This window comes from Streptomyces sp. NPDC056061 (genome assembly GCF_042266885.1).
GTDB lineage: Bacteria > Actinomycetota > Actinomycetes > Streptomycetales > Streptomycetaceae > Streptomyces.
The window spans coordinates 171135-227501 of record NZ_JBHJWQ010000001.1 but is presented as its reverse complement, the minus strand read 5'-3'; the positions used below and the strand labels follow the sequence as shown (position 1 = coordinate 227501).

Sequence of the window (56367 nt, the reverse complement as noted above, 5' to 3'; positions counted from 1 at the left end):
CGGGCTGACCTCGTGGGCCCGGGACACCCTCGCGTTCCAACTGCGCCACCCCTGGGTGCTCCAGGTCTCGCAGGCCCGCCCGGTCCTCGGTCCGCACGAGTACGCCGCGCTGGACACCCTCGTGCACCTGCTGAACGGCACCGGCCTCGGCGCCCCGCTCGTGCGGCGGCTGGTCGGCGCGCTGACCCATCTGGTGCGCGGCTGCGCCGGAACGGTCGCCGAGGCACGGCAGGCTGCGGCGGTGACGGGCGAGCCGGACGAGGGGTGGTGGTTCGCGCGCTCGGCACTGCTGGGCGAGGTGGCGCCCGACTTCGCGGACCGCTATCCGGCCCTGGTCGCGATGGAGCACGGCAGTGCCCCGCAGCCCCCCTCGGCCGCGGACACGGGGAGCGGTGAAGGAGGCGCGGGAAGCGGTGAGGGGCACGCGGGTGACGGCGGAGGGGACGCGGGGGCGATGCCGTACCTGGAACGCGAGGCGCGGGAGACGTTCGCCGTCGGCCTGGACGTGCTGCTCGACGGTATCGAGGCGGCGATCCGGCGCACGGAGGCGCCCTGAGCACGCGGCGCACAGCGGCACGTCGGTGCGCGGCACACAGCGGCACGTCGGTGCGCGGCGGCACGCGTCGGGGTGCGGCGGAACTCGACGGCACCGCACACGACGTCGCCGTGACCTCCCGTCCGACGGGCGGTCACGGCGACGTGTCGTTCACCGATGTCACGGCGACGGGCGGTTCACCCGTTCACGGTGTCGGGGGTTTTCCCGTTCACGGCTTGGGCAGCTCGCATCCCGCACGGTTCAGGTCGAACTTGTTGCCGGCGCCGATGCACGGCACGACGCCGTAGGTCTGCTGGGCGTAGTTGATACCCTGACGCACCGTCACATTGCCGCTCTCGTCCACCTCGCACGGGTTGTTGTCCGTGCACTGCTGACCGTCCTCGTTGCCGGTGTTGTTGACGGCGACGACCTTGCCGGTCGCATTGTCGATCACCGGGGAACCGGAGGTGCCGCCGATGGTCTGGCAGGCGGAGGTGTAGCGGACCGAGTCCTTCCAGGTCCACTCACCCTCCTTCAGGCGGTAGACGAACCCGTCCACGTTGCAGGAGTAGGTGCGCTTCCAGTATCCGGAGACGACCGTGATCGCAGTGCCCTCGACGGGGTGCGCGGTGTCGAGCTCCAGCGCCTTGATGCCGTAGCTGCTCTCGATCTGGGCGTAGGTGCTGGTGAGTTGGTACACCGCCATGTCGGTGTCGGTCATCGTCCCGTACGCGATCTTGCTCGCCCGCAGGGTGCCGACGCCGCTGCCGGAGGCGTTCAGCAGGGTGAAGCTGCGGCTGGACGGCTGATCGATCACGACCTTGCCCGGCCCCGGGAAGCCGGTCTCCATGCAGTGCCCGTTGGAGAGCACGAGCGCGGGGTCGGAGGGCTGGGAGTCGGGGGTGCGGACGACGGAGCCGGAACAGTTGCTGAGCGCCACCGTCCCGGCGAAATTGACCGCCTTGGGCTTGGCCTTGGCGTCGGCCCGGACCTTCGCCCCGGCCGCGCCGGTCGTCGCCGCGTCGTGGCCGGTGGCCGCGGCGGCGGGTGCGATGCCCGCCCCGAGGAGCAGTACGGCGAAGAGCGCACCGATGAGAGGCTTCTTCATGTGGGGGGTCCCCTCCAGTGACATGTACGGGGCCGCAGTGACCCCGGCAACCGAAGTTCCTTCGGTTTGACATGCGCATGTTTGCGTACGGGGATGACCTCCACAAGGGGCGGTTTTCAGCCATCCGGTCCGGACAGCCGTTCGCCGGAGCGCGAACCGCCCGCGACCGTCCTCCGCCCCGGGCGCCGTACGGTCGACGCATGGCATCCGACCGCGCAGCCGCCCCCGCCGGACCCACCGCGCCCGGCCCCGACCTCGATCTCGGCCCTGGTCCCGACCTCGATCCCGGCCCTGGTCCCGGCCTCGATCCCGGTCTCAGCGCACCACCCCGGACGCCCACCTGTCGCTGACCGGCCGCACGCTGACGACCACGGCCGACGACGGCACCCGCACGGAACGGGAACTGGCGGACGGCGACGAGGTGCTCCGGGTGCTGGCGCGGGACTTCGGCATCCGCCTCCCGGAGGGCACCCGGCTGCCGGAGTGAGCCGGGCCACCGGAGCGGGCCGGGGCGCCGGACGGCGGGTCGGGGCGCCGGACCCCCTTCACCTGGCGGACACCGGGCGGCCGCGTGGCGGATCTCACCCGCCCGTGTGGGTCACCTCCCCGTTCCGGCCCTTTCCAAGCCCCGCGCCCGGCTGCGACCGGGAATCCCACGGCCCGGGGGCGGGGCCGCATGGCTATGGAAGACGGGGCGGTGACCCCGGACCACCCGGGCGGGGCAGCCCGGGGCGGAAGCCCGGGCGGTCGGGGAGAGGCGGTCGTAAGCTCCGGGACATGCAGGTCATCCAGTCCACGAAGCTCGCCAACGTCTGCTACGAGATCCGCGGCCCGGTGCTGGAGGAGGCGATGCGGCTGGAAGCGGCCGGCCACCGCATCCTCAAGCTGAACACCGGCAACCCCGCCGCGTTCGGGTTCGAATGCCCGCCCGAGATCCTTGAGGACATACTGCGCAACCTCGCCGGGGCGCACGGCTACGGCGACGCGAAGGGACTGCTGTCCGCGCGACGGGCGGTGACGCAGCACTACGAGACCAAGGGCATCGACCTCGATGTGGAGGACGTCTACCTGGGCAACGGCGTCTCCGAACTGATCCAGATGTCGATGCAGGCCCTGCTCGACGACGGCGACGAGGTCCTCGTACCCGCCCCGGACTACCCGCTGTGGACGGCGTCGGTGTCGCTGGCCGGCGGCACGGCGGTGCACTACCGGTGCGACGAGCAGGCCGACTGGATGCCGGACCTCGCCGACATCGAGCGGAAGATCACCGACCGCACCAAGGCGATCGTGATCATCAACCCGAACAATCCGACGGGCGCGGTCTACGACGACGAGATGCTGCGCGGGCTGACCGAGATCGCCCGGCGTCACCAACTGGTCGTCTGCTCCGACGAGATCTACGACCGGATCCTGTACGACGGCGCGACCCACACGCCCACCGCGACGATCGCCCCCGACCTGATGGTGCTCACCTTCAACGGGCTCTCCAAGAACTACCGGGTGGCCGGATACCGGTCGGGGTGGCTGGCGGTCTGCGGCCCGAAGGCTCACGCCGCCTCGTACATCGAGGGACTGACGATCCTCGCCAACATGCGGCTGTGCGCCAACATGCCGTCGCAGTACGCGGTGGCCACCGCCCTCGGCGGGCGGCAGTCGATCGACGACCTGGTGCTGCCGGGCGGGCGCATCCTGGAACAGCGCGACACCGCGTACGAACTGCTGACCCGGATCCCGGGCGTGACGTGCGTGAAGCCGAAGGGGGCGCTGTACCTCTTCCCGCGTCTCGACCCCAAGGTCTACAAGATCAAGGACGACCGGCAGATGGTGCTGGACCTGCTGCGGGCCGAGAAGATCATGGTCGTGCACGGCACCGGGTTCAACTGGCCGGAGCCGGATCACTTCCGCGTCGTGACGCTGCCCTCGGTCGAGGACCTGACGGACGCGGTGAACCGGATCGCGCACTTCCTGGACGGGTACGGCCAGCCCTGAGCCCCACCGGCCCGGCCCCGGACGGCCTCCGCGCCGGTTCCGGACGGCCTCCGCGCCGACCCAGTACGGGGCCCCCGCCCGACCCGGTGCGACCGGGCCCGACCCGGTGCGATCCCGCCCCGAACCCACATCGACCACAGACAACTTTAGACTGAATCCAATGTAGGATGGTTCCACGGCAACACCAGGAGGCCATCCATGTACGAACCGATCCGCACCAAATCGGTCCACACACCGGCCGACCACGCCGGCGACTTCCCGCACCGTTCCCGCGAGGAGGAGCTGGACATCCAGCTCGCCGGGCACCTGGCCGCGCTGCTCGCGGTCACCGACTCGCTGGGGCTCGACGCGGCGGGCGAGCGTATCGCCGAGCAGGTCGCCAGGCTGCGCGGTGCGCCGCCGGCCCGGCACGCCGGGGGCCGGACCGACGCATCCGCGCAGGCACTGCACCGCCGCGCGCACGCCCTCGCGGGCCGCGCCCTGGTGGTGGCGGCATCCCGTGCCGACACGGTCGTCGCGATCCTCGCGGCCGAGCGCATGGACGCGCACACGGTGGCGTTGGCCGCCGCGACCGCCCGCGCCACACCGCCGCGGCTGGTCGGCGCCCACTGACGGCCCCGGTCCGCGACCGCGACACCCGGCCGCGGACCGGGCGCCACCCACCCGGGTCCCGGTGGTACCCGGACCGGCTCCACCCGAGGAGGCCGGACACGGCGGCACGGAAACGCGGCACGACGGCAAGCCCGGAGAAGCGGTGCCGCGCGGCGGCGGACCGGACGGCCGCAGCACGGGGACGCGGCACGGACACGCGGGACGAGCGGCCACGGCACTGACGCGGAAGGGGGCCGGCTCCCGGAACCGTGAGGGGGTTCCGGGAGCCGTTCCGCGGCGGGCCGTCGGCCCCACAGGTCAGGGCGGATGTCCGAGGGCCCGGCCGCGGCGCCTGCGGGGGCGCACCCGCACGGGGTGCGCCCGGCGGCGTCAGCCCAGGCGCTGGACCAGCGCCCGGTACTCGTCCCACAGCTCCTTGGGCGTGTGGTCGCCGAAGGTGTTGAGGTGCTCGGGGACCAGACCGGCCTCCTCGCGCCAGACCTCCTTGTCGACCGTGAGCAGGTAGTCCAGGTCGGAGTCGGAGAGGTCCAGGCCGTCGGTGTCCAGGGCGTCCTTGGTGGGCAGGATGCCGATCGGTGTCTCGACGCCCTCGGCCCGGCCTTCGAGGCGTTCGACGATCCACTTCAGCACACGGCTGTTCTCGCCGAAGCCGGGCCACACGAACGCGCCCTCGTCGTTCTTGCGGAACCAGTTCACGTAGTAGATCTTCGGGAGCTTGGACTGGTCCGGCCTGTCCGCGCCGACCTTGATCCAGTGGGCCATGTAGTCGCCCATGTTGTAGCCGCAGAACGGGAGCATGGCGAACGGGTCGCGGCGCAGCTCACCGACCTTGCCCTCGGCGGCGGCGGTCTTCTCGGAGGCGACGTTGGCGCCGAGGAAGACGCCGTGCTGCCAGTCGAAGGACTCGGTGACCAGCGGCACGGCGGAGGCGCGGCGTCCGCCGAAGAGGATGGCGGAGATCGGCACGCCCTTCGGGTCCTCCCACTCGGGCGCGATGATCGGGCACTGGCCGGCCGGGACGGTGAAGCGGGCGTTGGGGTGGGCGGCGGGGGTGTCGGACGCGGGCGTCCAGTCGTTGCCCTTCCAGTCGGTGAGGTGGGCCGGAGCGGTCTCGGTCATGCCCTCCCACCAGACGTCGCCGTCGTCGGTGAGCGCGACGTTGGTGAAGACCGAGTTGCCCCACATGGTCTTCATGGCGTTGGCATTGGTGTGCTCGCCGGTGCCGGGCGCGACGCCGAAGAAACCGGCCTCGGGGTTGATCGCGTAGAGGCGGCCGTCCTCGCCGAACCGCATCCAGGCGATGTCGTCGCCGATGGTCTCGACGGTCCAGCCGGGGATCGTGGGCTCCAGCATGGCGAGGTTGGTCTTGCCGCAGGCGCTCGGGAACGCGGCGGCGATGTACTTGGGCTCCTCGGACTCGCCCTGCGGCGGGGTGAGCTTGAGGATCAGCATGTGTTCGGCGAGCCAGCCCTCGTCGCGCGCCATGACGGAGGCGATGCGCAGCGCGTAGCACTTCTTGCCGAGCAGGGCGTTGCCGCCGTAGCCGGAGCCGTAGGACCAGATCTCGCGGTCCTCGGGGAAGTGCGAGATGTACTTGGTGGTGTTGCACGGCCAGGGGACGTCCTCCTGTCCCTCCGCCAGGGGGGCGCCGAGGGTGTGGACGGCCTTGACGAAGAAGCCGTCGGTGCCGAGCTCGTCCAGGACGGCCTGCCCCATGCGCGTCATGGTGCGCATCGAGACGGCGACGTACGCGGAGTCGGTGATCTCGACGCCGATCGCGGAGAGCGGGGAGCCGACGGGGCCCATGCAGAACGGGACGACGTACATGGTGCGGCCGCGCATGGCACCGCGGAAGATGCCCTGCTCCCCGGAGAAGATCTCGCGCATCTCGGCGGGAGCCTTCCAGTGGTTCGTCGGACCGGCGTCCTCCTCCTTCTCGGAGCAGATGAACGTACGGTCCTCGACGCGCGCCACGTCGCTCGGGTCGGAGGCCGCGTAGTAGGAGTTCGGGCGTTTGGCCTCGTCCAGCTTCGTGAACGTGCCCTTGGCCACGAGCTCCCCGCACAGGAGCTCGTACTCGGCCTCGGAGCCGTCGCACCAGACCACCCGGTCCGGCTGGGTGAGGGCAGCGATCTCGTTCACCCAGGAGACGAGTTCCTGGTGGTTGGTGGGGGCAGTGGGGGGAGCCGCGATGTCGCGCGCCACGATCGCTCCTTGCTGAGGGTGTGTATTGACTGGCCCCGTGGGGGCTGCGGCCCGGACGCTTCCACCCCTCGAATCCCGCTGGCGCTCATCCGGTGCCGACCGCACTCATTTGATCATCCGACCCTTGCGCCCATATGTCCAGAGGGCCGCACACGTGAGCATCGCCACTCCTCACCGTTACCTACGGTTGCGTAGGTACGATGCGGGAATGACTGCCGCCACCGCCGCACCCGAGCAGGCCGGACCGGAAACGGCCGCGCCCGAGACCGCCCCTGTGAAGCCACGGATGCGTGGCTGGCTGCATGCCGGAATGTTCCCCGCCGTGATCGTCGCCGGGGTCGCGCTGATCGCCCTGACGGACAGCGCCCGCGGCAGGATCGCCTGCGGTGTGTACACGCTGACCGCATGCCTGCTGTTCGGCGTGAGCGCGCTCTACCACCGCGGCTCCTGGGGCCCGCGCGGCGAGGCCGTGCTGCGCCGGCTCGACCACGCCAACATCTTCCTGATCATCGCGGGCACCTACACCCCGCTGACCCTGCTCCTGCTGCCCGAGGCGAAGGGGACGCCGCTGCTGTGGGCGGTCTGGGCGGCGGCCGTGGCGGGCATCGCCTTCCGGGTGTTCTGGGTCGGCGCCCCGCGCTGGCTCTACACCCCCTGCTACATAGCCATGGGATGGGCCGCGGTCTTCTTCCTGCCGGACTTCCTGCGCACGGGCGGGATCGCGGTGCTGGTTCTGGTCGTCGTCGGCGGGCTGCTCTACAGCGCGGGCGGGATCATCTACGGCATCAAGCGCCCCAACCCCTCGCCGCGGTGGTTCGGCTTCCACGAGGTGTTCCACTCGCTGACCCTGGCGGCCTTCGTCGTGCACTACGTCGGCATCTCCCTGGTGGCCTACAACCACAAGTGACGCGCGGAGCGCTTCCGCCGCGATGCCCACGCCGTCCTCCGCCGTCCCCCGTCGTCCCCCGCCGTCCCCGGGGCGAGCTCCCGCACCCCTCCCCCGTGTTCCCGCCTCCTTCCCGTGGCCGTGGCTCCCGCAGCCGCGGCCACGGCCCGTCCATGGCCCCGGCACCGGTCGGTGCCCGACAATGACGACCATGGCCGCCACCTCCCGTACCCCGTCCGTTTCCGCTCCCGTCCTGCCCTCGCAGCTGGGGCTGCGCGAGCGGAAGAAGCTCAGGACCCGTGTCGGGATCCGCCGGGCGACCTACCGGCTGATCGCCGAGCAGGGGTACGACGCGACGACGATCGAGCAGATCGCGGAGCGGGCCGAGGTGTCGCCGAGCACTGTCTTCCGGTACTTCGCGACGAAGGAGGACATCGTCCTCTCCGACGGGTACGACCGGTTCCTGGAGGCCGAACTGCGCAGGCGGCCGGTCGACGAACCGCCGCTGACGTCCCTGCGGTTCGTGATGACCGGGGCACTGTCGGCGTTCCTCGCGGCCGAGGAGGAGCTGCGCGATCGCACCCGGCTGATGGTGGAGGTCCCGGCCGTCCGGGCGCGCATGACGCAGTCCATGTGCGACACGGCGAAGCTGCTGGCCGACGTGCTGGCCGAGCGCAGCGGCCGCGACCCCGACGACCTGGAGGTGCGGGTGTTCGTCGCCGCGGTGCTGGGCGCCCTGCGCGAGGTGGCGCTGCACTGGGGCGAGCACGGCGGTCGGGGCGACCTCGTCGCGATGTTCGACCAGGCGCTGGACACCCTGGAGGGCGGCCTGACGCTCCGGGCTTCCGTGCCGTGATCCCCCGGGGCCTCCCGGCCGGGGACCACGGCACGGGCCCCGGTCTCACCGCGCCCCGAGCCTCCGGGCCAGCTCCTGCGCGTCCGTCGTCGGCGCGTCGCACACGAAGCGACGGCACACGTACGCGGTCGGCGTGCCGTCCGCCATCGGACGGTCCGCCAGCAGCGGGAACTCCGCCCCGCCCGTCTCCCCGGCCGCCACCACCGCGCCCGGCGCCGTACCCAGCAGCGCCGTGCGGTGCAGTGCGCCGCCGACCGGTCCGGCCACCGCGACCTCGCGCGGTCCGTCGAGCAGTGCCTCGGCGACGGCGAGCCCCCAGCCGATGAACCGGGGCACCCGCGGCCCGAGCGCCTTCACCACGCCCAACGCCTCTTCGGCGGCGGCGCGATGGGCCTCGGAGCCGGTGTGCGCCGCGTACGAGAGCAGCGCCCCGGCGGCGGCCGTCCAGCCCGCCGGGGCGGCATTGTCGGTGGGGTCCTGCGGGCGGCGGATGAGCTGCTCGGCGTCGTCCGCCGTGTCGTACAGCTGCCCGCCCTCACCGGTGAAGTGCTGGAGCACGATGTCGAGCAGGAAACCGGCAAACTCCAGCCAGACGCCCTCCCCGGTGACCGCGGCCAGGGCGAGGAAGCCCTCAGCGACGTCGCCGTAGTCCTCCAGGACCCCGGCGTGCCCGCCGGACCGCCCGTCCTTCGAGGTGCGGGCCAGCCGGGCGGAGTCCCCCATGTGGACGCGGACCAGCAGATCGGCCGCCTCGGTGGCGCGTTCGACCAGGTCGGGGCGGTCGAAGCAGGCCCCCGTCTCGGCGAGCGCGGCGATCGCCAGGCCGTTCCAGGCGGCGACCGCCTTGTCGTCCCGCGCGGGGTGCGGGCGCGTTTCACGGGCGGCGAGCAGCCTGGCCCGCACATCGGCGATCCGGTCCGCGTCCGCGACGCCGGTGCGCGGCAGCCGCAGCACCGAGGCGCCCGCCTCGAACGTGCCCTCCTCGGTCACCCCGAAGTACTCGGCGGCGAAGGCCGCGTCCCGCTCGCCCAGGACCTCCCGCAGTTGCTCCGGCGTCCACACGTAGTACGCGCCCTCGACGTGTTGCCCGGTCCCGTCGTCGCTGTCGGCGTCCAGGGCGGAGGCGAAACCTCCCTCGGCGGTGCGCAGTTCGCGCACCATGAAGTCGGCGGTCTCCAGCGCGACCCGACGGGCGAAGTCCGCTCCGGTGGCCCGCCACAGGTGCGTGTACACCCGGCAGAGCAGCGCATTGTCGTAGAGCATCTTCTCGAAGTGCGGTACCAAAGGTCCACCAGCGCTCGGCGTGAGCACGTACCGGTGGAACCCGCCTCCCACCTGGTCGTACAGGCTCGAACGCGCCATCGCGCCGCACAGCCCTTCTGCCATCTCCAGCGCGGCCACGGAGCCGGCCCGCGCGTGGTGGCGCAACAGGAACTCGATCACCATCGACGGCGGGAACTTGGTGTCTCCCTTGAACCAGCCGCTCGCGGAGTCGATGTCCCGGGTCAACTGTAGGAGTGCAAGGGTTTGGGTCTCCTCGGTGGGCGTCCCAGTATCCCCGGTGCTCAGCTCCCGCTGGGCAAGGTCCCGAGTGATCTTCCCCGCGACTTCTCCCACCTCGTCCCGTCGGCTCGTCCAGGCGTTGCGCACGCCTTCGAGCACCTGACGGAAGGACGGCATGCCATGCCGGGACTCGGGCGGGAAGTAGGTGCCGAAGTAGAACGGCTCCCCGTCGGGGGTCATGAACACGGACATCGGCCAGCCGCCCTGCCCGGTGGCCGCCTGCACCGCCTCCATGTAGACGGCGTCGACGTCGGGCCGCTCCTCACGGTCGACCTTGACGGACACGAAGTGCTCGTTCATGTACTCAGCGGTGTCGTCGTCCTCGAAGGACTCGTGCGCCATGACGTGACACCAGTGGCAGGCGCTGTAGCCGACGCTCAAGAACACGGGGACATCGCGCCGCCGGGCTTCTTCGAACGCGTCGGTCTCCCAGGGCCACCAGTCAACGGGGTTGTCCGCGTGCTGGAGGAGGTATGGGGATGTGGCCTGCGCGAGTCGGTTGGGCATACCCCCATCCTTGCGCACCCGCCTCCGCCCCGCCCATGCGCCACGGGGGCAGCGTACGAACGGGACGGAGGGGTGCCGGCTCAGTGCTCTCGCGGCCGGACCGGCTGACGAGTGGCGGCACTGCGCCACCACCACAGACCCCGGCAGGCGGGCAGGGAGAGCCCGAAGAACGCCCCGCACCGCGCGCACCACGGCAACCCGTTCTCCGGATCCGTGGGGCACTCGGCATCACACCGGGGGCACTTCGGCACGGGACCTACTCTCAGGCGATCACGTCGTACTCTCCGGCCTTCACAGCGGCCGTCAGGTCCGCCCACTGTGCCGCCGTCATCGTGACGATGGTGTCCGGCCGGTCACTGTCACGCAAGGCGACGATGCCGGGAACGTTGATCGCGACCTCAGGGCAGTTGTTCACGCGGGCGTCACGGCACGCGGCCGTCTTGGCGAATTCGAACTCGGGCAGTGGAGCGGGCACGGGACCATTCCTCTCGCAGTACGCAGCGGGGAATCGGTCCCCGCGCCGCCTTGCTGACCGTCCCGACCGCCTGCCCTTCCGTAGCTCAGCGACCGGGACGGGGCCTGTCCTCCCAGCCCTGCCGCCCCGCGCCGCCGCGATCACGGAAGGGATGGGAAACCTAGATGGGCAGCGTGAGCACCAGGCCCACGAGGACCCACGCCAGGAACTCGGCGAGGGCCGGCAACAGGGCGCGCGTCCGCCTCACGTGTGCTCGCTGCGGAACGGGGACGGGTTGCTGCCGGGCGGGAAGTAGACCGCCCCGGAGACCGGATCTTGAGCCCCGCCCCGCTCCGTCCACCAACCCTCGGGAGAGTCCCTGTACGGGCCGTCAGGGTCCTGCGTGAGATCAATGAGAGTGACCAGTTCCGGGGCCGGTAACGGGCGCGCAGGACGTCTCTGGAGGCTCGCGGGCGTCACTGCCTGGCCGTCCGCCGGTACCGCTTGGCGCACTCGCTGTGCCGGTAGACCACAGCGGGCGGGCCGGACTGTCGTTCCACGGTGCCACGGCGGCAGGGGTCAAGGGCCCCGATCGGCTGGGAGCACTCCGGGCACGTCTCCCCCTGCGGGGCGAACGTCGCGTACTCGTCCCTGCGTGCGTCGGTGTCGCCGGTCGTTCTCGCCATCGTCGCTGTCCCCTCACGTGGTCCGATGCCGACCACGCCAGGGAGAGCGGAACCCCAACTCCCAGGCGATTGAACGAGGTTGCACGCGAGTTACCCGAGGGCATCCATGGCCGATGTGATCAGCACGCGAGCGGGGGCCCCGTAAACCGCCAGCGCTGCCAGCTCCGCGAACGTATCGGCGTACATGACCACCTCGCTCGGCTGCGTGATCGTGAGGTAGCCGGAGATCAACTCGACGTTGACCTGTGCCGAGTCATAGATCCAGAACCCCTCAGCCGGCCAGCGCTCCCGATGCGGCGTCATAGGCACAACTCCCAGGCTGACATTGGGAAGTGAGGCAATCGAGATCAGGTGGCCAAGCTGCCCGGACATGACCTCAGCACCGCCGATCCCTGCACGCAACACCGACTCCTCGACGAGGAACGCGAACCGCCGGTCACCCTCGTACAACACCCGCTGACGCTCCATGCGGGCGGCCACCGCTTCGGCCACGTCGTCCACCAGGCCGCGTCGTCGCTGGATCGCTTGCAACGCTGCCGTGGTGTACGGCTGCGTCTGGATCATGCCGGGCACGAGCCACGACGAGTAGGACCGGAAACGGCGGGTCCGCTGGTACAGCGGTAGGCGGGCCTCCTGAGCCTGCTTGAGCCCGGCCCGCTCCATGCGCCGCCAGCCAACCCACATACCCTCGGCCGTCCGCAGCGAGGCAATCAGGTCCTCGGTCTGGTCCTCGGCCCCGCACGCCTCGCACCATGCTCGGATGTCGTCAGCGGACGGGGGCGTACGGGCGTTCATGATCCGGGACGACTTGGACCGGCTCCACCCGCAGCGCTCGGCGAGATCGGCCCCGGTCAGGCCAGCATCCCGGCAGATGTCCTCAAGACGTTTCGCGAGGACCTGCCGGGCCTGCTGGGCGCTGGAAGATGCAGAGACAGCCACGGTGCGTGATCAGCTCGGCCGGTACTCCGCGTGAGGAATCGCGCGCTCCCACGCTGCCTCGTACGCCCTGACGTACTGCGAGGCCAACGCCGGGTCGTGGTGGACTTCCATGCGCGGGCCGGTCCACTGACCCTCGCCGCTGAAGTGGTGGAGGATCACTGTTTCCTCATCCATGACCCACCCGTCCAGCGCGGGGAGGAGGAGATCGCGGGCGCGCGAGCGGGGCAGCCAACGCACGTCCTCTCCTGCTGCGACGTTCGTAAAGGTGCCGTCGTACTCGTACCGCACGTAGTCGCTCAGCGGCTCGGAGACGACGCGCAACCGCCGCATGACCACACCCCGGCCCGTCGTTTCGGCCACCACGTCCAGCCACGAGCGCCACCACGACTCGCGGTCGGCCGGGGCGTACCGTTGCCCTTCCTGCCAGCGGATGAACTCCGGGTCATCCCGCATGTAGCTGTCTCGCATTTCCAGGTGCATCGCTGAGCGCTGCGCCTTTGCGAGGCATTCACGTACCGCTGTTGCCACCGTTGACCTCACTGTCCGGGCGGGGGATGAACTGAAGCATGTTGACGGGCAGCCGGATCACGGTCTCGTGCTCCGGAACGTCCGTGGAGTGACCCGGCACCGAGCCGACCTCCTGAGCCTGCCGGAGCGTCTCCTCATCCGCCTTCCATGACTGGATGATCAGGTCTCCCGTCTCCTCCTCCAGCCAGATCGTGGGCGAGCCGTCGTCCGGCGTGTTGGGCCAAATCCCCAGGAACTTTAGGGCCATTGGGCACTCCTCTACCGAGTCGGTTGCACGGACGTGCACGAGCTTCACGCCCAAGCGTGATCAGCGCAAGAGGGCAGGCAGAGACACCGGAAGCCCCCCGACAGCCAACCCCGGCCACGGGTGGCCATCGGGGGCTTCGTGGGGCGTTCGCATGGCTCATCGACCCGTTAGAGGGTGCCTTTCTCGGCTGCCCAAACACGGCCTTGCCCAGTAGCCGCAAAGGTCGAGCGTCCAAAAAGGGAGCCGCACCCAGGGCGCGTTTCCCGAGCTGGGGCCGGGATCGTCGGCGGGCACGCGCGGGAACTTCCGGGCCGCTCCCCCCTACCCGGGCGGGTTCGCCGGGAACTGCGGGCAGTCAATGACCCATGCGTCCGAGCGTGCTTCGCCGCGGACATCGGCCGGTAGGCGGCCCTTGGGGGCGTAGCCGAACCGGGGGCAGGCGCGGCAACGGGCTGACGTCCACAGGCGGTCATCTCCACTGAATGAGACACGGCCATCGGGCCTGATCCTCGTCACGGCCGGCCTCCCAGTGGGGGCGCAGGGAAGCCCCGGACAGACAGTCGGGGGCAGCGCGTGAGCGGCTGAATCTCGGGCGGTGACGAAGTGACGAAGTCACCCTGAATCCGGGTTACCTCTTATAGACGGTGTTTTCGGTTCTATGTATGGAACAGAACTAAACGTCATTCCGTCACTTCGTCACCACGTAGGGGCCAGCGGGCGCGTCCGCGCTGTCCCGACGCACTCAGGCTGGGCGCGACACATGCGCAAGGCCGTGTCCGATGCCCGGCCTTGCGCTTCGAACTCACTTCTTGGTGGTTGTGTCTTTCTTCAACAGCCAGTCGAACTCAAGCCGTTCCAAGATCGGGGTGTGATCCCCCTGCCGTGCCGCGGGCTTGACCGTGATGCCCTTCTTTCCAAGGGCGCACTTCAGGAGCATCCGTTTGTCCGCCATGTCCGCCGCCTCCCATGCCTCACGCAGGGTGGCAACCTGGGTTAGCGGCGATAGGTCTGCCTCCGCGTCCAACGCCTCAAGGGTCGCGGTGGTGCTCTCGATGACGGTGCGCTGCCCCTCGCTCAGCTCCTCGAAGCGCTCTTCGTCCATCTTCCCGTACACGTAGAAGTCGTCTTCGAGCTTCTTCACACGACGCAGGGCCGCCTCAAGGGCCTTCTGGGCCTCGTCCTTCTTCGCCTGCGTTTCGGGGTCCGCGAAGGCGAGCCACCGGCGGGCTATCTCGATGACCACCGAGTCACCGGGCTCAAGGGCTGTGATGTGGTGGATCCAAGCCTGTCCGACCGCGTGGTCGATGCGGTCGGCGAGTGTCACCACTCCCTCGCAGATCGACTTGCCCCGCGTCTGCCGGACCTCGCACCGGTAGCGTCCGCCACGGTGGCTCATCGAGCCGCCACACGGTTCAAGCTCGCCCGTGCCCTTCTTGTCCCGCATCCGCCCGCATCGGTAGCTCCCCGTCCCCAGGTACCTCGCTTCCGGCTTCCCCTTCGCCCACCGTTCATCGGTCCGTTCGGCGATGAGGGCCTTGATCTTGAACCACTCGCCCGGCGTCACGACCCCCTTGCCGCACATGATGACTTCACCCATCTCATTGCGCAGAGGCTCGCCGTACCCCTCCCAACTGTCCAAGGGGTTGCCATGCTCGTCCGTCTTGCGCCGCCGGACTGGGACCATGCCCGCGAAGAGCGGGGACTGAGCCAGCTTGCTCACCGCCGTAGGCGACCAGGTGGCACCGCTCCGGGTCCGGTACCCCTCCTCATTGAGTTGGTGGGCCGTGTCCTTAGTCGTCTTCTTGTCGAGCAAGAGATCCGCCAGCCTGCGAGCTGTGCCGTACTCGTCGGGATGGGGTTCGACCTTGCCGCTTCCGGGGGCACTGTAGAGACCGAACGGGGGCCTGCCCGTTCCCCTTCGGCCTTCCGCCTTGTGCGAGTCATGGCCGATCTTCACACGCTTCGCTATGTCCTTCGCTTCCTCCCTGGCGCGCTCGCTCAGGATGGCGAAGACCATGCGGCCACCCTGCGATGAGTCCAGCCCTTCGGACACGGAGACGAGCCGCGATTGCCGACGGTCGAACTCGTCGAGCATCCGGCCCACCGCCCCCATGCCGCGCCGGTCGAAGCGGTCCGTCTTCCACACACCGAGCGTCTTGGACTTGCCGTCCATGATCGCTTGTGTGGCCTTCTCGAACTCCCTGCGCCGCACGTAGGTCTTGGAGGCCGAGAGTTGTTCAAACCAGACGTGCCGGATCTCAAGCCCGTTCGCCTGCGCCCAGCGCACGACATCCCGCAAGTGTCCCCGCAGCGTGGCCAGGTCTTCCTTCTTGTTGCTGCGTCGCAGATAGGCGTCCATGAGTCCGGACGGCTCGGCCGTCGCGGGCTTGTCCAGTCCCAGGCCTTCCAGTTCCTCCGGACTGAGCCCCAACCCGACCAACGTCGCGTGATCCTCGCGCACCACAACCCCCTCTGCTCTCGGGGTAAATGGTACGGAAGTGATGGACCCTAGACAGCTGCTTTCTCGAAGTGGGGGACGATCCACTCCCGGTCCACCGAGTAGCGGGCGAACCCGCCGCCGAGCTGGTCGTACATCCCGCCCCGGGCCATCTCCTCACAAGTGTCGACGGCCATCTGGAGGGCGCCTTCCGCGCCGGTGCGGGCGTGGTGGCGCAGCAGGAACTCGATGATCATGGACGGCGGGAACTTGGGCGCCCTGCCGAATCCGCCGTGCCTGTCGTCGTACTCGCGGGTGAGGCCGAGCAGCGCCCGGGCCAGGTCCTCCTCGCCCGGCAGTCCTTCGGCGCCGCTGGCGAGGGACCGCTGGGGCAGATCGCGGACGATGTGTCCGGCAACCTCGGCGACCTCGGCGCGGCGGTCCGCCCAGGCCGTCGCCACCCCTTCGAGGACCTGCCCGAAGGACGGCATCCCGTGCCGCGGCTCGGGCGGGAAGTACGTGCCGAAGTAGAAGGGTTCGGCATCGGCGGTCAGGAAGACGGACATCGGCCAGCCGCCCTGACCGGTCGCCGCCTGCAACGCCTCCATGTACACGGCGTCGACGTCCGGCCGCTCCTCCCGGTCCACCTTCACGCAGACGAAGTTCGCGTTCATGAAGGCCGCCGTCGCCTCGTCCTCGAAGCTCTCGTGGGCGAGCACGTGGCACCAGTGGCACGAGCTGTACCCGACGCTCAGGAACACGGGTACGTCCCGGCGGCGGGCCTCCTCGAAGGCGGCGGGCTCCCACGGCCACCAGTCGACGGGGTTGTCCGCGTGCTGGAGGAGGTACGGGGACTGGGAATCGGCCAGTCGGTTCATGGGGGCAACTGTAGACACAGGGAAGGGGCGGCCGGGAACGACGGCGCCGGCTACCGATGGCCGTCGGATCGGGCGGCCGGGAACAGTGGACGCCGACGGCCCACGCCCACCGGATCGGGCAGTCGGGAACGGCAGGCGCCGACCTCCGCGCCCGTCCCGCCGCACGTCCGCGCACCCGGGCGCCTCCGCCCCACGCCCCGGTACCGGGCCCGCTCTCTCCGTCGCGCCCTCTCCCGTCCGGTGGTCTCCCTCATCCGGCCCGCTCCCGTCCGGCCCGCTCCCATCCGTCACCGCGCCCGTCTGTCACCGCGCCCACCCGTCACCGGGCACGTCTCACCCGGCCCAGCGCCCGGAGAGGAAGGTGACGGCGACGACGGTCATCAGGGGCGCGGCGACGGTGAGGTAGGCGGTCTTGACGCGGGGGCTCCGCAGGCTCCACGCGGCGAGGCCGACCCACAGGGGCCACCACAGGAGGCTCGCCCGGGGGATGGACGTGTACCAGTAGGAGGTTCCCAGGGCCCACAGGCTCAGGCCGATGTACGCGGCCTCCGGCCAGCGCCGGTGCCACAGCAGCAGGCCGCACAGGGCGACGCCGACCAGCATGGCGAGCAGTTCGGCCTGGCTCATCACGGCGTACCCGGTGGCCTGGGAGTGGCCGAAGGCGGCGTGCCAGGTGTTCTGCCATGCCTCCCAGGGGGTGTGGAAGTCGCGGTACCAGCCGCGTTCCTCGGCGTGTTTCCAGGCCATCCAGTCGCCGGTGTGCGCGTGCAGGTACCAGCTGTACAGGAGCGGCGGCAGGGCGGGCAGGGTCAGCCAGGGCAGGCGGCGCCATTCGGCGGCGGTGCGGGCGGTGACCAGGAAGTGGACCGCGAGGGCCGCGGCGAGGAAGAGGCCGCTGACCCGGACGGTGGTGGCCAGGGCCGTCAGCAGGGCCGCGAGCGGCCAGTTGAGGCGCTGGGCGGCCAGCCAGGCGGGCAGGGCCAGGGCGAGGAAGAGGGCCTCGGTGTATCCGGCGGCCAGGAAGACCGCGCACGGGGAGAGCAGGAAGAACAGGGCCGCACGCGGTCCGGCCCCGTCCTGCGGCAGGTGCAGCCGGGCGATCCTGGCGAGGGCCAGTACGGCGACGCCCCCGGCGACGAACGAGATCAGCGCACCGGCGGCGGGCCAGCTCGGGACGACGGTGTGGACGGCCCGCAGCAGGAAGGGGAAACCGGGGAAGAACGCCTCCCGGTTGTCCCATTCGGAGATCCAGGGCCCGTTCCCGTCCGGGAAGTAGCCCTGCTGGGCTATGTGCAGGTAGTGCCACCAGTCCCACCGCTGCCACGACGAGAAGAACGAGGGGGCGTGGTGGCTCCGGCCGTCGTCGGCGAACAGCCAGCGGGTGCAGTAGGCGACGGTCCAGATGCCCACCCGGGTCAGCAGGTACAGCCACAGCACCTCGCGGTCGGCGGGGGTGAGCCGCCGGAGCAGCCGGCCGAGGGGGTTCGGTTCCGGTGCCGGGGCGTCGCCGGACGGTCCGGGGACGGTCTCGGTCGCGGTCGTGTTCCGGCTCGGGGGCCGTTCGCGCTGCCGGGAAGGGGTGGGAAGGGTCACTGCGGTGTCTCCGGTGTCGGGGCGGGTGGCGGGAGGCCGGGGGAACGTTCGGCGGGGATCAGCGGCCGGGGTGCGACGGGGGCGGGCTGGTGCTCCGGTCCGGGGTGTTCGGCACCCGTGAGCGGTCCGGGTCGCCGAGCGGGGGTCCGGGCGGCGGACTGGTCCGCGTCGGACCGGGCAGGGGCGGGAGTGACGCGGACGACGAGGACGACGAGGAACGACCGGGCGAGGGGGGTGTGGTGGCGGGGACGGTGGCGCCGGTACCGGTGGGCAGGAGCGCGGCCGCGGCCGCGCCGGCGCCCGAGACGGCCAGGCAGGCACCGACGGCCAGCGTCAGGACCCGGCGGCGGCGTGCCCGCCTGCCGCGCTCGGTGATGAGCGACGGCGGGGCGGAACGGGCCCGGGACCGGCCGGTGTCGGCGGCCTCCCGGAACAGCGACCGCAGCGGGTCGTCGGGTTCAGGCACGGGGCCCCTCCTCGGTGCGCGGGTCCTGCAGACGGTGCGAGAGCGTGGCCCGGCCCCGGGCCAGGTGCGTCTTGACGGTGCCGGGGGCCAGCCCGGTCTCCGCGGTGATCTGCGCGACGGTCAGGTCGCACACGTAGTGCAGGGCCAGGACGCGGCGCTGCTTGAGCGGCAGGTCCCGCAACATCTCCACGAGGGCCACCGACTCCGGGCCGGGCGGCTCGGCGTGGGGCGGTGCGCCGCTGCGCTGCCAGGCATCCGTCGTACGGCGCCGGCCGCGCCACCGGCTCACCGCCAGACGCCAGGCGACCGTACGGATCCATGCCTCGGGCTGCCCTTCGCGGTCGAGCCGGCGCCTCCGGCTCCACCCCCTGACGAAAGCTTCCTGCACCACGTCCTGCGCCTCGTGCAGGTCGCCGAGCATCACGAACAACTGCCCCGTCAGCCGGGCGACCGTCTGCGCGTAGAACTCTTCGAACTCCTCGACGGTCAACAAACAGCTCCTGGATCTCCTCGGCCTCACCGGGCATACGCCCCGCACCCCGCGTCCGGACGACATCGGCCCGGAAAAGCGCACGTGACGATCGTCACACGGCCATCACGCGGCCGTCCGGGGCCGGTTTCCGCCCCCCGTCGCCGCCGCGCACCCGGCCCCGATCGACCGCCGCGCTCCCTCGCGCCGGAAGGTCGCAGGCAGGAGACTGGGCGCCGGTGCCGGCCGGGGCAGTCGCAATCCTCGCATCCGGCCGCATCCGGTCCGTATCCCTTCACACTCCGCCGCATCCCGTCACAACCCGTCACACCGGGCCACGGCCGGCCGCCCGTTGTCGCACACCATCACGCCGGGCCGCATCCGGCCGCTCCAGGTCGCACACAGCAGGCCCCGACAGGACCCAGCAGGACCGACCCAGCAGCACTCAACACGATTCATCCGATTCACACATGCTCGGCCGCATTCGGCCGCATGCATTCGTATCCGTCATACGACGGGACGAACACCTGAATTCGGCCACGACCAGAGGGGGAACACATGCGGGACAGCCATCGGGCGGAGGCCGAACGGCTGTTGGCCAGGGCCGTCGAGGAGGAGGTGCGGCGCTCGGGCGGCCGGGCGGATACCGGGACGCTGATGTCGCGCGGACGGGCCGCGCTCGACTCGCTGGCGGACGCCGCGGCCGACGAGTACGCGGCGTATCTCCGGGCGCTGGACGCGGCGGATGCCGGGCGGCAGCCGCTGTCGCAGCGATTCAGCCGGGCGGCCCTGGGGACTCCCCTGCTGGTCACCGGAGTCGCGGCACTCGCCGCGGTCGGCGCGGACGTCGCCCTCGGCGCGGCGACGGGGCCGGCCCTCGGTGCGGGCGCCGTCGTGGCGGTCGCGGGGGCCACGACGACCGTCGCCCGGGTGGCCGGCGCGCACTGGCCCGCCGCCCACCGCCGGGCCGGCGCGCTGGGGCAGCCCGGCGGCCCCGAGCAGCTGCGGTTGCAGTGGCTGGCGGCGCTGGAGGTACGGGGCATCCGCCCGTTCCTCGACCAGCAGCGGATGCTCGCCGCCTCCTCGCGCACACCGGCCCGGAAGCTCCCCGCGCAGTCCAGGGCCGCCGCGTCGCCGCGGAGCCGGGACCGCAGCGCGGCGGCCCGCACCCGCGCCCTTCTCGAACAGTCCTTCGGCCAGCTGCCGGCCGCGGAGGGACCGTTCGCCGGGCGGCGGGCCGAGCTGGCCCGGATCGCGCAGTGGGTGCGCGAGGGCCGCGCCTCGACCGAGACCCTGCCGACCGTCGTCGTCCTGCACGGCACGCCGGGTGCCGGGCGCACCACGCTCGCGGTCCGGGCCGCGCACGACCTGAAGGACCAGTTCCGGGGCGCCTGCGTGGTGGACCTGCGCGGCGAGACGGCCGGACAGCCGCCGCTGCCGACGCGGGACGCACTGCTGCACCTGCTGAACCGCCTGGGCGCGCCCCGCGAGCAGCTGCTGTTCCGGGACGGCTCCCCCGCGGGCCGGGCGGAACCGGAGGCGCGGGCGAGGGCGTCGGCCGAGCAGCAGGTGCGGCGGCTGAGCGAGCTGTACCACCAGCATCTGACCGGCACCCCGGTGGCGATCGTCCTCGACGACGCGAGCGACGCGGACCAGGTCCGCACGCTGCTCCCGGAGCGTTCCGACAGCCTCGTCCTGGTCACCGCCCGTGAGCCCCTGGAGCTTGCCGCCGACGTCCCGGCCCGGGTGCACCACCTGTCCGTCGGCGCGTTGGACGCCGCGGGGGCGGAGGAGCTGCTGCGCGGGTCCGCCGCGGCGGCACAGGACGGCCCGTACGACGGCCGGTCGACGGATGCCGTGGCCGAGCTGTGCGGCGGGCTGCCGCTGGCGCTGCGGGTCGCGGGCTCCTCGCTCGGCCGACGCACCCCGAGCGCCCTCGCCGCGGATCTTGCCGCCCAGGAGGCGGCGACACCGGTCGAGCGGGCGCTGTGGCTGCGCTACACCGACCAGTCCGAACAGGCCCGGCGGCTGCTGCGGCGGCTCGCGCTGGCCGGGCGGGCCAGCCTGGGCGCCGCGGCGGCCGCCGCGCTGCTCGCGGCCGAGGAGCAGGAGGCCGAGCGACTGCTCGGGGAGCTCGCCGGGGCCGGGCTGCTGGACCATGTGCGGGGCTCCCGCTACCGGCTGCACGACCTGGTGCGGGGCTTCGCGCTGGCCCGGCTGCGGGACGAGGAGGACCCGGCCGACCGCACCGCCGCCCAGGAGCGGCTGATCAGGAACTACGCGGAGTTGGCGGGTGCGGTGATCCGCATGGTGGACGGCAAGATGTCCACCCGGGCGGGGCAGTTCGGTCCGCACGGTTTCGGTTCGCTGGACTCGGCGCTGCGCTGGCTGGACGAGGAGTCGAGCTTCATCACGTCGGCGCTGCGGCACGCGGAGGGCGTCGACCAGCGGGCCGTGCTGGATCTGCTGGGCTCGCTGTGCGACTACTGCCTGCTGCGCGGCGACCTGTACCGGCTGGGCGAGATCGGCGAGTTGACGCAGGCCGTGGACAAGGGCCTGCTGGAACGGTCGGTGCAGTGGCGCACCGGCATCGCGGCACGCCAGCTCGGTGAGCTGGACAAGGCCCGCTCCACACTGTCGTCGGTGGTCGGGCTCTACCGCGAGGCGGAGAACGAGGCGGGCACGGCGCTGGCGCTCTGCTCGCTCGGCATCACCCTGCACCACCAGGGCAATCTGCCCGAGGCGGCGGAGCGGCTGCGCGAGGCGATCGCGTTGCAGTCCTCCGACGAGCAGGCCGAGGACCGTGCCTGGTCGATGCACGCGCTGGCCGCCGTGGAACGCGACAGGGCCCGGCTCGCCGAGGCGATGACGCTCCTGGACACCGCGCTGGCCCTGCACCGGGAGGGGGAGTCGCTGCACGGCGAGGCGTGGACGCGGTTCCAGCTCGGCCAGACCCTGCTGTGGCGGGACGAGGTGGGGCGGGCCGAGGAGGAGCTGCGCACGGCCCTGGACCTGTACGGCAGCACCCGGGACGAGCGCGGCGAGGCGTGGGCGCTGACCCAGCTGGCCCGCGCCCGGCTGCTGGACGGCGAGACGGCCCCGGCCGTCGAACAGCTGGAGCGGGCCCTGGCCCGGCACCGGGACAACGAGGACGCGCGCGGCGAGGCGTGGACGCTGTACTACCTGGGCCAGGCGCTGGAGGAGGGCGGCGACCCGGACGGGGCGGTGCGGCAGCTGGAGCGGGCCCGCACGATGTTCTCCCGGATGCGGGACGTGTACGGCCTGGCGTGCGCCCGGCACCATTCGGGGCGGGTCACCCGCGACCAGCGGGCCGCCCGGACCGGGAACCTGCGCAACTCCGGCTTCGCCCGCCAGCTCCTGATGGACGCCCGGGCGGATTTCCGGCGCATCGGTGTCGCGCACGGCGAGGCGTGGACGTGCCTGGAGCTGGCCGTGATCGACGCGGGCAACAACCGGGCCCCGCAGGCGCTGGAGCTGTGCGACGAGGCCGTGGAGCTGTTCGGCTCCTACGACGACACGCGCGGCGCGGACTGGGCCCGCTTCCTGCGCTGCACGCTGCTGCCCTACGCCTCGCCGGGCGGCACGGAGGTGGGCACGGTGGTGGCCCAGCAGGAACTCGCCGACCTGCTGCGGGCCGGGCACCCGGCGCGCGACGGCAGGCTTCAGGAGTGCGCGGAGGCGTTCGCGGTGGTGCTGAACCGCGGGGTGGATCTGGAGGACGGCTGGCGGGTGTGGCCGTTGGGCATGACGCCGTCCCGCCACGCCCGGGAGGTCATGGGCGCGGCGGTCGCGCCGCAGGGGTGACGGCCGCGCGGGCCCGCGTCCGCGGCCGCCGGGACGGCGCATCCCGGCGGTCGCGTCGGCCGCGGCGGACGGGGCTGTCGGCCCCGGGCGCGCGGGGACGTGGGGGCGCAGGGGCGCCGGTGCGCCCGCGGCCCCGTCACCGCCTCGCCGTGGGGCCCGGCCCCGCTACTTCCCCTTCGCGGAACCTGCTCCGGCGGCCTCGGCGGCCATCGGCTCCGGGGCCTCCTCGAAGTCGACCCTGCCCATGTGCCGGTTCATGGACTTCATCAGCATCCACACGCCGACGGCCAGTGCCGCGAAGACGATGAAGCCGAGAACGCCGGGGGTCACCTTGTTCTTGTCGAACGTGTCAGCAAGCGTAACGAGGTCGGTCAGTGCCTGAGTCGCGTACATATCAGGCATTGTCGCGGATGCCCGCGAAGAGGTCGCTCTCGGGGAGGGAGGTATCGACCAGAGACTTCGCCAGCTCGTACTCCTCGGTCGGCCAGACCTCCTTCTGGATGTCCATCGGGACGCGGAACCAGCCGCCGTCGGGGTCGATCTGCGTGGCGTGCGCGATCAGCGCCTTGTCACGGGTCTCGAAGAAGTCCGCGCACGGCACGTGCGTGGTCAGGGTGCGCTCCTCGCGCACGAACTCCTTCCAGCGCTTGAGCCAGTCGCCGTACGGGGACTCCAGGCCGCGGGCCAGCAGGGCCTCGTGCAGCGCCAGGGTGCGCGGCCGGTTGAAGCCCTGGTTGTAGTAGAGCTTCTGCGGCTGCCAGGCCGGGCCGAACTCCGACTCGGGGAAGGTCTCGGTGTCCGCCGCACCGTCGAAGGCGATCATCGTGATCGTGTGGGTCATGATGTGGTCGGGGTGCGGGTAGCCGCCGTTCTCGTCGTAGGTCGTGATGACCTGCGGGCGGAAGGCCCGGATGCTGCGAACGAGGCGGCCGGCGGCCTTCTCCTCGTCCTCCAGGGCGAAGCAGCCCTCGGGCAGCGGGGGCAGCGGGTCGCCCTCGGGCAGGCCCGAGTCGACGAAGCCGAGCCACTCCTGCGAGACGCCGAGGATCTCGCGGGCCTCGTCCATCTCCTTCCGGCGCACCTCGTGGATGTTCTCCTCGATGTACGCGTCGCCCTGGAGCTTCGGGTTGAGGATGGAGCCGCGCTCGCCGCCCGTGCAGGTCACGACCAGCACGTCCACCCCCTCGGACACATACTTGGCCATCGTCGCCGCGCCCTTGCTCGACTCGTCGTCGGGGTGGGCGTGCACGGCCATCAGTCGCAGCTGCTCAGTCAAAGCTCGATCCTCAGTGATTGGTCGCGGTTACGCGGTGTCGTCGACGGGTGGTCGCCCCGCGGAACGCTCGGCGGGGTGGCGCGTCGGGCGGCGGTCCGGGGCTTCTATAGTGACCGAACCGGGGGGCGGAAAATTCCTCGATCCCCGGCACGGGAGGAACGATCATGACTGCGGTGCGCGACGCGCTTCCGGAGAACCGCTACGGCCGCTCCGCGGACGAGCGCGCCGACCGCAAGCTCAGGATCATCGGTTCGGTGCTGGGTGTCGCCCTGCTCGGGCTGGTCGGCTGGATCGGCTACGACTACATCGCCGGGCAGCAGATCAGCGCCGAGATGATCAAGCGGAAGATCGTCTCGGACGAGCGGATCGACGTCCACCTGGAAGTCCGCAAGGACAAGGACGCCAAGGGCTACTGCACCCTGCGCGCCCAGCGCGAGGACGGCAGTGACGTGGCCCGCAAGGAGTTCCGCTTCGACGATCGCGCGGACCGCATCGACAGGATCGTGTCGCTGCGGACGGCCGGCCGGGCGACCAGTGTCGAGCTGGTGGGCTGCACCACCGACGGCGGGGCTGCGGACTGACCCACCCCACCCGGCGGCGCCGAACGCCTTGCGGCGACCCGCCGAACCCCCTGCGACCTGCGCGTACCCGGCCCCGACGACCGGCTGCGCAAGGTCCGTGCGATTAACCTTCTCCCCCTTTTCCCGGCGAATTGTTAGGCTCGTGGTTTCGCCCACCCGTAGGGGCACATGCTTACGGGTAGGGCGATGCTTTGTATTCCCAGTACCGACGAGGAGCACCTGTGACCCAGACCAGCGAAAACGTCACCTGGCTCACGCAGGAGGCGTACAACCAGCTCAAGGCCGAGCTGGAGTACCTGTCTGGTCCCGCGCGCACGGAAATCTCCGTAAAGATCGCGGCGGCCCGTGAGGAGGGTGACCTCCGGGAGAATGGCGGGTACCACGCGGCCAAGGAGGAGCAGGGCAAGATGGAGCTGCGCGTGCGCCAGCTCACCCAGCTCCTGGAGCACGCGAAGGTCGGCGAGCCGCCCGCCGACGACGGCATCGTGGAGCCCGGCATGGTCGTCACGATCGCCTTCGACGGCGACCCGGACGACACCCTGACCTTCCTGCTCGCCTCCCGCGAGTACGCGAGCTCGAACATCGAGACGTACTCCCCGCAGTCGCCGCTCGGCACCGGCGTGAACGGCAAGCGCACCGGTGACAATGCCGAGTACGAGCTGCCGAACGGCAGGACGGCCACCGTGAAGATCCTTGAGGCGAAGCCCTACACCGGCTGACCCGCACCACCGACACGGGGGCGCGCCCCGCACCGCCGTCCGTCGTGCGACGCCGGGTGCGAGGGCACACCCCACGAGCCGCCGGTCCCCTCGGACCGGCGGCTCGGCCGTGTCCCCCGCGCGTCCCGGCCCGAGGAATCAGCCCTCAGCCCATCACCAGGTATCCGGCCGCGCGCAGGGCCGCCGAGACCTCCTCGCAGTGCTCCGGCCCCTTCGTCTCCAGGTGCAGCTCCACCTCGACCTCGGTGAGCCCGAGCCGGGGGTCGGTCCGCACATGGCCGATGTCGAGCACATTCGCGTCGACCGTCGTGAGCACGCCCAGCAGCGTGGCCAGCGCGCCGGGCCGGTCGGCCAGCCGCAGCCGCAGGCTCAGATAGCGGCCGGCCGCCACCATGCCATGGGTCAGGACGCGCTGCATCAGCAACGGGTCCATGTTGCCGCCCGACAGCAGTGCCACCACCGGTCCGCGGAACGCCTTCGGATCGCTCAGCAACGCCGCGACCGGGCTCGCGCCCGCCGGTTCCACGACCAGCTTCGCCCGCTCCAGGCAGAGCAGCAGGGCACTGGACAGTTCGTCCTCGGAGACCGTGCGGACCTCGTCGACGAGGTCCCGCACCAGCTCGAACGGCACGTCCCCGGGCCGCCCCACCTTGATGCCGTCCGCCATCGTGTTCAGCGGGCCGATCGACACCGGGTGGCCCACGGCCAGCGACGGCGGATAGCTTGCCGCGCCCGCCGCCTGCACGCCCACGATCCGCACGTCGGGCCGGAGCGCCTTCACCGCCAGCGCGACGCCCGCGACGAGACCGCCGCCGCCGACCCCGACGACGACGGTGCGCACCTCGGGGCACTGTTCGAGGATCTCCAGACCGACCGTGCCCTGCCCGGCGATGATGTCGGGGTGGTCGAAGGGGTGGATGAAGACCGCGCCGGTCTCCCGCGCGTACTCCTGGGCGGCGGCCAGCGTCTCGTCGACGACCTGGCCGTGCAGCCGGACCTCGGCCCCGTACTGACGGGTCGCGGCCACCTTCGGCAGCGGCGCCCCGACCGGCATGAAGACCGTCGAGCCCACGCCGAGCAGCGAGGAGGCGAGCGCGACGCCCTGCGCGTGGTTCCCCGCGCTCGCCGCGACGACCCCGGCCGCCCGCTCGACCGGGGACAGCCCGGCGATCCGCACGTACGCGCCGCGCAGCTTGAACGAACCCGTCCGCTGGAGGTTCTCGCACTTGAAGTGGACCGGCGCGCCCACGAGCTCCGTCAGGTGCCGGCTGCCCTCCATCGGCGTCACCCTGGCCACCCCGGAGAGCATCTTCTGCGCCCCGCGCACGTCGTCGAGGATGAGCGGGGGCAGCCGGTCGGGCACGCGGAAGTCCATACCGCAAGTCTCGCAGCCCGGCAGCGTGCCGTACGCCCGGCAGCGGTCCCGTCCTGCACCGGTGTCCACGGGTTTGCGCAGCACTGGTACGCGTTGCCCGGTGGCCGCGTACTCTGTCCCCCACCCATCCGACACCGCACGAAGAGAGCTCCCGGCCATGCCCCCTCAGGACATGACGACAGCTGCGTCTCCTTCCGGGGGCGCCGCCCCCGAGTCCACGGAACCCGAGCACGTTCTCGACGTGCTCCAGCACCAGGTCGCGGTGTTCGCCCGCCGTGCCGAGCAGACCCGCCTCGGTGGTGTCGGCCAGGTGCGCAATTCGATGGACCGGGCCGCCTATCTGCTGCTCAACCGGCTGGACCGGGAGGGCCCGATGGGTGTCAAGGCCCTGGCCGCGGGCATGGGCATCGACTCCTCGACCGTGACCCGGCAGGTCGCGCCGCTCGTCGACACCGGTCTGGTCAAGCGCACCTCGCACCCGGAGGACGGCCGTGCCGTCGTGCTCCAGCTGTCCCCGCGCGGCCTGGCGCGGCTGGGCGAGGTGCGCGACTCCCGGCGCGAGCTCATGACCCAGGTGACGGACGGCTGGACGGCGGAGGAGCGCGAGACGTTCTGCGCGCTGCTGACCCGGTTCAACTCGGCGCTGGCGGCCCGGCAGGCCGCGCACCAGGCTCCCCCGGCCGGCTGACCACCCGCCGGGCCCGCCCGGCGGCGCCGGACGGCGCACACCTCTTGACCGTCGAACCGCACAGGGTCTCGTATGAGCACTGTGCGGGGAGAGCGCAGAGCGGGCCGGGAGCGGCGCCGCGCCCAGGAATTCGATTCCTTCGTGGCGGGCGCGGCCGGCCGCCTGCTGCACACGGCCACGCTGCTCACCACCGAGCCGCTGCGACCGCCCGGTGCGAACCCGCGGGCCCTGCGGCTGCTGACGGCCGCGCTGGCGTGCACGTACGCGCGGTGGGACCGGCTGCACGGCGAGGACCCGTACGACCGCACCCGGCAGGAACTGGTCGTCCGGTTCGCCCGTGAGGTCTGGCGGCATCACCGGCCGCGCGGCGGGCCGCTGGACCCGCTGACCCCGCAGGAGCGTCTGGTGCTGGTGCTGCGGCTGTACGAGGGGGTCGCGGAGGAGCAGGCCGCGGCGCTGCTGGGGCTTCCGGCGGACCGGCTCCGGGCGGTCTGCAACCGCTCGGTGGCGACGTTGCGCGGCACCCGTCGGCCCACGGCCCGGTGGTGGCTGCGGCCGTCGACGAGGGCGGTGTCATGAGCCGGCGGAGCAACCAGGAGGACGAGGTCCGGCGCCTGCTGGAGGGCCCGCACCCGCAGGTGCCCGCCGATCTGGCGCGACGGGCCGCCGCACGCGGTGGCGCGCTGCTGCGCCTCGGGCGCCTGGCCCGCCGGTTCCTGCTGCTGGTGGCGTTCGCCGCGGTGGTCGCGTTCACCGTGTGGGCGGTGACGGCACGGCCGTGGCAGCCGCCGCCCGCCGCCACGACCCCGGTGGGCGGCTGGTGAGAGCCTGCGGGAGCGGCGCGAGCAGCAAAGGGGGCTGCCCGGAGAACCGTGGGGCCCTCCGGGCAGGTGCGGGTGGTGCGGGTGGTACCGGTGACGAGTGGTACCGGTGATGCGCCAGGTCAGCCGAGTGCCTGCGTCAGGTCGGCGATCAGGTCGTCGGCGGACTCGATGCCGACGGAGATCCGGACCAGGTCGGCCGGGACCTCCAGCGGGGAGCCCGCCGCCGAGGCGTGCGTCATCCGGCCCGGGTGCTCGACCAGGGACTCGACGCCGCCCAGCGACTCCCCGAGGGTGAACAGCTTCGCCCGGTTGCAGACCTGGACCGCCGCCTCCTCGCCGCCCGCGACGCGGAAGGACACCATGCCCCCGAACGCCCTCATCTGCTTGGCGGCGACCTCGTGGCCGGGGTGCTCGGGCAGTCCCGGGTAGAGGACCTGGGTGACCTTCGGGTGACGGGTCAGCAGGTCGGCGATCTTCGTGGCGTTCTCGGTGTGCCGGTCCATGCGGACCGCGAGGGTCTTGATCCCGCGCAGCACCAGCCACGCGTCGAACGGTCCGGCCACCGCGCCCATGGCGTTCTGGTGGTACGCCAGTTCCTCGGCCAGCGCGGCGTCATCGGTGATCAGCGCGCCGCCGACGACGTCCGAGTGGCCACCCATGTACTTGGTGGTGGAGTGCACCACCACGTCGGCGCCCAGGGAGAGCGGCTGCTGGAGGTACGGGCTGGCGAAGGTGTTGTCGACGACCAGACGCGCACCCGCCTCGCGGGCCACCTGGGCGACCGCGGCGATGTCGGTGATGCCGAGCAGCGGGTTGGACGGGGTCTCCACCCATACCGCCTTGGTGCGCGGGGTGATCGCCGCCCGTACCGCCGCCGGGTCGGAGGTGTCGGCCACCGAGAACTCCACGCCCCACCGCGAGACGACCTTCGCGAACAGCCGGAACGTGCCGCCGTAGGCGTCGTTCGGGATGACCACGTGGTCGCCGGGGGTGAGCAGGGTACGGAGCAGGCAGTCCTCGGCGGCGAGGCCGGAGGCGAAGGCGAGGCCCCGGCGGCCGCCCTCCAGCGCCGCGAGGTTGTCCTCCAGGGCGGTGCGCGTCGGGTTGGCGCTGCGGCTGTACTCGTAGCCGCCGCGCAGTCCGCCCACGCCGTCCTGCTTGTACGTGGACACCTGGTAGATGGGCGGAACCACGGCGCCGGTGAGGGGATCGGCGGTGTTTCCGGCGTGGATCGCGAGGGTTTCGAAGTTGTGCTGGTCGCTCATGGGGCCGAGCGTAGTTCGTCGGGAGGGCGCCCACCGGGCCATCGCGCCGTCCGGTGACAATGGGGGCATGGAGATTCTGTGGTTCCTGATCGCGCTGTGCATGCTCGCCGCGGTCGTCGGCCCGTTCGTCTTGCGCCGCCGCGGCGGAATCCGGCAGGTCGCGCCGGGTTCGCCGGATGCTGCCGATCCGGACGCCTACGGCTTCGTGCGCCAGGAGGAGCTGGACATCCGACTGCCGGGACCGGACCAGGATCTCCTCGACGTGCTCGACGTGGTGCAGCGCTCCCAGGAGTGGCGGGCCGCCTCGCAGCTGCTGGCCGGCACGCCCGCGGAGGGCGAGGTGCGCTGGCAGCGCGTGCAGGCGTTCGCCGGTGCCGCCTCGCTGGAGCTGGCGGAGCGTCCCGGGGTCGGTGGCGCCTGGCTGCGCGCCTGGCGGGCCGAGGCGCCGAAGGACGCGGGCGGTGCCGCGGTGCACGCCGAGTTCCTGGTCCAGCAGGCGTGGCGCTCGTCCACGGCGGGCACCGACGACTTCCGGATCATCCTGGAGGAGGCCCGTACGGTCTGCGGCGAAGCCGCGCTGCTGGCCCCCGGCGACCCGGTCCCGTACCTCGTCGAACTGGCCGTCGCCCGTGGGCTGGGTTACTCCCACGAGGAGTTCGACCTCCTCTGGGCGAAGGTGATCGACCGCGCCCCGGCCCACATGGGCGCGCACCTCGCCGCACTGCACTACTGGTGCGAGAAGTGGCACGGCTCCCGCGAGGAGGCCGACCGCTTCGCCACCACCGCCGCCGCCCGCGCCCCGCACGGCTCGCTGCTGGCGGCCCTGCCGCTCTTCGCCGTGTACGAGCACCTGCCCGAGGTCAATCTCGTGCAGGGCTTCTACCGGAGCGCGGTGGTGACCAAGGCGGTCGAGGGCGCCCTGTTCGCGGTGCACGCGGCCCGCCCGGACGATCCGATGCTCGCCCACGTCCGCCACCTCCTCGTCTTCTTCCTCGTCCGGATGGAGCGCTGGTCGGAGGCGATGAACCAGATCGTCCACATCGACGGCCACGTGGGCGCGCTGCCGTGGACCCAGAGCCCCGACCCGGCCGCCGAGTACACCGTCCACCGGGCACTGGCGGTCGCCGGTTACGAGGCCAACGGCGGCAACCCGGCGACGCTGCCGCGATAGCAGCCGGAACGGGCCCCGCCGCCGTGGCCCCGACAGGAACCGAAAACGGCCCCGCCGCCCTGGCAGGAACCGGGGCGGGCCGGAAGGACCGCATGGCGGGGGCGGAAGGACCGCACGGCGAGGCCGGAAGCCGACCGCCGTTGCCCCCGCCCGGGTCCGCCCACGACACCCCCGGGCCGTACGCCTCGGGAGGGCACCGGAATCCCCCGCGCCCTCCCCGCGTTCTCCCCACATACCCCGTCCCGAGGAGCCCCGCATGTTCCTGCACCGCCGCACCCCGCAGCTGCCCACCCCCCAGGAGGCGCTGAAGGGCCGCCCCACCGCCGAATTCTCCGTCCCGTCCCTCCACACGGTCCTCGGCAACCCACTGCTGGGCCCGTACCCGGAGGGCCTTGAGGTCGCAGACTTCGCGCTGGGCTGCTTCTGGGGCGCCGAGCGCAAGTTCTGGCAGACGGACGGCGTCTGGACGACCCTCGTCGGCTACCAGGGCGGCTACACGCAGAACCCCCTGTACGACGAGGTCTGCTCGGGCCTGACCGGCCACACGGAGGCGGTCCGCGTCGTCTTCGACCCGCGCACCGTCTCGTACGGTGAGCTGCTGAAGCTGTTCTGGGAGTCCCACGACCCCACGCAGGGCTTCCGCCAGGGCAACGACGTGGGCACGCAGTACCGCTCGGCGATCCACACCCACTCCCCCGAGCAGGCAGCCGCCGCCGAGGCATCCCGCGATGCCTACCAGAAGGTCCTCACGGCCTCCGGCCACGGCACGATCACCACCGAGATCCTCCCGGCCGAGGACCGCACCTTCTGGCCCGCCGAGGCATACCACCAGCAGTACCTGGACAAGAACCCGGCGGGCTACTGCGGGATCGGCGGCACGGGCGTCGCATGCCCTGTGGGGATCGCCCCGGCAGGCGAGTAACAAGCCCCGAGGGTGCCCGCCCACCTGCTCCTGGTCGGCGGGCACATCTTTGCCAGTAGGGCAGAGCGGGCGCGTCCCTCTGCGGAGATTTGCTGAACCTGTAGGTGCGACGTTCAGTCAGTGTTGTCCGCAGTCTTCACCTCAGCAACGAACGCTCGCCAACTGCGACCGCTGAAGGTGATGACACGACCTCGGTTCTTAGTGTCACGAACCGGAACCACACTGTCGCCGTTCCTGACGGCAGCGACCTCGACACACTGGCCGTTCCCGCTGCTGTAGCTGCTCGTTCGCCAATCCAACTCTGAGGGCTCGTACTGCACTTCCAGACACCTTCTCTCGATCACTCTGTTCGGCACACACTATCCAGCAGAAGAGCGCTGTCGTCCGGCCCCAGCGCGACGGCTTGCAGGTGCTCAAACATGGACTTGTACCGCCGGATCTCTGCCTCGGACTCCAGGAACAGGTCTCCCGCTGGAGTGTCGACGTAGACCAGTTCCGGGTCTTGAGCGTCGGGGAAGTCCATGTGAACGAAACTGCCGGTCATCCCGGCATGGGCGCCTGTTCCGAACGGGATGAGCTGCAAGGTCACATGCGGCTCCTCTGCAAGGCGGACAAGGTGTTGGGTCTGTTCGCGCATCACCGCGCGCCCGCCGACCATCCGGCGTATGGCGGCTTCGTCCATGATCGCCCATAGCTGAAGCGGGCTGCTCTTGGTGAGTACCGCCTGTCGTTCGATGCGGGCTTGCACGCGCTGATCGACTTCCTTCTGACTTGCGGTGGGCAACACACCCTTGATCACGGCTCGTGCGTAGCTCTCGGTCTGGGCCAGCCCTGGAATGAAGAGAGATTCGTAGTTGCGTACTGTTCGGGCCTCGGCCTCGAACCCGATGTAAGCGGTGTACTCCTCGGGCAACTCGGAGTGATACGGCCTCAACCAGCCTTGCCCCTGTGACCCGCTCTGCATGGTCAACAAGTCGGCCCGTTGCACCTCCGTCGCTTCGTACAAGTCCAGGAGTGCTTGCAGAGTGCGTTTCTGCGGACGGGCACGCGCCTTCTCGATTCGGTACAGCGTCGCGGTGTTGATGCCGGTGCGCTCGGTGACCTCCTCACGCGTCAAGGCCGCTGCGGCGCGCAGGCGCCGAAGTTCAGCCGCCAAGCGTCGAAGCCTGACGGTGGGTGGGTTCTGTCGCCTATCGGACACGGTGTGCACCCTCCTGACTCGGTGATACCCGTGAGTCTGATCGGTGACCGTCCATCACCTCAACTTGACGAAACGCCATGAAGCATTTCGCAACCCTTGCGTTCTACAGCTCCGCGCATGCATCCTATGCATGGCTACTTACCGTTGATGGCTAGTGACGGTGAAGAGTCTTGATGGGGCATGCCCGCCCATGAAAATTCCCGGCGACGGCGGTACCCGTCCCGGGAGCGGCCAACGCTGTAGAGGAGCGCTGACATGTTCAACCTTATCGTCCAAACCTTCGCTGGTCTCACCGTTCGCTTAGTTCGAACGCGTAGCCAGAACCGGCACGGGAGCACTGACAGCCGCCTGTGTCGTCAGAGGCGGTGGACGCTCTGGCTGGCCCTCCACGGGATCGACGTGGGCCCTCGCGTCATCCACGGGGTGATGGTGCGGTGACGGACTCCGAGGCGTGGGAAGAGGCGGATTGTCCGTGGCGGTCGTCGGTGGCCTTTCCGCCGTGTGAGTGCGGGGCGCCCGGGTGTCCTGACGGCCCTGTTCAGCCGGTGAAAGCGGACAGCCCCGTACTTCTGGAACTTCGGGCTCGCGTCTGTGACGAGAATGCCCGGCGCGAGTTCTGGAGGCTGTGATGGAGTCCCGAGGGACCAGTCTGCCTGCGGCGTCGCCCCGGTCGTCGTCGCCTGCGGTGCAGGGGTGCACTCTCCCGGCGCAGGTGCCGGTGTTCACGTCGGCGCGACAATTGCGGCCCGGTCAGGTGGTGTTCGACCGGGCCAAGGAGATGCCTTGCATGGTGATCCATGTCCGTGGCACTCGGGCCATGGTCGTGCGGCCCGGTGGGCGGCCGTGGGAAGCGGAGTTGCGACGGCTGTCGCCGGGGACCCACTACCACTGCCGTCAGCTCGATGCCTTGGCCGAGCACATCGCCTACCAGCAACGAGGAGAACAGTAGGGGCGCGATTTCCGCGCCGCATCAGGGCTCTGTGAAGGGTCCGGGCCCCGCCCTTCCGGGTGACGGAGCGACGGGGCCCACTTGATCCTCCGCCTCGCCGTTGTGCAGGCGGCGGGGCGGGTCGGTAAACGCAGTGCACCACTCAGCAGAGAGGACACAGCAACATGACCACGTTCGTCGAGTTACCGGCTCGTGAGCCGGTGGGCAGCATCCAGTCTTTGGAGCTGGAGATCACCGGGAAATGCCAACTCTCCTGCTCCCACTGCCTGTCGGAGTCGAGTCCGCAGGCGAGTCACGGGAGCATGACCCTCGATGACTGGTGGACGGTGATCTCCGATGCCGCCGCGCTGGGCATCCGGACGATTCAGATCATCGGTGGGGAACCGACAGTTCACCCGCACTGGCGGGACCTGGCCGAACACGCGCTGTCGCTCGGGCGTCAGGTGGAGGTGTACAGCAACCTGTACACGGTGCATGAGGCGTGGTGGGACATCTTCACGCATCCGGCGGTGACGCTGGCGACCAGCTACTACAGCAACGATCCGGCCGAACACGACACGATCACGGGCCGGAGCGGGAGCTACGTCCGGACTCTGTGCAACATCCGGGAGGCAGTGAACCGGGGCGTGACGGTCCGGGCCGGAATCGTGGAAGTCCTCCCGGGACAGCGGGTCGAGCAGGCTCGTGCCGAACTGCAATCGATGGGGGTGTCCCGGATCAACGTGGACCGTGCGCGTGCGGTGGGGCGGGCGTTGCTGCCGGGGCAGTCTCCGACGCTGGACGAGATGTGCGGGCGGTGCACGCGTGGGCGGGCGGCTGTGCTGCCGAACGGGGACCTGGCGGGGTGCGTGCTGGCGCGGGACTTCCCGGTGGGGAACGTGCGTGAGATGCGGTTGGCGGAACTGCTGGGCGGGGAAGCGTGGGCGGATCTCGCGGCCCGGGTTCCGCTGCCCGCCCAGGACGCCTGTCCGCCCGACGACAGCAGCGACTGTGACCCGGCGAACACCACCGCGTGTAATCCCAAGTCACGCCCCGGCCACCGGTCGGCCGGATAGAATCCGATGATGTTCGGATCTGGCGCCCGCACCATGGTGTTCGACATCGACGGCACGCTCTGCTTCGACGGACGGACCATCGACGATCGAATCCTCACGGCGATCGGTGCGTGCGAGCGCATCGGGTATGACGTGGTCTTCGCCTCCGCCCGGCCCGTCCGAGACCTTCTACCGGTGCTCGACGGGGCCTTTCCGTCCGCCACCCTGATCGGCGGGAACGGGAGCCTCGTCTCGGTAGGCAGCGAGGTTCGGGCCCGTGCCTCGTTCGATCCCGCCGGATTCGGCGCGCTGATGGACGTGGTCGGGAAGTACGGAGCGACCTATCTCGCCGACGGGCCCTGGGACTACGCGTACACCGGGCCCGTGGACCACCCGATTCGGGGCCGTGTCGATCAGGGAAACCTCGCGAGGATGGTGGATATCGCCGACCTTCCCGAGGTTGTGAAGTTCCTCGTCGTGGGTGCCTCGGACATGGCGGAACTCGCCGAGGCCGGCCGTCGGCTGGGGCTGACGGTCAACCACCACCTCGACGAGGCCATCATCGACTTCGCACCGGGTTCGACGACGAAGTGGGAGGCCCTGACGTCGCTGGGAACCGGCGCGTACATCGCGTTCGGCAACGACATCAACGACTTCGATCTGCTGCGGAACGCCGAACGGGCCGTACGTGTCGGCTCGCATCCGAGCCTGGACGATGTCGCTCAGTTCACCGTGGCGGCCACCCCGGAGGCAGTCGCGGCGGAAATCTCGTTGCTGGCCGAGGCGGTCTGAATCACCGGCCGGAGGCGCGAGTCGGCGTCACGAGTCGGTGCCGTGGTCCGGAGTCGTGGTCCGGTGTCGTGAGTCGGCGCCTCGGGACGTGGACCGGGCCGGGGCGCAGCTGCCTTTCCGCGTGCGCAGGCGAGAGTCGGGAGTCGGGAGTCGGGAGTCGGGAGTCGGCCGGAACGGGCCGATGGAGTCGCCGGTTCCGGAAGTGCGTTCGCGGGCGTGACGGGGAACGCTCTAGTCTCGTCGCCCATGACCCGACCGACCTCATACCTCGACGCGACGGCGCACGCCTACGACGACGTCGCCGCCCTGTACTTCGACCTGGCCCGCGACTCGCTCGACGAACTCCCGCTGGACCGCGCGATACTCGCCGCGTTCGCGGAGGTGGCGCGGGCGCAGGGGCCCGGTACCGTCGCCGAGCTGGGGTGCGGTCCGGGGTATCTCACCGCGCATCTGCGGGACTTGGGGCTCGACGTGTTCGGCGTCGACCTGTCGCCGGTGATGATCGATCTGGCCCGCGAGGCGTATCCGGACCTGCGGTTCGAGGTGGGTTCCATGGCTACCCTCGCGGACCTGGGCCTGACGGACGGCGCGCTGAGCGGCATCGTGTCCTGGTACTCGGTCATTCACGTCCCGCCGGGCGAACTGCCCCCGTACTTCGCCGAGTTCGGGCGGGTGCTCGCGCCGGGCGGCCACCTCCTGCTCGGGTTCTTCGAGGCGGAGGGTGAGCCGGTCACTGCGTTCGACCACAAGGTGACGACGGCCTACCGGTGGCCGATCGACGACCTCGCGAAGCTGGCCGGCGCGGCCGGGTTCGTCGAGATCGGCCGGATGCTGCGGGAGCCGCTGGAGGGGGAACGGTTCCGCCGGGGACATCTGCTGATGCGCAGGGGCGGGCAACCGGGGTGATCCGCTCTCCCGCGACGGGCGACGGGCGACGGCCGTAGGGCGACGGGCGCAGGGCGGGTGCGGGAACGGGTGGTGGCGCGGGCGGAGGCCCTGGCCGTGCCACCCGCGCTCGCGCGGCGCGCGCCGTTCCGGCCCGGCCCGGCCCGGTCCGGCGCCCCGAACGCATCGTTCCGGCCCGGCCGCGCGGGGCGACCGGGCCGGAACGGTACCGGGGCGGAACGGTACCGGGGCGGAACGGTACCGGGGCGGAACAGTGCCGGACCGGAACGGTACCGGGGCGGAACAGTGCCGGACCGGACCGGTGCCGGGGCGGAACGGTACCGGGGCGGCGGTGGGGTCAGATGAGCCCCTGCGCCAGCATCGCGTCCGCGACCAGTTCGAAGCTGGCGATGTTGGCGCCGACCACGTAGTTGCCGGGGCTGCCGTAGCGCTCGGCGGTGGTGTAGCAGGAGTCGTGGATGTGGCGCATGATCTCCGCGAGGCGCTCCTCGGTGTGGGCGAAGGTCCACGAGTCGCGCGAGGCGTTCTGCTGCATCTCCAGGGCGCTGGTGGCCACCCCGCCCGCGTTGGCGGCCTTGCCGGGGGCGAAGGCGACGCCCGCCTCCTGGAGGACGCGCACGGCCTCCGGCGTGGTGGGCATGTTGGCGCCCTCGGCGACCGCCTTCACACCGTTGCCGACCAGGGCCACGGCGTCGGCCTCGTGCAGTTCGTTCTGGGTGGCGCAGGGCAGCGCGACGTCGCAGGGGACGTTCCACACGCCGGCGCCCGGGACGTACGTGGCGTGCGCGCCGCGGCGCTCCGCGTAGTCCGAGACCCGGCCGCGTCCGGCCTCCTTGATCTCCTTGAGCAGGGCGAGGTCGATGCCCTTCTCGTCCACGACGTAACCGTTGGAGTCGGAGCAGGTCACCACGGTCGCGCCGAGTTGCTGGGCCTTCTCGATCGCGTAGATCGCGACGTTGCCGGAGCCGGAGACGGCGATGCGCTGGCCGTCGAGGGACTCGCCGCGGCTGCGCAGCATCTCGGCGGTGAAGAGCACGCAGCCGTAGCCGGTGGCCTCGGTGCGCGCCTGGGCGCCGCCCCAGCCCAGACCCTTTCCGGTGAGGACGCCGGACTCGTAGCGGTTGGTGATCCGCTTGTACTGGCCGAACAGGTAGCCGATCTCGCGGCCGCCGACGCCGATATCACCGGCGGGGACGTCGGTGTACTCGCCGAGGTGACGATGGAGCTCGGTCATGAACGACTGGCAGAACCGCATGATCTCGGCGTCGGAGCGGCCCTTCGGGTCGAAGTCCGCACCGCCCTTGCCGCCGCCGATGGGCATGCCGGTGAGCGCGTTCTTGAAGATCTGCTCGAAGCCGAGGAACTTCACGATGCCGAGGTTGACCGAGGGGTGGAAGCGCAGTCCGCCCTTGTACGGGCCGAGCGAGCTGCTGAACTCGACGCGGAAGCCGCGGTTCACGTGGATGTCGCCGGAGTCGTCCGACCACGGCACGCGGAAGATGAGCTGGCGCTCCGGCTCGCAAACCCGCTCGATGATCCGGGCGTCCACGAACTCCGGCCGCTTGGCGAGGACCGGGCCGAGGGTCTCCAGGACCTCCCGCACCGCCTGGTGGAACTCCTTCTCGCCCTGGTTGCGGCGGAGGACCTCCGCGTACAGGGGCTCGATGATGCGGCTCTCGGCGGCGTGGGGGGTGACGGGTTCAGGGGTGGTCTGCATCTGATCAAGACCTTCCATGGGTCGGCGTCGCGCGCGAAGGTGCCCCCGTCCCGGGGGACACCAGCGGTCCCCCCTCCCCATTGAGGGCGTCGCCCAGACATCGCACGCTCGGCGGCTCACGAAGACGACGTACAGAACCGTTGTGGCACATCGATTGTCCCAGTGGCTCCGCGCGACGCGGAACTGCATCCACATAGTGGGCCCGATCTGCCCTGAAGCTGCCCGCCAATTCGCGACATAAGCGGTCAATCTCTCAGGCGTCGTGGCGTTCGCGCAGCATCCACAGGCCCGCACCGGCTCCGAGGACGATCACGCCGGACACCACGCTCAGGACGATCTGCGCGCCTTCCCGGGGCATGCCCAGGCTGGCGAAGACATTGGCGGCGAGGGCGGCGACGAGGGCGGTCCACAGCAGCGACTTCATGACGGTTTCCTCCGTGTTCGGCGAGGTCTCCATCGTCGCGGGCGGGGCGGGTCCGGTACGAGGGAGCGCCCTCCCGGAAAGGGGGTACAGCAGGCTCCACCATGCCCTCTCCTCTTCGATGCCCCTCGGCTCTCCGGCTCCTCGCTCCTCCCCCGGCCCCTCGGTCCTTCGGTGGCCCCTCTTTCCTCCCCGGCCCCCGGTCCTTCGGTGGCGGCCCCGCCCCGACCCCTCGCCCCTCGGGCCCCGGTGGCCGACCCGGCGTCCCGCCCGCCCCTCGGGCCCCGGTGGCCGACCCGGCGTCCTGCCCGCCCCCGGTCCGCGCGTCGGCCCCCGCCCCACCTCAGCACTTCCCCCGCCAGGGCGGCCGGTACGAGGAGCCGATCCGGTACTCACCGGCCGCCGGCGCCCTCAGCCGGGTCCACTGCCCCGCGCGCTCCAGGCATCCGGCGTTCGACCGCAGCCAGGGCGAGTAGGCGATGCGGACGGTCACCGGCCCGCGTTCGCGGACCCGTACGACGAGGTCGGCGCCGTCCCGGCCGACGACGGACGCGCCGGCGCCCGTCACCAGGGGCGTCGCCTCCTCGACCCGGTAGACGCGCCAGTGGGCGTCGTGCCACACGAGCCGCAGCCAGTCCGGTCGGCCGCGGACGAGGGCGGCCTCCTCCTCCGCCGCCCAGTCCGGGGTGCCGTCCGGCAGGACGACGTACCCCACCGCCCAGCGGTCGAGCCAGGCGCGGTAGGTCGCGGCGGAGAAGGTCCCGTCGTAGAAGAGCGCCCCGCGCTCCAGGTCGATCTGGCGGTTCCAGCCGCGGGCCAGGTCGACGTGCGGGCCGAGGACGGTCGTCTCCCGGTGGTCGACCGCCGGTACGGCCTCGACGCGGGTGCGGTCGGCGCCGAGGCGGTCCAGGGCGGCCACCACCCCCTCCGCATCCGCGGCCCATGCCGGGACGGGGGTCGACATCTCCAGCACGTGGACGGCGTGCTCCGACACCCACTGCACGGACAGCACCAGGGCGGCGGCGAGGGCGACCCTCCGCCAGGTCCGCACCCCGTGGGCCAGGATCGCGGCGAGCAGGACCGGGGCAGCGAACAGTTCGGCGAGGCGTACGACGTTCGACCCGACCGGCGACGGAACGAGGAAGGTCAGCACGACCCCGACCGCGTAGACCCAGGCGCCGTGGCGCAGCGCCCGCCATTCGCGCGGCGCCAGCGCGAGGAGCAGAACGCCGAAGAGGACCGGCTTCCAGACATCGCCGGGCGACATCGGCATCTCGCCACCGAAGGGAAACACCAGGGTGGTGAGTCCGACGACGACGGCGGGCGGGGCGCACAGGGCGACCGCCTTCCGCCAGTCCCGGTCCAGCAGCCACCCCGCGCCCGCGACGAGCAGGAACAGTCCGGCGACCGGGCTGGCCGTCGTCGCCAGCGCGCCGAGCACACCCGCGAGGACCGGGCGGCGCGACGTCCCCGTCAGCACCAGGCAGGCGGCAAGGGCGAGGGCCACGCCCAGGGCGAAGGTGGACCGCCCGGACGCGACATTGCACCAGAGGGTCAGCGTCGCCAGCAGGGCGGGCCACAGGGGCCTGCGCATCCCGCTGCGCACGAACAGGTCCGCCGCCAGCCAGGAGGCGGCCGCTCCGGAGAGGACGGTGACGGTCCGCACTCCGAGCAGGGCCATCAACTGCGGTGCGAAGACGCTGTAGTTGCCGACGTGGATGCCGCCGTACCAGGACAGGTTGTACGGGGCGCCGGGGTGCCGCGCCACGAAGTCGGTCCAGGACACCTGGGCCGCCAGGTCTCCGCCGCCGGTGGCGAGGAAGGCCGCCCAGAGCGCGTACAGGGGCACGGACAGGGCGGTGGCCAGGATCGGCACGCGGTAGCGCTGCCGGAAGGCACCGGCCCGCACGGGTTCGTCGGTGCGGGGGTTCCCGGCGAGCAATTCGGTAGTCCCGGCAGAGGACTGCACGAGGCGGCGCACGGACGGTTCCGTTTCGTTGGTCGAGCAGGGGCGGCAAGGTGTACACGCTACGACCTTGCCGACGCGGGTCGACGAGTCGGCCCGTACGTCCCGGGCAACGCCGAAGGCGGCGGAGCCCCGGATCCAGGAGGATTCGGGGCCCCGCCGCCTTCGTACGGGGTTCGGTGCCGCGGGAGGAAGCGGTGCGTGCGTGCGCGCCGGTCAGGCGGCGGAGCCCGCCTTCCAGTCCGCCCAGTTCATGTTCCAGCCGTTGAGGCCGTTGTCCGGGGTGATGGTCCTGTCCGGGGAGTTCTTGACGACGACCACGTCACCGATGAGGGAGTTGTCGTAGAACCAGGCGCCGGGCTGGCCGCCGTCGCCCGCGCCCTTCACGTCGGGGAGGCCGACGCAGCCGTGGCTGGTGTTGGCGCTGCCGAAGATCGATCGCGCGCCCCAGTAGTTGCCGTGGATGAAGGTGCCGGAGTTCGACAGCCGCATGGCGTGCGGAACGTCCTTGATGTCGTACTCGCCACCGAAGCCGACGGTGTCACCGTTCATCCGGGTCTCCTTGTACTTCTCGGAGATCACCATCTGCCCGTTGTACGTGGGGTTGGCGGAGGAGCCCGCCGATATCGGGATGGTCTTGATCGTCTTGCCGTCCCGGGTGACGGTCATGGTGTGGGTCTTGGCGTCGACCGTCGAGACCTGGTTGCGACCGATCTTGAAGGTGACCGTCTTCTGCTGCACGCCGTAGACGCCGTCCGCACCCTCGACGCCGTCGAGGTCCAGCTTCAGCGTGACGGTGGAGCCGCCCTGCCAGTAGTTCTCGGGGCGCAGGTCGAGACGCTGGTTGTTGAACCAGTGGCCGGCGACCTCCTGGCCGCTGCTGGACGTCACGGTGATGCCGGCCTGGACGGCCTTGCGGTCCGTGATCGGCTTGTTGAAGTTGATCGAGACCGGCATCCCGACACCGACGGTGGAGCCGTCCTCGGGGGTGAAGTTGCCGATGAAGCTGTTGGCGGGCGACACGGTGGTGAAGGAGGAGTTCTCGTGCGCCTCGCGGCCCTTGGAGTCCTTGGCCGTCGCGCTGATCTTGTACGTGGTCGAGCGCTCCAGCTGGGCGTCGGGCTTCCAGCTCTTGCCGTCGGCGGCGAGCGTGCCCTTGACCGCCGCGCCGGTCGACGTGGTCATGGTGACCTCGCTCAGCGTGCCCTTGGCGACGGTGACCTTGGCGGCGTTGTTGATGCTCGCGTTGTCCGTGCCGTCCTTGGGCGCGATGGATATCTGTGCTTCCGACGTCTCCTCGGCCGCAGCCTTGTCGACCTCGGACGTCTGCGACTTCTTCGAGCCGTCGGCGGCGCCGTCGGCCTTGCCGTCGTTGCAGGCAGTGAGTATCAGTACGCCACCGAGCAGTGCGGACGCGGCCACGAGGCCCTTGCGCCGCTTGCTGTCCGTCATCACACGCTTCTCCATCGTTGCCGAATCCCCAAAAACCCCGAGCGGGGCCGCCGAACCATCGGCGAAACCCGTCATTGTTCCAAGAACCCATTGATAGGGTCCTTCGTTCCACATCCGCGAAGGATGTGGGGAACAACACTGATCGACGCGCTCAGGGCCGCGGCGGTTCCCGATGTCGGCCGCGGTCCGCGGAACCGGCGACGAGGCCCTCCCGCGGTGGGGGACGCCGTCGGCGTCTCCGGCGCTCCGCAGGGAAGGGCCCACGTCGTCTCGCCGCCACGACCCGTGCCCCTCGCCGCTTCCCCGCCGTGGTCCGTCTCCTTCCCCACGGCGGCGCCGCGGAACCGCGCGAATTCCCCAAGGCGGCGCCGCGGAACCGCGCGAACCGTGTCGCCCAGGGACTGCGCATGCCCCGGCGCCCGGGACTGCGCATGCTCCGGCGCCCAAGCACTCCGCACGCTCCGGCACGCGGGGACTGCGCACACTCCGGCGTGCGAAGGGCTCGGACGCACGGCGCCCTCACACGCCTCGCCACCCGCCCACCTGCCCGCCCACCTGCCCGCCCGGCCGGCCGGTCCGGATCGCCTCCCGGCCGGATCGGTCCCGCGACGGGAGGCCCGATGCCGCGAGGCCGACGTCCGCCCGTCGCGGCACCGGTTCCCGTTCCGCCGCGGCACGGGTTGCCGCCCTGTCGCGGCACCGGTTCCCGGCGGGTGCGGCGCCGGGAACCGTCGAGCCCGTCAGGCCAGCGGTCCGGTCACCGGTTCGACCGCGGCGACAAGTCGGCCCGCGCGGACGAACGTGTCCGCGGCGGCCAGGTCGGGCGACAGGAAGCGGTCCGGCCCCGGCCCCTCGACGCCCGCCGCACGCAGCGCCTCGATGACGGCCCGTGAGGCGGGCGCGGGGGTGAGGCCCTGGGCGGCGCGCAACTCGACGGCGCGGGTCGCCGCGTACAGCTCGACGGCGATGATCCGGGCGAGGTTGTCGACGGCGGTACGCAGTTTGCGCGCCGCCGACCAGCCCATGGAGACGTGGTCCTCCTGCATCGCGGACGACGGGATGGAGTCGGCCGAGGCGGGGACGGCGAGCCGCTTCATCTCACTGACCAGGGCGGCCTGGGTGTACTGGGCGATCATCAGGCCGGAGTCCACACCGGCGTCGTCGGCGAGGAACGGCGGCAGCCCGTGCGAACGGTTCTTGTCCAGCAGCCGGTCGGTGCGGCGCTCGGTGATCGAGCCGAGGTCGGCGGCGGCGATCGCCAGGAAGTCGAGGACGTACGCGACGGGTGCGCCGTGGAAGTTCCCGTTGGACTCGACCCGCCCGTCGGGCAGGACGACGGGGTTGTCGACGGCGGCGGCGAGTTCGCGGTCCGCGACGGTCGCGGCGTGGGCGAGAGTGTCCCGTCCGGCGCCGTTGACCTGGGGTGCGCAGCGCACGGAGTAGGCGTCCTGCACGCGAGGCGCGTCGTCCTGGTGATGACCGGTCAGGCCCGATCCGGCGAGGACCCGCAGCATGTTGTCGGCGCTGGCGCCCTGGCCCGGGTGCGGGCGGATCGCATGCAGTTCCGGGGCGAGCACCTTGTCCGTGCCGAGCAGCGCCTCCAGGGACAGGGCGGCGGTGATGTCGGCCGAGGTGTAGAGGGTCTTCAGGTCGGCGAGCGCCATGACGAGCATGCCGAGCATGCCGTCGGTGCCGTTGAGGAGGGCCAGGCCCTCCTTCTCACGCAGTTCCACCGGGGTGATGCCGTGGGCGGCGAGCAGTTCGCCGGCGGGGCGCACGGTGCCGTCGGGCCCCTCCGCGTCCCCCTCGCCCATCAGGGTCAGGGCGCAGTGCGAGAGCGGGGCCAGGTCGCCGGAGCAGCCGAGCGATCCGTACTCGTGGACAACGGGGGTGATGCCCGCGTTGAGAACGTCGGCCATGGTCTGCGCGACCTCGGGGCGTACGCCGGTGTGTCCGGAGGCGACGGTCTTCAACCGCAGGAACATCAGGGCGCGCACGACCTCGCGTTCGACGCGCGGGCCCATCCCCGCTGCGTGCGAGCGGACGATGTTGCGCTGGAGCTGTGCGCGGAGGTCGTGGCCGATGTGCCGGGTGGCCAGGGCTCCGAATCCGGTGGAGACGCCGTAGACCGGCTCGGGCTTGGCGGCGAGCGCGTCGACGATCTCGCGGGCGGCGGCGAGTGCGCTCACGGCGGCCGCGGAGAGCTCGACACGAGCGTTGTCGCGGGCCACGGCGATGACGTCCTGGGCCGTGGTACCGGACGTCCCCACCACGACTGTGTGCATATCCATATTCAGCAGCGTACGGACTGAATCCCGTCATGTCACGAGTGGGTGCGCGGTCCGCCCCTTACGACCTCGCCCACGACAGGCCGCAACGGGGCGGGACGGGAGGGCGGGGCCGTCGCGCCCGGCCGCACCACCGGTCGCGCCACCCGCCGGACCGATCACCGCACCGCCCGGCCGGCAGGCCGCACCACCGGTCACACCGCCCATCGGACCGATCATCGCCGCCCGCCGGACCGATCGCCGGACCGATCGCGGACCACCCGGCCGCACCGCCCACCGGACCATCTGCGAGGTCCGGACCGACCTCGGGGTCAGAGCCTGCTGCCGCGCAGATGCCGACGGTCGTGCGCGAATCGGGGCGGGGCGTCGGCCAGCCGCAGCGCCTCGCCGTCACGCCCCGCCACCACCGGCCCCGTCGAGCGCGCCGCCTTCGCCCGGTACTGGGCCGCATCCGCGAGCCGGAACAGTCGCCGCGCCGAGACCGTCGGCTGCCCGATCGGGTCACCGGTGGAGGCGATCCCGCACGCCACCCCGTCGCCCAACTCCAACTCGGCCGCCCGGTCGCAGAGTTCGGTTGCGACACGGATCACGTCGTCCTCCTCCGGGCCCACCGCGAGAAGACAGAACTCGTCTCCGCCGAGTCGGGCCGCGAGGGCGCCGGGGAGCATCGCACCGCAGCGGGACAGCACCGAGCCGAAACGTTCCAGCAGGCGGTCGCCGACGGCGTGGCCGTGCGTGTCGTTGACCCGCTTGAGGCCGTTGAGGTCGCAGACCACCAGGCTGACCACCGCCCCGTCCGCCCGGTGCCGTTCGATCGCCTCGTCGAGCCGCATGTCGACCGCGCGCCGGTTGGCCAGCCCGGTCAGCGGGTCGGTGAAGGCGAGCCTGCGGACCTCTTCGAGCCGCTCGGCCTGGGAGATCCCGGCCGCGACGACGGCGGCGAGCACGGTGGCGAAGTCCGCGTCCTCGCGTCCGAACACCGGCTGCCCCGCCGGGCGGGCCACGTACAGCTCGCCCCAGGCCCGCCCGTGCAGCACGATCGGCGCGATCACGCAGCAGCCCCGTCCGCGCCGGCGCAGTGCGGCCACCCGCTGATGGGAGTAGCCGCCCCCGTACCCGCGCTCCCCCGCGCCCGGGGCGTCGCCCGCCGAGGTGTCGTCGATCTCCACCCAGGCGTCGGGCTCGCCCCCGGCGGCCCACCGTTCGTGCAGGAACTCGGTGATCTCCGGGAACCGGTACACGGGGTACGCCTCCTCCTCGGGGAACTCCTCCTCCCCCACAGCCCGTTCGCCGGCGTTCACCAGCACCCGCAGCCGCCCCCGTCCGCGCTCCCACACGGAGAGCGCGGCGAAGGAGCCGCCCAGCGCCTCGCACGCACCCAGCGCGGCCGCTCGCCACGACCCCCGCGGGGTGTGCGCCGCCGCCATCGCCTGCGCAAGCGAAACCACGGCCCGCAGCCGTGCATCCTCACCACCCATCACTACAGCTTATGTAGATTTGTGGTGATTTGATCAGTTTGAGGCGTCTAAATTATTCACTGCGTGTCCCTTTGAACGCGCAACGTTACTCACCGGGCCAGTTCGGCTTCCTCTTCTCGTTGAACGCGGCGACGCCCTCGGCCCGGTCGCCGGAGAAGGCCACCGAGCGCCACGCGGCGTCCTCGACCTCCAGCCCCGTCCGCAGATCGAGACCGTGCCCGACTCGCAGGGCCCGCTTGGCCGCCCGCAGCCCGACCGGGGAGTTGGCGGCGATCCGGCCGGCGAGCGCGAGCGCGGCCTCGCGGTCCCGCCCCGCCTCCACCAGCTCGTCGACGAGGCCGGTGTCGTGCGCCTCGGCCGCCTCCACCCGCCGGGCCGTGAAGACCAGCTCCGCCGCCCGCGCCGCCCCGACCCGCCGCGGCAGCAACTGCGTACCGCCCCCGCCGGGGATGACACCGACCGACACCTCGGGCAGGCCCACCACGGCGGTGCGGTCGGCGACGATCAGGTCGCAGGACAGGGCCAGCTCGAAACCGCCGCCGAGCGCGAAACCGTGCACCGCCGCGATGGTCGGCATCGGCAGCTCCAGCACCCCGGTGTACGCGGCGCGGGCGGTGGGGCGCTGGCGCAGCAGTTCGGCGTCGGTGAAGGAGTTCCGTTCCTTCAGGTCGGCGCCCACGCAGAAGGCCCGCTCATGGCTGGAGGTGAGGACGGCGGCCCGCACGGCCGGGTCGGCGGCGAGCGCGGCACAGGCGGCGGCGATCGAGCGGGCCATGTCCGTGGACACCGCGTTCATCGCCTTCGGCCGGTCGAGGACCAGTTCGGCCACGTGCTCCTGCCCCTCGTGGACCCGCACCACGACGTACTCCCCGAACCGCTGCTCGGACGTGACGGTCATGACTTCACTCCTCCGGTTAACGATCGTTTCCGGAGGGATCCTATGGGGCCCGGGACGCCGGTCCCGGGTGCGGTGGCACGGCCCCCTCGGACGGTGCGAGGCGGCGCCGGAGCCCGCTGCGGCGGGGCCGGACGTACCGGGCGGGTCACGGCGGGCCCGCTACCGGACGGACCCACCCGCCGAATGCGCGGCATCCCGACGGACGCGGCTCAGAACACGCCAGGGACGCTCGACGCACGGGCGCCTCAGGACACACGGGGAACGCCTCGCCGCACGCGCCTCAGGACGTACCCGGCGTGGCGCGGCGGAGTGGTGGAGCGGAGTGGCCCGGCGGACGCGCCTCAGGACGTACCCGGCGTGGCGCGGCGGAGTGGTGGAGCGGAGTGGCCCGGCGCACGCGCCTCAGGACGTACCCGGCGTGGCGCGGCGGGCCAGCAGCCAGGGCTCCACGACCCCGAGGCCGCGCACCGGCCGCTGCCACATGGGCTGCAGTCCGTAGCGGTACCTCGGCAGGGGCTTCGGCTCCAGGCCCTCCCGGCGGTCCTTCTCGGCCGCCGCGGCCGCCTCGGCGGCCTGCGCCTCGGAGGCCGGGGCATCGCCGGTGCGCGTCAGTTCCTCCGCGAACGCGCCGTCCACCAGCACGGCGTTCTTCGGCGCTATCGAGGTCAGCCGACTGGCGAGGTTCACCGTCGTACCGAAGACGTCGCCCATGCGTGTGGTGACGGTGCCGAAGGCGATGCCGACGCGCAGTGCGGGCATCGTCTCGTCCTGGGTCATCACCTCGATGAGGCGCAGAGCGATCTCGGCGGCCGTACCGGCGTCGTCGGCGGCGAAGAGGACCTCGTCGCCGAGGGTCTTGATGAGCCGACCCCCGTGGGCGGCGACCAGGTCGGCGGAGGTGGTCTCGAATGCCTCGACGAGTTCGCCGAGCTCCTCCTCCTCCAGGCGCCGGGTCAGCCGGGTGAACCCGACGAGGTCGGCGAAGCCGACGGCCAGGCGCCGGTCGACCATCTCCTCGTCGTCGGCGGCCTGGACGACCCTCCCGGTGGCGGCGGCGAGCTGGCGCCGCCACACGTACACCAGGAACTCCTGCAACTCCGGCAGGAGCAGCTCGATCAGCGGGTAGGTGACCTCGGTCCGGGTCATGCCGGGCTCGGGCGGTTCGGTCAGCCCTTCCAGGAACGAGTCGATCTGCCACTCCGCCAGCCGGGCGGTGGTCTGCCCGGTGGACCGGGCGACCTGGATCGCCATCGGCTCGCTGAGCAGCCCCGCCTCCACGAGACCGGCGAGGCGGCGCAGCGCCAGCACGTCGGCCTCGGTGAGCGCGCGGGCCTGCCCGATGTCGGCGAAGCCCATGGCCCGCCAGAACCGCGAGGCGAGGTCCATCGAGACGCCCGCGCTGCGGGCCGCCTGGAAGGGCGTGTAGCGACGGTCGGCGCCGAGGATCAACTGTTCCAGGCGGATCGCGAGGGGGTCGTCGCTCGGTTCCGCCGTGTGGTCGACTTCGTGATGCGGTGTGGGGTGGACCGAGGGCCCCGACGGGGGCTCCTCGCCCGCGCCGGAAGTCGTGTCGCCGACGGTCACCAGCCGCCTCCTGCCCGTTCCCTGCGCACTGCCCTGCCGATCTGTCGGTGGATCGCCTCAACGATACGGCAGGTGTGCCGTGGCTCACGTCCGCGATCCGGCCGGAGCGCTGCCGGAGCGCCCCCCAACATCCCTGGTACGCCCCCCGTGCGCCCCGGAGCCCCGTCGGCCCCGGACGGTGCCGGAACGAGCCGCAACGGGCCGGAGAAGCACGGGGGACGCCGGAGCCCGGTGGGAGGCGGAACGGCCGGCGGGACGGCCCGGCGGAACGCGACCCGCGCCCGCCCCCTGCCCCGCGCCCGCAACCCGTCCCGAATCCGCCCCGAATCCGTCCCGGCCGCGTCAGGTCAGTCCGCCCCCGGATCCGCGCAGGTGCACGATGTCGCCCGCGGACAGAGGTTCGCGCAGGCCCTCGTCGGTGGACAGCACCAGCCGGCCGCCGCTGTCGATCGCCACGGCCTCTCCGACGAGCGTGCGGTCGCCGGGCAGCTGGGCCCGTACCGTGCGACCGAGCGTCGCACAGCCCGCCGCGTACGCCTCCTGGAGGCCGCCGGCCGCCGCGTCGCCGTCGGCGGCACGCCACCGCCCGTACCACTCCTCCAGGGAGCGCAGCACACCGCGCAGCAGGGTCTCGCGGTCGGTGGAGACCGCTCCGGCCAGGGAGAGCGATCCGGCTGTGGGGGCGGGGAGTTCGGCGGCGCGGAGGGTGACGTTGACGCCGGTGCCGATGACGACGCCGTCCCCGGCACGCTCGGCGAGGATGCCGCCCGCCTTGCGTTCCTCACCGGCCACGGTCACCAGGAGGTCGTTGGGCCATTTCAGGGCGGTGTCGACGCCCGCGGCGCGGGCCAGGCCGGTCGCGACGGCGACGCCGGTGAGCAGCGGCAGCCATCCCCACCGGTCGACGGGGATGTCGCCGGGCTTCAGGAAGACGGAGAAGAACAGCCCCGAACGGGCCGGAGCCGTCCAGGTGCGGTCGAGCCTGCCGCGGCCCGCGGTCTGCTCCTCGGCGACCAGTACAGCGCCCTCGGCGAGCCCCGAGGCCGCCCGCGCGGCGAGGTCGGAATTGGTGGACCCGGTGGTCTCCACGACATCGAGCGAGGTCCACAGTCCGCCCGGCCGCAGCAGCCCGCGGCGCAGCGCGGGGACGTTCAGGGGGGGCCGGTCGAGGTCCGACCAGCGGCTGTGAAACGCATCCGAAGGTGTCATGCAAGCCAGACTAGGTGTGGTAAACGACGCACTGCTGATCCGTATCGGCGCCGATACGCTACGGATCAGTAGGTGTGCCAGAAGCTGACCGTCCGGTGTTCCGGGCCTGATCAGCAGCACAGTCGTCCCCCGTGACCAGGCAGGGAGCCGCCACCCGATGTCCGAGCCGGAAGAGACCGACATCCACACCACCGCGGGCAAGATCGCGGACCTGCGCCGCCGTATCGACGAGGCGACGAACGCGGGCTCCGCACGTGCGGTCGAGAAGCAGCACGCAAAGGGCAAGCTGACCGCCCGGGAGCGGGTCGACCTGCTGCTCGACGAGGGTTCCTTCGTGGAACTCGACGAATTCGCCCGGCACCGCTCCACCAATTTCGGCATCGAGAAGAACCGGCCGTACGGGGACGGTGTCGTCACCGGCTACGGCACGGTCGACGGCCGTCCTGTCTGCGTCTATTCGCAGGACTTCACGATCTTCGGCGGCTCGCTCGGCGAGGTCTACGGTGAGAAAATCGTCAAGGTGATGGACTTCGCGCTGAAGACCGGCTGCCCGATCATCGGCATCAACGACGGCGGCGGCGCGCGTATCCAGGAAGGGGTCGCCGCCCTGGGCCTGTTCGCCGAGATCTTCCGCCGCAATGTGCACGCCTCGGGTGTCGTCCCGCAGATCTCGCTGATCGTCGGGCCGTGTGCGGGCGGCGCGGTCTACTCCCCCGCGATCACCGACTTCACCGTGATGGTCGACCAGACCTCGCACATGTTCATCACCGGTCCCGACGTGATCAAGACCGTCACCGGCGAGGACGTCGGCTTCGAGCAACTCGGCGGCGCCCGCACGCACAACACCACCTCCGGGGTGGCGCACCACATGGCGGGTGACGAGAAGGACGCCATCGAGTACGTCAAGTCGCTGCTGTCTTACCTGCCTTCGAACAATCTCTCGGAGGCTCCGGCCTTCCCGGAGGAGGCGGACCTCGCCACCACCGACGAGGACCGCGAGCTCGACACCCTCATCCCGGACTCGGCGAACCAGCCGTACGACATGCACCACGCCATCGAGCACGTGCTGGACGACGGCGAGTTCCTGGAGACCCAGACCCTGTTCGCGCCGAACATCATCACCGGCTTCGGGCGGGTCGAGGGCTATCCGGTCGGCATCGTCGCCAACCAGCCGATGCAGTTCGCGGGCTGCCTCGACATCAACGCGAGCGAGAAGGCGGCCCGGTTCGTCCGTACCTGCGACGCGTTCAACGTGCCCGTCCTGACCTTCGTCGACGTGCCCGGTTTCCTGCCCGGCGTCGACCAGGAGTACGGCGGCATCATCCGGCGCGGCGCCAAGCTGATCTACGCCTACGCGGAGGCGACGGTCCCGCTGATCACGGTGATCACCCGCAAGGCGTTCGGCGGCGCGTACGACGTGATGGGCTCCAAGCACCTGGGCGCCGACATCAACCTCGCCTGGCCGACCGCGCAGATCGCCGTCATGGGCGCGCAGGGCGCGGTGAACATCCTGCACCGCCGGACCCTCGCCGCCATCACCGATCCCCGCGAGGCGGACGCGACCCGCGCCGAGCTGATCACCGACTACGAGGACACACTGCTCAACCCGTACGTGGCGGCCGAGCGCGGCTACGTGGACGCGGTGATCATGCCGTCCGACACCCGCGCCCACATCGTGAAGGGGCTGCGTCAGCTGCGCACGAAGCGGGAATCACTGCCCCCGAGGAAGCACGGCAACATCCCCCTCTAGAAAGGTCCCTGGCCATGATCAAGGTCGTACGGGGCAACCCGACCCCGGAGGAGCTGGCCGCCGCGCTCGCGGTGGTACGGGCTCGCGCCGCGGCGACGGCCTCCGGCGGGTCGTCCGGGGCTCCGGCGCTGCTCGGGCACTGGTCCGACCCGGCCCGCGTCGCCCGCCGCGAGCGCCGGGTACCGGGACCGCGCGCCTGGGCACGGACGTACTGGCCCGACTGAGGGCTGTCCCACGGATGTGGCGGCCCCGGACGGTCGCGAGCCGTCCGGGCGGCTCGCACGGTCATTCGCCCATACGTGTCGGCGGAGGTCCGGGTCCTCGGCGGTCGCCGGGGTCCGGGCCTCCGGCGCGTCGCGGCGCGATCTGGTCCGTATGCGTCACGGCGCCTGAGTACGGGTACTCAGGCGCCGTGTCCGCCGTCGCAGCAGGATCGGTCCATGCTGTGGTCCGACCCGGAGAACAAGCCTCCGAAGGAATTGCGCGACGCCCAGGACATGATGCGGCGCGCGGGGCTGGTGGTCGCGCTCGCGATGGTGGTCCTGATGCTGGTGCTCGGAACACGCTGAGACCGCGGGCACGCCGGGGCCGGGGAACACGCCGGGGCCACGTGCACGCCGGGGCCGGGACATGCCGGGCGGCCGGATCGGGCCGATGCCCTGCCGGGCCGGGTGCCGCACCGCCCCTTCTACGATGGCGCGTATGACTGATCAGCGCCGTCTCGTGCTCGCCTCCGCCTCCCCCGCCCGTCTCGGTCTGCTGCGGCAGGCCGGATTCGCGCCCGAGGTGGTCGTCAGCGGGGTGGACGAGGACGCCCTGAGCGCGGCGACGCCCGCCGAGCTGGCGCTGGTGCTCGCCGAGGCGAAGGCCGCGGCGGTGGCCGGTCGCCCGGAGGCGGCGGGCGCGCTGGTCATCGGATGCGATTCGGTCCTGGAACTCGACGGCGAGGCGCTCGGCAAGCCGACCGACGCCGAGGAGGCCACCGCCCGCTGGAAGTCCATGCGCGGCCGGGCCGGCGTGCTGCGGACCGGTCACAGCGTCATCGACACCACGACCGGGCGCACCGCCTCGGCGACCGCGTCCACGACGGTCCGTTTCGGCGAGCCGACGGACGCCGAGGTCGCCGCCTACGTGGCCTCCGGCGAGCCGCTGCACGTGGCGGGCGCCTTCACCCTGGACGGCCGTTCGGCCCCGTTCGTCGAGTCCATCGAGGGCGACCACGGCAACGTCATCGGGCTCTCGCTGCCGCTGCTGCGCCGCCTGCTGGGCGAGCTCGGGGTCTCCGTCACCGATCTCTGGGTCTGAGCCGCCGCCGACCCGCGGAACCCCGGAACGCCACCGGCCCCGGAACACGGCAGGCCCTCGAAGCACCGCAGGCACCTGGAAGCACCGGCGCCGCAGCACCCGGAGCGCCGCGGGGCCGGATTCGGCCCCGCTCACCGCCCTCCGGGGCTGGGCCGTCACCGCGCTCCGGGCGTCGCGGTCAGGCCGCCGCCGGTGCGGCCGGCCCGGACTCCTGCGCGGGGCCGCCGCCCGTGGGCCCACCGCCCGTGGGCCGACCCTTCTCCGGGCCGTAGGCCACCAGGGTCAGCACGATCAGTGCGAGCGTCACCATCAGACACGCGAACGCGGTCCAGCCGACCGGACCGACCGCCACCGCGCCGAGCACCCCGTGCCCCACGGCACAGACGATGAGAGCGATGCGGCCGATCCGGCCGGGTATCCGGTCCCGCACCCCGGCCAGCAGCAGCACCACCCCGCACAGCACCAGGCAGAGGCCGAGGATGCCGCCCATCACCCAGGCGCCGCCGGTCATGGCCGCGGGCTCCAGCCCGGCCAGCGACATGTCCTGGTTCCTGACCACTTCCGCCAGGACGACGTTCACCAGCGCGACGCCCGCGGCCTCCACGAAGAGCACGAGCGCGGCCACGAACGCCACCGTTCTGCGCACCACTGCGCCCACCCCCTGTTACCGGTAGTACGTGTGACAGCCTGTTACCTGCAGTACATGCAACAGCGCGGACCCTACTCACCGGTAACGCCCGGGACAAGGCTTCGCACGACCGAGACCGCCGTTCCTCTGCCGTTCCCCACTCGTTCCGCCCCCGATCCACGCCCGTTCCCGCCGTCCCCCGTCCGTGGGGCCCACCCGTGCGCTCCCCGCGCGCGCCCGCGTCCGCAGCGCTCGCGCGTCGGGCAAAGAATCGTTCGTCCATTAGTGGGGACTCCACAAAGAAACGCCGAGTCCGGCTGCTTGCCCGAACAGAGACCTGGACCACACCTTGCGGCTACTGTGCGGTCATGAATCCCGGCGTACCTTGGTGCCACAAGGGATTTCGCGACTTGAGCAAGCCTCGAATCACACTCCGTGTGGGCAAGCTCACCATTGGGGACGGGTCGTAGGGCCGTGTCGGTTGTCCCTAAACTCAGCTTGTTTCAAGGAGGGAGCCATCGTGCGCAAGGTGCTCATCGCCAACCGTGGCGAAATCGCTGTCCGCGTTGCTCGGGCGTGTCGGGATGCGGGGATCGGGAGCGTGGCCGTCTACGCGGACCCGGACCGTGACGCTCTGCATGTTCGCGCGGCCGACGAGGCATTCGCCCTGGGCGGTGACACCCCCGCCGCGAGTTACCTGGACATGGCCAAGGTACTGCGGGCCGCGAAGGACTCCGGCGCGGACGCGATCCACCCCGGCTACGGCTTCCTGTCGGAGAACGCCGAGTTCGCCCAGGCCGTCATCGACGCGGGCCTGACCTGGATCGGCCCGCCCCCGCACGCGATCCGCGACCTCGGCGACAAGGTCGCCGCCCGCCACATCGCCCAGCGCGCCGGCGCCCCCCTGGTCGCCGGCACCCCCGACCCGGTCAAGGACTCCACCGAGGTCGTCGCGTTCGCCCGGGAACACGGACTGCCGATCGCGATCAAGGCCGCCTTCGGCGGCGGCGGCCGCGGCCTCAAGGTCGCCCGCACCCTGGAAGAAATCCCCGAACTGTACGACTCCGCCGTCCGCGAAGCCGTCGCCGCCTTCGGCCGCGGCGAATGCTTCGTCGAGCGCTACCTCGACAAACCCCGCCACGTCGAGACCCAGTGCCTGGCCGACCAGCACGGCAACGTCGTCGTCGTCTCCACCCGCGACTGCTCCCTCCAGCGCCGCCACCAAAAACTCGTCGAGGAAGCCCCCGCCCCCTTCCTCTCCCCGGCACAGAACGCCGAGCTGTACGCCGCGTCCAAGGCCATCCTCAAGGAAGCCGGCTACGTCGGTGCCGGCACCGTCGAATTCCTCGTCGGCACCGACGGCACCATCTCCTTCCTCGAAGTCAACACCCGCCTCCAGGTCGAACACCCCGTCACCGAAGAAGTCACCGGCCTCGACCTCGTCCGCGAAATGTTCCGCATCGCCGACGGCGAGGAACTCGGCTACGACGACCCCGCACTGCGCGGACACTCCTTCGAATTCCGCATCAACGGCGAGGACCCCGGCCGCGGCTTCCTGCCCGCCCCCGGCACCGTCACCACCTTCACCCCGCCCACCGGCCCCGGTGTCCGCCTGGACACCGGCGTCGAGACCGGCAGCGTCATCGGCCCCGCCTGGGACTCCCTCCTCGCCAAACTCGTCATCACCGGCGCCACCCGCGAGCAGGCCCTGCAACGCGCGGCCCGCGCCCTCGCCGAATTCACCGTCGAAGGCATGGCCACCGCCATCCCCTTCCACCGCGCGGTCGTCACCGACCCCGCCTTCGCCCCCACCGACAACACCCCGTTCACGGTCCACACCCGCTGGATCGAGACCGAGTTCGTCAACACCATCACCCCCTTCACCCCCACCGACACCGACACCGACACCGAGGAAGAAGCAGGCCGCGAGACCGTCGTCGTCGAGGTCGGCGGCAAGCGCCTGGAAGTCTCCCTCCCCTCGTCCCTGGGCATGAGCCTGGCCCGCACCGGACTCGCCGCCGGCGCCAAGCCCAAACGCCGCGCCGCGAAGAAGTCCGGCCCGGCCGCCACCGGCGACACCCTCGCCTCCCCCATGCAGGGCACCATCGTCAAGATCGCCGTCGAAGAGGGCCAGCAGGTCCAGGAAGGCGACCTCGTCGTCGTCCTCGAAGCCATGAAGATGGAACAACCCCTGAACGCACACCGGGCAGGCACCATCAAGGGCCTCTCCGCCGAGATCGGCAGCTCGATCTCCTCCGGCGCCGTGATCTGCGAGATCAAGGACTGAACGAGCAGCACCCGACGTTCACCGGGGCCCTGCGGAGTCGATACGACTCCGCAGGGCCCCGGTCGTCGTCCGACGGCGATCGGCGTCGCTCGATGCGGAGGCATCCTCCGGACGTGCGATGGCATCCTGGACCCGGGGCGGATGAAGAGGGAGGCCACGCCATGGTGACGAGCACGGCACGGACGCCGTCCCGGCCCATGCGCGCCGACGCGCGCCGCAACTACGAACGACTGCTGAGTGAGGCACGGACCGCCTTCGCGGAACACGGCACGGATGCCTCGTTGGAGGACGTCGCGCGCCGCGCGGGCGTCGGGATCGGCACCCTGTACCGGCACTTCCCGAGTCGGCATGCCCTGATGAACGCCGTCTTCCAGGAGGCCCTGGAAGCCCTGATCTGCCGTTCCCGCGAACTCGCGGAGGCGGAGCAGCCATGCCGGGCCCTGGTGGAGTGGCTGGGCGCGATCATCACGCATGCGGGCGAGTACCGCGGGCTGGCCCAGGCACTCATGTCGGCGTCGCGGGACGAGAGTTCGGCACTGTCGCCGTGCCATGTGCCGCTGCGCGAGGCGGGCGCGGTGCTGCTGGCGCGGGCACAGGAGAGCGGGGCCGTGCGGGCGGGCGTGTCCATCGACGACCTGCTGCAACTGACGAACGCGATCGCGCTGGCGTCGGAGCAGTCGCCGGACGATCCGGAACTGGCGGGCAGGCTGCTGGCGTTGACCCTCCAGGGGCTGAAGGGGGCTGCCGCGGAGGCGGGTTGAGGGGTACGCGGTAGTCGCGCCCGGTGCGCGGGCCCCGCACGGCGGGCCAGGGGCCCGGGCCGGCCGGAGCCGCCATGCCGAGTGCGGCAGCTCAGGGGGCCGGACCAGTCGGAGCCGCCATGCCGAGTGCGGCAGCT

Annotated in this window: 53 protein-coding genes and 1 pseudogene (1 of these 54 cut by a window edge); 25 read left to right on the top strand and 29 right to left on the bottom strand. The window is 71.5% G+C overall.

The genetic code is table 11. The features are described 5' to 3' along the window. Positions 1 to 556, top strand: partial view of a TetR/AcrR family transcriptional regulator C-terminal domain-containing protein gene (locus ACFC79_RS01055; RefSeq protein ID WP_376233462.1) — the 3' portion only. Its footprint begins 332 nt before the window's first position; only the last 556 of its 888 coding nucleotides appear in the window; its start codon lies beyond the left edge, outside the window; it ends in the stop codon at positions 554 to 556. Between the two features lie 208 nt (positions 557 to 764). Here the strand turns inward: ACFC79_RS01055 and ACFC79_RS01050 are convergent, their stop codons facing one another. Then, a complete protein-coding gene (locus ACFC79_RS01050) occupies positions 765 to 1643 on the bottom strand; it encodes a serine protease (protein WP_376233459.1) in 879 nt (292 codons plus the stop codon). Positions 1644 to 1843: 200 nt separating this feature from the next. Between ACFC79_RS01050 and ACFC79_RS01045 the strand changes: the two genes are divergently transcribed. The 4 genes from ACFC79_RS01045 to ACFC79_RS01030 all read left to right on the top strand — a co-directional run bounded on the left by ACFC79_RS01045 (position 1844) and on the right by ACFC79_RS01030 (position 4244). Next, entirely contained in the window at positions 1844 to 1993 is a 150-nt protein-coding gene (locus tag ACFC79_RS01045) for a hypothetical protein (protein WP_376233457.1), read from the top strand. Further along, complete coding sequence (locus ACFC79_RS01040; RefSeq protein WP_376234860.1) at positions 1984 to 2130, top strand: hypothetical protein; 147 nt, start codon at positions 1984 to 1986, stop codon at positions 2128 to 2130. The genes ACFC79_RS01045 and ACFC79_RS01040 overlap by 10 nt, the downstream gene beginning before the upstream one ends. Before the next feature lie 290 nt (positions 2131 to 2420). Beyond that, positions 2421 to 3632 carry a pyridoxal phosphate-dependent aminotransferase gene (locus tag ACFC79_RS01035; protein ID WP_376233455.1) on the top strand — a complete coding sequence of 404 codons (1212 nt, stop codon included), beginning with the start codon at positions 2421 to 2423 and terminating at the stop codon, positions 3630 to 3632. A gap of 198 nt (positions 3633 to 3830) precedes the next feature. After that, positions 3831 to 4244, top strand: coding sequence for a hypothetical protein (locus ACFC79_RS01030; protein ID WP_376233452.1), 414 nt, complete (start codon positions 3831 to 3833; stop codon positions 4242 to 4244). Between the two features lie 369 nt (positions 4245 to 4613). On the opposite strand, the gene ACFC79_RS01025 is transcribed toward ACFC79_RS01030, so the two are convergent. Beyond that, complete coding sequence (locus ACFC79_RS01025) at positions 4614 to 6449, bottom strand: phosphoenolpyruvate carboxykinase (GTP) (RefSeq protein WP_376233450.1); 1836 nt, start codon at positions 6447 to 6449, stop codon at positions 4614 to 4616. Between the two features lie 208 nt (positions 6450 to 6657). On the opposite strand from ACFC79_RS01025, the gene ACFC79_RS01020 reads away from it, so the two are divergent. Together ACFC79_RS01020 and ACFC79_RS01015 are read left to right on the top strand one after the other, a co-directional pair. Continuing rightward, positions 6658 to 7356 carry a hemolysin III family protein gene (locus tag ACFC79_RS01020; RefSeq protein ID WP_376233448.1) on the top strand — a complete coding sequence of 233 codons (699 nt, stop codon included), beginning with the start codon at positions 6658 to 6660 and terminating at the stop codon, positions 7354 to 7356. 190 nt (positions 7357 to 7546) lie between these two features. Further along, on the top strand, positions 7547 to 8191 hold the full coding sequence (locus ACFC79_RS01015) for a TetR/AcrR family transcriptional regulator (protein WP_376233446.1): 645 nt from the start codon (positions 7547 to 7549) through the stop codon (positions 8189 to 8191). Between the two features lie 45 nt (positions 8192 to 8236). Here the strand turns inward: ACFC79_RS01015 and ACFC79_RS01010 are convergent, their stop codons facing one another. The 11 genes and pseudogenes from ACFC79_RS01010 to ACFC79_RS00960 all read right to left on the bottom strand — a co-directional run bounded on the left by ACFC79_RS01010 (position 8237) and on the right by ACFC79_RS00960 (position 18979). Then, on the bottom strand, positions 8237 to 10261 hold the full coding sequence (locus ACFC79_RS01010) for a thioredoxin domain-containing protein (protein WP_376233444.1): 2025 nt from the start codon (positions 10259 to 10261) through the stop codon (positions 8237 to 8239). Positions 10262 to 10523: 262 nt separating this feature from the next. After that, a complete protein-coding gene (locus tag ACFC79_RS01005; RefSeq protein ID WP_376233442.1) occupies positions 10524 to 10736 on the bottom strand; it encodes a DUF397 domain-containing protein in 213 nt (70 codons plus the stop codon). 455 nt (positions 10737 to 11191) lie between these two features. Continuing rightward, a complete protein-coding gene (locus tag ACFC79_RS01000; RefSeq protein WP_376233439.1) occupies positions 11192 to 11401 on the bottom strand; it encodes a hypothetical protein in 210 nt (69 codons plus the stop codon). Positions 11402 to 11491: 90 nt separating this feature from the next. Then, complete coding sequence (locus tag ACFC79_RS00995) at positions 11492 to 12340, bottom strand: helix-turn-helix domain-containing protein (protein WP_376233436.1); 849 nt, start codon at positions 12338 to 12340, stop codon at positions 11492 to 11494. Positions 12341 to 12349: 9 nt separating this feature from the next. Further along, positions 12350 to 12868: a DUF6879 family protein gene (locus tag ACFC79_RS00990; RefSeq protein WP_376233434.1), complete on the bottom strand. Its 519-nt coding sequence runs from the start codon at positions 12866 to 12868 to the stop codon at positions 12350 to 12352. Next, the gene (locus ACFC79_RS00985) at positions 12849 to 13115 is read right to left on the bottom strand and encodes a hypothetical protein (protein ID WP_376233431.1); all 267 of its coding nucleotides are present in this window, start codon (positions 13113 to 13115) and stop codon (positions 12849 to 12851) included. The genes ACFC79_RS00990 and ACFC79_RS00985 overlap by 20 nt, the downstream gene beginning before the upstream one ends. Positions 13116 to 13917: 802 nt before the next feature. Further along, on the bottom strand, positions 13918 to 15576 hold the full coding sequence (locus ACFC79_RS00980; protein WP_376233429.1) for a recombinase family protein: 1659 nt from the start codon (positions 15574 to 15576) through the stop codon (positions 13918 to 13920). A gap of 59 nt (positions 15577 to 15635) precedes the next feature. Next, positions 15636 to 16430: pseudogene (locus ACFC79_RS00975) on the bottom strand (thioredoxin domain-containing protein); the annotation flags it as partial. A gap of 333 nt (positions 16431 to 16763) precedes the next feature. After that, positions 16764 to 18023: a mannosyltransferase family protein gene (locus ACFC79_RS00970; protein ID WP_376233426.1), complete on the bottom strand. Its 1260-nt coding sequence runs from the start codon at positions 18021 to 18023 to the stop codon at positions 16764 to 16766. Positions 18024 to 18081: 58 nt separating this feature from the next. Beyond that, positions 18082 to 18489 (bottom strand): hypothetical protein, encoded by a 408-nt coding sequence (locus tag ACFC79_RS00965; protein ID WP_376233423.1) that lies wholly within the window; start codon positions 18487 to 18489, stop codon positions 18082 to 18084. Next, positions 18482 to 18979: a SigE family RNA polymerase sigma factor gene (locus tag ACFC79_RS00960; RefSeq protein ID WP_376233420.1), complete on the bottom strand. Its 498-nt coding sequence runs from the start codon at positions 18977 to 18979 to the stop codon at positions 18482 to 18484. The genes ACFC79_RS00965 and ACFC79_RS00960 overlap by 8 nt, the downstream gene beginning before the upstream one ends. Before the next feature lie 537 nt (positions 18980 to 19516). Here ACFC79_RS00960 and ACFC79_RS00955 point away from each other — a divergent pair. Continuing rightward, positions 19517 to 22783, top strand: a complete 3267-nt coding sequence (locus ACFC79_RS00955; protein ID WP_376233417.1) for a tetratricopeptide repeat protein — start codon at positions 19517 to 19519, stop codon at positions 22781 to 22783. Positions 22784 to 22948: 165 nt separating this feature from the next. Here the strand turns inward: ACFC79_RS00955 and ACFC79_RS00950 are convergent, their stop codons facing one another. Beyond that, the gene (locus ACFC79_RS00950; protein WP_376233414.1) at positions 22949 to 23176 is read right to left on the bottom strand and encodes a hypothetical protein; all 228 of its coding nucleotides are present in this window, start codon (positions 23174 to 23176) and stop codon (positions 22949 to 22951) included. A 1-nt stretch (position 23177) separates the two neighbouring features. Next, the gene (gene mca, locus ACFC79_RS00945; protein ID WP_376233411.1) at positions 23178 to 24059 is read right to left on the bottom strand and encodes a mycothiol conjugate amidase Mca; all 882 of its coding nucleotides are present in this window, start codon (positions 24057 to 24059) and stop codon (positions 23178 to 23180) included. A gap of 164 nt (positions 24060 to 24223) precedes the next feature. Here mca and ACFC79_RS00940 point away from each other — a divergent pair, with 164 nt between their 5' ends. After that, positions 24224 to 24640, top strand: coding sequence for a DUF4307 domain-containing protein (locus tag ACFC79_RS00940; protein WP_376233409.1), 417 nt, complete (start codon positions 24224 to 24226; stop codon positions 24638 to 24640). A gap of 221 nt (positions 24641 to 24861) precedes the next feature. Next, positions 24862 to 25359: a transcription elongation factor GreA gene (greA, locus tag ACFC79_RS00935; RefSeq protein WP_376233406.1), complete on the top strand. Its 498-nt coding sequence runs from the start codon at positions 24862 to 24864 to the stop codon at positions 25357 to 25359. 145 nt (positions 25360 to 25504) lie between these two features. Here the strand turns inward: greA and ilvA are convergent, their stop codons facing one another. After that, complete coding sequence (gene ilvA, locus ACFC79_RS00930) at positions 25505 to 26734, bottom strand: threonine ammonia-lyase (protein WP_376233403.1); 1230 nt, start codon at positions 26732 to 26734, stop codon at positions 25505 to 25507. Positions 26735 to 26891: 157 nt separating this feature from the next. Here ilvA and ACFC79_RS00925 point away from each other — a divergent pair, with 157 nt between their 5' ends. The 3 genes from ACFC79_RS00925 to ACFC79_RS00915 all read left to right on the top strand — a co-directional run bounded on the left by ACFC79_RS00925 (position 26892) and on the right by ACFC79_RS00915 (position 28246). After that, on the top strand, positions 26892 to 27422 hold the full coding sequence (locus ACFC79_RS00925; protein WP_376233401.1) for a MarR family winged helix-turn-helix transcriptional regulator: 531 nt from the start codon (positions 26892 to 26894) through the stop codon (positions 27420 to 27422). A gap of 72 nt (positions 27423 to 27494) precedes the next feature. Further along, on the top strand, positions 27495 to 28001 hold the full coding sequence (locus tag ACFC79_RS00920) for an RNA polymerase (protein WP_376233398.1): 507 nt from the start codon (positions 27495 to 27497) through the stop codon (positions 27999 to 28001). Next, entirely contained in the window at positions 27998 to 28246 is a 249-nt protein-coding gene (locus ACFC79_RS00915) for a hypothetical protein (protein ID WP_376233396.1), read from the top strand. Before ACFC79_RS00920 ends, ACFC79_RS00915 begins: the two co-directional genes overlap by 4 nt. Positions 28247 to 28365: 119 nt before the next feature. Here the strand turns inward: ACFC79_RS00915 and ACFC79_RS00910 are convergent, their stop codons facing one another. Then, positions 28366 to 29511, bottom strand: coding sequence for a cystathionine gamma-synthase (locus tag ACFC79_RS00910; RefSeq protein ID WP_376233394.1), 1146 nt, complete (start codon positions 29509 to 29511; stop codon positions 28366 to 28368). Positions 29512 to 29578: 67 nt separating this feature from the next. Between ACFC79_RS00910 and ACFC79_RS00905 the strand changes: the two genes are divergently transcribed. Both ACFC79_RS00905 and msrA read left to right on the top strand, forming a co-directional pair. Next, the gene (locus tag ACFC79_RS00905; protein WP_376233392.1) at positions 29579 to 30682 is read left to right on the top strand and encodes a hypothetical protein; all 1104 of its coding nucleotides are present in this window, start codon (positions 29579 to 29581) and stop codon (positions 30680 to 30682) included. Positions 30683 to 30938: 256 nt separating this feature from the next. Beyond that, positions 30939 to 31604, top strand: a complete 666-nt coding sequence (gene msrA / locus ACFC79_RS00900) for a peptide-methionine (S)-S-oxide reductase MsrA (RefSeq protein WP_376233391.1) — start codon at positions 30939 to 30941, stop codon at positions 31602 to 31604. A 113-nt stretch (positions 31605 to 31717) separates the two neighbouring features. On the opposite strand, the gene ACFC79_RS00895 is transcribed toward msrA, so the two are convergent. Next, positions 31718 to 31924, bottom strand: coding sequence for a DUF397 domain-containing protein (locus tag ACFC79_RS00895; RefSeq protein ID WP_376233389.1), 207 nt, complete (start codon positions 31922 to 31924; stop codon positions 31718 to 31720). Positions 31925 to 31944: 20 nt separating this feature from the next. Continuing rightward, positions 31945 to 32760 carry a helix-turn-helix transcriptional regulator gene (locus ACFC79_RS00890; protein WP_376233387.1) on the bottom strand — a complete coding sequence of 272 codons (816 nt, stop codon included), beginning with the start codon at positions 32758 to 32760 and terminating at the stop codon, positions 31945 to 31947. Between the two features lie 832 nt (positions 32761 to 33592). Between ACFC79_RS00890 and ACFC79_RS00885 the strand changes: the two genes are divergently transcribed. The 4 genes from ACFC79_RS00885 (at position 33593) to ACFC79_RS00870 (ending at position 36486) form a co-directional block, all read left to right on the top strand. Then, positions 33593 to 33754 (top strand): hypothetical protein, encoded by a 162-nt coding sequence (locus ACFC79_RS00885; protein WP_376233385.1) that lies wholly within the window; start codon positions 33593 to 33595, stop codon positions 33752 to 33754. A gap of 164 nt (positions 33755 to 33918) precedes the next feature. Beyond that, positions 33919 to 34809 carry a radical SAM protein gene (locus ACFC79_RS00880; RefSeq protein WP_376233383.1) on the top strand — a complete coding sequence of 297 codons (891 nt, stop codon included), beginning with the start codon at positions 33919 to 33921 and terminating at the stop codon, positions 34807 to 34809. Between the two features lie 9 nt (positions 34810 to 34818). Further along, positions 34819 to 35580 carry an HAD hydrolase family protein gene (locus ACFC79_RS00875; protein ID WP_376233382.1) on the top strand — a complete coding sequence of 254 codons (762 nt, stop codon included), beginning with the start codon at positions 34819 to 34821 and terminating at the stop codon, positions 35578 to 35580. A 246-nt stretch (positions 35581 to 35826) separates the two neighbouring features. Continuing rightward, a complete protein-coding gene (locus ACFC79_RS00870) occupies positions 35827 to 36486 on the top strand; it encodes a class I SAM-dependent DNA methyltransferase (RefSeq protein ID WP_376233379.1) in 660 nt (219 codons plus the stop codon). 337 nt (positions 36487 to 36823) lie between these two features. On the opposite strand, the gene gdhA is transcribed toward ACFC79_RS00870, so the two are convergent. The 9 genes from gdhA to ACFC79_RS00825 form a co-directional block, all read right to left on the bottom strand. Next, positions 36824 to 38203: an NADP-specific glutamate dehydrogenase gene (gdhA, locus tag ACFC79_RS00865; protein ID WP_376233376.1), complete on the bottom strand. Its 1380-nt coding sequence runs from the start codon at positions 38201 to 38203 to the stop codon at positions 36824 to 36826. A gap of 253 nt (positions 38204 to 38456) precedes the next feature. Beyond that, positions 38457 to 38627, bottom strand: coding sequence for a hypothetical protein (locus ACFC79_RS00860; protein ID WP_376233374.1), 171 nt, complete (start codon positions 38625 to 38627; stop codon positions 38457 to 38459). Between the two features lie 340 nt (positions 38628 to 38967). Then, the gene (locus ACFC79_RS00855; RefSeq protein ID WP_376234858.1) at positions 38968 to 40533 is read right to left on the bottom strand and encodes a hypothetical protein; all 1566 of its coding nucleotides are present in this window, start codon (positions 40531 to 40533) and stop codon (positions 38968 to 38970) included. A 273-nt stretch (positions 40534 to 40806) separates the two neighbouring features. After that, positions 40807 to 42057, bottom strand: a complete 1251-nt coding sequence (locus tag ACFC79_RS00850; RefSeq protein WP_376233371.1) for an Ig-like domain-containing protein — start codon at positions 42055 to 42057, stop codon at positions 40807 to 40809. A 725-nt stretch (positions 42058 to 42782) separates the two neighbouring features. Continuing rightward, positions 42783 to 44333 (bottom strand): histidine ammonia-lyase, encoded by a 1551-nt coding sequence (gene hutH / locus ACFC79_RS00845; RefSeq protein ID WP_376233369.1) that lies wholly within the window; start codon positions 44331 to 44333, stop codon positions 42783 to 42785. 308 nt (positions 44334 to 44641) lie between these two features. Continuing rightward, positions 44642 to 45808, bottom strand: a complete 1167-nt coding sequence (locus ACFC79_RS00840; RefSeq protein WP_376233367.1) for a diguanylate cyclase domain-containing protein — start codon at positions 45806 to 45808, stop codon at positions 44642 to 44644. Between the two features lie 85 nt (positions 45809 to 45893). After that, positions 45894 to 46706 carry an enoyl-CoA hydratase/isomerase family protein gene (locus ACFC79_RS00835; protein ID WP_376233365.1) on the bottom strand — a complete coding sequence of 271 codons (813 nt, stop codon included), beginning with the start codon at positions 46704 to 46706 and terminating at the stop codon, positions 45894 to 45896. Between the two features lie 402 nt (positions 46707 to 47108). Next, complete coding sequence (locus ACFC79_RS00830; protein WP_376233364.1) at positions 47109 to 48290, bottom strand: adenylate/guanylate cyclase domain-containing protein; 1182 nt, start codon at positions 48288 to 48290, stop codon at positions 47109 to 47111. 342 nt (positions 48291 to 48632) lie between these two features. Continuing rightward, entirely contained in the window at positions 48633 to 49499 is an 867-nt protein-coding gene (locus ACFC79_RS00825; RefSeq protein ID WP_376233362.1) for a biotin--[acetyl-CoA-carboxylase] ligase, read from the bottom strand. A gap of 157 nt (positions 49500 to 49656) precedes the next feature. Here ACFC79_RS00825 and ACFC79_RS00820 point away from each other — a divergent pair, with 157 nt between their 5' ends. The 4 genes from ACFC79_RS00820 (at position 49657) to ACFC79_RS00805 (ending at position 52554) form a co-directional block, all read left to right on the top strand. Further along, positions 49657 to 51249, top strand: a complete 1593-nt coding sequence (locus ACFC79_RS00820; RefSeq protein ID WP_376233359.1) for an acyl-CoA carboxylase subunit beta — start codon at positions 49657 to 49659, stop codon at positions 51247 to 51249. 14 nt (positions 51250 to 51263) lie between these two features. Next, complete coding sequence (locus tag ACFC79_RS00815; RefSeq protein WP_376233358.1) at positions 51264 to 51473, top strand: acyl-CoA carboxylase epsilon subunit; 210 nt, start codon at positions 51264 to 51266, stop codon at positions 51471 to 51473. A gap of 216 nt (positions 51474 to 51689) precedes the next feature. Further along, a complete protein-coding gene (mmpB, locus tag ACFC79_RS00810) occupies positions 51690 to 51818 on the top strand; it encodes a morphogenic membrane protein MmpB (protein WP_376233356.1) in 129 nt (42 codons plus the stop codon). Between the two features lie 124 nt (positions 51819 to 51942). Then, positions 51943 to 52554 carry a nucleoside triphosphate pyrophosphatase gene (locus tag ACFC79_RS00805; RefSeq protein ID WP_376233353.1) on the top strand — a complete coding sequence of 204 codons (612 nt, stop codon included), beginning with the start codon at positions 51943 to 51945 and terminating at the stop codon, positions 52552 to 52554. Between the two features lie 178 nt (positions 52555 to 52732). Here the strand turns inward: ACFC79_RS00805 and ACFC79_RS00800 are convergent, their stop codons facing one another. Then, positions 52733 to 53212, bottom strand: a complete 480-nt coding sequence (locus tag ACFC79_RS00800) for a hypothetical protein (RefSeq protein ID WP_376233351.1) — start codon at positions 53210 to 53212, stop codon at positions 52733 to 52735. 490 nt (positions 53213 to 53702) lie between these two features. Between ACFC79_RS00800 and ACFC79_RS00795 the strand changes: the two genes are divergently transcribed. Together ACFC79_RS00795 and ACFC79_RS00790 are read left to right on the top strand one after the other, a co-directional pair. Further along, a complete protein-coding gene (locus tag ACFC79_RS00795) occupies positions 53703 to 55469 on the top strand; it encodes an acetyl/propionyl/methylcrotonyl-CoA carboxylase subunit alpha (protein ID WP_376233349.1) in 1767 nt (588 codons plus the stop codon). 161 nt (positions 55470 to 55630) lie between these two features. Then, positions 55631 to 56230 (top strand): TetR/AcrR family transcriptional regulator, encoded by a 600-nt coding sequence (locus ACFC79_RS00790; protein ID WP_376233346.1) that lies wholly within the window; start codon positions 55631 to 55633, stop codon positions 56228 to 56230. Positions 56231 to 56367: the final 137 nt, after the last annotated feature.

What these genes read in the sequence shown, in the direction of transcription:
- ACFC79_RS00905 (WP_376233392.1), top strand. Translation starts at nt 29,579, where the DNA reads ATGGAGATTCTGTGGTTCCTGATCGCGCTGTGCATGCTCGCCGCGGTC.
- ACFC79_RS00815 (WP_376233358.1), top strand. Translation starts at nt 51,264, where the DNA reads ATGATCAAGGTCGTACGGGGCAACCCGACCCCGGAGGAGCTGGCCGCC.
- ACFC79_RS00885 (WP_376233385.1), top strand. Translation starts at nt 33,593, where the DNA reads ATGGTGATCCATGTCCGTGGCACTCGGGCCATGGTCGTGCGGCCCGGT.
- ilvA (WP_376233403.1), bottom strand. Translation starts at nt 26,734, where the DNA reads ATGGACTTCCGCGTGCCCGACCGGCTGCCCCCGCTCATCCTCGACGAC.
- ACFC79_RS00840 (WP_376233367.1), bottom strand. Translation starts at nt 45,808, where the DNA reads ATGGGTGGTGAGGATGCACGGCTGCGGGCCGTGGTTTCGCTTGCGCAG.
- ACFC79_RS01035 (WP_376233455.1), top strand. Translation starts at nt 2,421, where the DNA reads ATGCAGGTCATCCAGTCCACGAAGCTCGCCAACGTCTGCTACGAGATC.
- ACFC79_RS00835 (WP_376233365.1), bottom strand. Translation starts at nt 46,706, where the DNA reads ATGACCGTCACGTCCGAGCAGCGGTTCGGGGAGTACGTCGTGGTGCGG.
- gdhA (WP_376233376.1), bottom strand. Translation starts at nt 38,203, where the DNA reads ATGCAGACCACCCCTGAACCCGTCACCCCCCACGCCGCCGAGAGCCGC.
- ACFC79_RS00955 (WP_376233417.1), top strand. Translation starts at nt 19,517, where the DNA reads ATGCGGGACAGCCATCGGGCGGAGGCCGAACGGCTGTTGGCCAGGGCC.
- ACFC79_RS00950 (WP_376233414.1), bottom strand. Translation starts at nt 23,176, where the DNA reads ATGTACGCGACTCAGGCACTGACCGACCTCGTTACGCTTGCTGACACG.
- ACFC79_RS01045 (WP_376233457.1), top strand. Translation starts at nt 1,844, where the DNA reads ATGGCATCCGACCGCGCAGCCGCCCCCGCCGGACCCACCGCGCCCGGC.
- mmpB (WP_376233356.1), top strand. Translation starts at nt 51,690, where the DNA reads ATGCTGTGGTCCGACCCGGAGAACAAGCCTCCGAAGGAATTGCGCGAC.
- ACFC79_RS00940 (WP_376233409.1), top strand. Translation starts at nt 24,224, where the DNA reads ATGACTGCGGTGCGCGACGCGCTTCCGGAGAACCGCTACGGCCGCTCC.
- ACFC79_RS00850 (WP_376233371.1), bottom strand. Translation starts at nt 42,057, where the DNA reads ATGGAGAAGCGTGTGATGACGGACAGCAAGCGGCGCAAGGGCCTCGTG.
- ACFC79_RS00985 (WP_376233431.1), bottom strand. Translation starts at nt 13,115, where the DNA reads ATGGCCCTAAAGTTCCTGGGGATTTGGCCCAACACGCCGGACGACGGC.
- ACFC79_RS00925 (WP_376233401.1), top strand. Translation starts at nt 26,892, where the DNA reads ATGCCCCCTCAGGACATGACGACAGCTGCGTCTCCTTCCGGGGGCGCC.
- ACFC79_RS00910 (WP_376233394.1), bottom strand. Translation starts at nt 29,511, where the DNA reads ATGAGCGACCAGCACAACTTCGAAACCCTCGCGATCCACGCCGGAAAC.
- ACFC79_RS00870 (WP_376233379.1), top strand. Translation starts at nt 35,827, where the DNA reads ATGACCCGACCGACCTCATACCTCGACGCGACGGCGCACGCCTACGAC.
- ACFC79_RS01050 (WP_376233459.1), bottom strand. Translation starts at nt 1,643, where the DNA reads ATGAAGAAGCCTCTCATCGGTGCGCTCTTCGCCGTACTGCTCCTCGGG.
- ACFC79_RS00920 (WP_376233398.1), top strand. Translation starts at nt 27,495, where the DNA reads ATGAGCACTGTGCGGGGAGAGCGCAGAGCGGGCCGGGAGCGGCGCCGC.
- ACFC79_RS00790 (WP_376233346.1), top strand. Translation starts at nt 55,631, where the DNA reads ATGGTGACGAGCACGGCACGGACGCCGTCCCGGCCCATGCGCGCCGAC.
- ACFC79_RS01020 (WP_376233448.1), top strand. Translation starts at nt 6,658, where the DNA reads ATGACTGCCGCCACCGCCGCACCCGAGCAGGCCGGACCGGAAACGGCC.
- ACFC79_RS00875 (WP_376233382.1), top strand. Translation starts at nt 34,819, where the DNA reads ATGTTCGGATCTGGCGCCCGCACCATGGTGTTCGACATCGACGGCACG.
- ACFC79_RS01030 (WP_376233452.1), top strand. Translation starts at nt 3,831, where the DNA reads ATGTACGAACCGATCCGCACCAAATCGGTCCACACACCGGCCGACCAC.
- ACFC79_RS00880 (WP_376233383.1), top strand. Translation starts at nt 33,919, where the DNA reads ATGACCACGTTCGTCGAGTTACCGGCTCGTGAGCCGGTGGGCAGCATC.
- ACFC79_RS01015 (WP_376233446.1), top strand. Translation starts at nt 7,547, where the DNA reads ATGGCCGCCACCTCCCGTACCCCGTCCGTTTCCGCTCCCGTCCTGCCC.
- ACFC79_RS00820 (WP_376233359.1), top strand. Translation starts at nt 49,657, where the DNA reads ATGTCCGAGCCGGAAGAGACCGACATCCACACCACCGCGGGCAAGATC.
- ACFC79_RS00825 (WP_376233362.1), bottom strand. Translation starts at nt 49,499, where the DNA reads ATGACACCTTCGGATGCGTTTCACAGCCGCTGGTCGGACCTCGACCGG.
- ACFC79_RS00860 (WP_376233374.1), bottom strand. Translation starts at nt 38,627, where the DNA reads ATGAAGTCGCTGCTGTGGACCGCCCTCGTCGCCGCCCTCGCCGCCAAT.
- ACFC79_RS01000 (WP_376233439.1), bottom strand. Translation starts at nt 11,401, where the DNA reads ATGGCGAGAACGACCGGCGACACCGACGCACGCAGGGACGAGTACGCG.
- hutH (WP_376233369.1), bottom strand. Translation starts at nt 44,333, where the DNA reads ATGGATATGCACACAGTCGTGGTGGGGACGTCCGGTACCACGGCCCAG.
- ACFC79_RS01010 (WP_376233444.1), bottom strand. Translation starts at nt 10,261, where the DNA reads ATGCCCAACCGACTCGCGCAGGCCACATCCCCATACCTCCTCCAGCAC.
- ACFC79_RS00915 (WP_376233396.1), top strand. Translation starts at nt 27,998, where the DNA reads ATGAGCCGGCGGAGCAACCAGGAGGACGAGGTCCGGCGCCTGCTGGAG.
- msrA (WP_376233391.1), top strand. Translation starts at nt 30,939, where the DNA reads ATGTTCCTGCACCGCCGCACCCCGCAGCTGCCCACCCCCCAGGAGGCG.
- ACFC79_RS00805 (WP_376233353.1), top strand. Translation starts at nt 51,943, where the DNA reads ATGGCGCGTATGACTGATCAGCGCCGTCTCGTGCTCGCCTCCGCCTCC.